The organism is Rheinheimera tilapiae (assembly GCF_042432165.1).
Classification (GTDB): Bacteria; Pseudomonadota; Gammaproteobacteria; order Enterobacterales; family Alteromonadaceae; genus Pararheinheimera; species Pararheinheimera tilapiae.
Map to the genome: position 1 here is coordinate 1 of NZ_JBHLXP010000004.1, position 57,671 is coordinate 57,671.

The following is a 57,671-nucleotide window of genomic DNA, read 5'->3' on the forward strand; positions in this document are numbered from 1 at the left end:
TCAATCTGAGCCATGATCAAACTCTTCAATTAAAAGTTTTTTGCTGCCGAAACAGCTGCTCAGTTTACTGACTAAATAAATTGACTATATAGTCACTCAACTGAAGATTTATTCGTATCATGCGATACATCTTCAACGAGTGCCCACACAGATGATTGATTGCTAATTGTTAAAGAGCGTGCTTCGACTTCGAAGCGGGAGGCGTATCTTACACTTCCCAGATTTTAAGTCAAGCAGAGAAATTTACTATTTAAATAAACTACTCTGCTCAACCTACTTACCTCACTTGCGATTTCGAGGCTTTCACCCCAACCTCGCTGCGAGGCGGCCATTTTAGTCAGTTTTTAATTCGTGTCAAGCGTCTTTTTATCGACTATTTTTCACTTTTCAAACTCACCCGGCGTTTCGCGTTTCGCTTCACCCCGTCGGCATGGCGCGCATTATAGGTCGTTTTAAAACTCGCGCAAGACTAAATTTGAGAAAAGTTACACTTTTGCGATCGTTCGGGTGAAATTTCAACGAAAGGTGTTTTTTATACACAAATGTCGCATAATTCCGCAGCAGATGAGGAGTTTAAGATGTCGATACGTTCATATAAAGGTGTGAGTCCGGCACTGGGTGCCAATGTTTATGTTGATGAATCAGCAGTTTTAGCCGGCGATATCGTCTTAGGAGATGATGTCAGCATTTGGCCTCTGGTTGCGGCGCGCGGTGATGTGAACTTTATCCGGATTGGCGCCCGTTCCAATATACAGGATGGCACTGTATTACACGTGTCGCGCCCGAGTAGTAAGAATGCTGATGGTTCACCACTGATTATTGGCGACGATGTCACGGTGGGTCATAAATGTATGTTACATGGCTGCCGTCTCGGCAATCGTATTCTGGTCGGCATGGGCGCTATCGTGATGGACGATGCTATTGTGGAAGATGATGTAATTATTGGCGCCGGCAGTTTAGTCCCCCCAGGCAAACGTTTGGAAAGCGGCTACTTATATGTAGGCAGCCCAGTCAAACAAGCAAGGCCACTCAATGATGCAGAGCGGGCTTTTTTGTCAGCATCGGCGCAAAACTATGTCGTGTTGAAAAACGAGTATCTGGCGGAAACGAACTAAGTAACTACTTCTATATAGTGGCGAGATCAAAAAGCCACTATCACTATATAGAAGCAAAGATTAGACTCTGTGTTTTCAGACTGAACCATCCAGCCACAGGTTGCCATCCGGGTCGAGCTGTTCGCGCTTTAACGCCAGTTCGATCTCATCTTCCCAAAAGAAAGCGTCTTCCCGGACTTGCACTAACCAGGCTGCTGCCGTCCAGCCTTCCGGCATGCGGATAAACACCGTATTGCGCAACCCGCCTTGCAGTACAGAGCAGCGGACAGCCATGCACGTTTCGTCAAACTGATAGTCATGGTTAAAGATCAGTTGTTGGTTCATCCGCGCAACAGCTCCCGTAACTTCAACAATACCGGTTCAACTTCTGGTTGCACACCACGCCAGATAGTAAAACTCTCTGCGGCCTGCGATACCAGCATGCCTAAACCGTCCGCAGTTTGTGGCACCCCTTGTTGATGGCACCACTGTAAAAACGGCGTAGGTTCGGCGCCATACAACATGTCATAGGCCAACTGGCAATATTCGAGATGTTGTTCATGTAATGGCGGGCGTTCTCCCTGTAAACCACTCGACGTCGCATTGATCAGTAAATGCCAGCGCTCTTTCGGCACTTCGGCATAACTGCCGGCACTGACGCGCGAGTCAAACAGTTGTGCGATTTGCTGCGCTTTGGGCACGGTCCGGTTAGCCAAATGAATACGTGCAGCCCCTGCATCAAGCAATGGCTGAATCACGCCGCGACTAGCGCCACCGGCCCCTAGCAGCAACACATTAGCCCCTTCCAGCAACACATCCTGGCGCAGTAAATCGGCTACTAAACCTGCACCATCCGTGTTATCGCCACATAAGCGTTGTTGCTCATCCAGATATAAAGTATTCACTGCACCAGCCAGTTGAGCCCGCTTACTCAGCACCTGCGCTAAAGCAAAAGCCTGCTCTTTAAATGGCACAGTGACGTTGCCCCCACGCCCCCCCTCTGCAACAAAGTGCAGCCAGCTGTCGGCAAAGCCATCGAGCGGTGCTAAAATCGCCTCATACGTTAGAACCTGACCGGTTTGTTCGGCAAACCAGCGATGGATCAGCGGAGATTTGGAATGTCCTATCGGATGACCAAAGACGGCATATCGATCCACAACGAAGCTCCCATCATGCTAAAGAAGTTAATTCAAATGTTGTCGCCAAAAAATCCTGCACACCCGACACCGCAACAAACACCGTATCAACTGATCGGTGGTGAAGACGCGACCCGCCGTCTGGCGAACCGCTTTTACGATATCATGGCCACAGCGCCGGAAGCGGCCGAACTCTATGCGATTCATCCACTGCCACTGGATACCATCCGACAAAAGTTCTTTGAGTTTTTGTCGGGTTGGCTTGGCGGCCCCGGTTTGTTTGAACAAAAATATGGTCACCCCAGACTGCGGATGCGCCATATGCCTTTTACTGTCAATCCGACGCTGCGCGACCAGTGGATGTTCTGTATGAACCAGGCGCTGGCTGAAATAGTGGCAGATCCGGTCCTGCGCGGTGGCTTAAGCGAAGCCTTAGGCCAATTGGCGAGCCACATGATCAATCGGGATGAACAGGGCCAGCCACGTTAAACACCCTTAACGACTGATACCGAGCCAGTCCTGTGGCTGCAGATAGCGCTGATACAACAGCGCCTCTGCAGAACCTTCTGCTGGTACAAAACCATATTCCCAGCGCACCAGCGGTGGCATCGACATCAGGATCGATTCAGTCCGACCACCGCTTTGCAAACCAAATAAGGTGCCGCGGTCAAAAACCAGATTAAATTCGACATAACGGCCACGGCGGTATAGCTGGAATTGACGCTGTACATCGGTAAAGGGCGTCTGCTTACGCCGCTCGACAATCGGCTGATAGGCGGTGATAAAGGCTTCGCCGACAGCTCGCATAAACGCGAAACTACGCTCAAATCCCCACTGATTTAAATCATCAAAAAACAAACCGCCGACACCACGGGTTTCACCCCGGTGTTTCAGATAAAAGTATTCATCACACCAGGCTTTGTATTTCGGATATACATCCGCACCAAAAGGCGCGCAGCAATCAAATGCGACCTGGTGCCAGTGCCGCACATCTTCTTCGAATGGATAAAACGGCGTCAGATCAAAACCGCCACCAAACCACCAGACTGGATCTTCACCGTCTTTCTCAGCTATAAAAAACCGCACGTTGGCGTGGCTGGTAGGTACATAAGGATTATTCGGGTGAATGACCAGCGACACGCCCATGGCTTCAAAGCGCCGACCAGCCAGTTCAGGCCGGTGCGCCGTCGCCGAAGCAGGCATTTTGTCACCAAAGACATGGGAGAAATTCACGCCAGCTTGCTCAAACACCGCGCCTTTGGTCAAAACCCGGCTGCGTCCGCCACCACCTTCAGCGCGGTCCCAGCTGTCTTCGACAAAACCAGCAGCGCCATCGGAGGCTGTCAGTGCCGCGCAAATCTGCTCTTGCAGCTGCAGTAAAAAAGCTTTGACGGCATGTTTATCAACAGACATATCGGCTCCCGTTTGGTGCCTCCGGCAGAAGACACTGGTGAAAAATTTTCCTGGCAACGGCCAGATGGCTATAATAGCGCCCTATTATGCCAGCACCTGGCGGTTTTGAGGAAACAGCAATGAAAGTCGGTATCATTATGGGCTCCAAATCCGATTGGCCTACCATGAAAAACGCAGCAGACATGTTAGATAAATTCGGCATCGTTTATGAAACCACTGTTGTTTCTGCGCATCGCACCCCGCACTTACTGGCTGAGTATGCCGGTAACGCCGCCAGCCGCGGTTTAAAGGTGATTATTGCCGGTGCCGGCGGCGCCGCTCACCTGCCGGGAATGGCTGCAGCCTTCACTTCATTGCCGGTACTGGGCGTACCGGTTCAATCCAAAGCGTTAAAAGGTATTGATTCATTATTGTCTATCGTGCAAATGCCAAAAGGTGTTGCAGTTGGCACCCTGGCGATTGGTGATGCCGGTGCGGCAAACGCTGGTTTATTAGCTGCACAGATTCTGGCGACCAGTGATGACAGCCTGCTGGCAAAAATTGACGCATTTCGCAAAGAACAAACCGACTCCGTGCTGGCGCACCCGAACCCAGCCGAGGAAGCATGATGAACGTATTAGTCATGGGCGCCGGACAACTAGCACGGATGATGGCACTGGCTGGCGCGCCGCTGAACCTGCACGTCACAGCGTATGATGTGAATTCTGCCAAAGTACAACATCCGGTGACCGGTGAAATCTATCCACTCACTCTGGAACAGGCAGTGGCTGCTGCAGACGTGGTGACCTCAGAATTTGAACATATCCCCTATCCGGTGCAAGCCGTGTGTGAAGCCAGCGGGAAATTCAAACCCAACAGCACCGCCATTAAAGCCGGTGGTGACCGTCGTCAGGAAAAAGCCTTGCTGGATGCAGCTGGCGTCGCCAACGCAGGCTACCGTATTGTGCAGACTGAAACTGAGTTCATGCTGGCTATTAATGAACTGGGTTTACCACTGGTATTAAAAAGTGCGTTGGCTGGTTACGATGGCAAAGGGCAATGGCGGTTAAAGCACCTTGAGGATGCCGCTTTAATCTGGGCCGACATCGCAGCGTTTATGGCAGGTGCCGATCACAGCTTGCCGCAAGCCATTGTTGCTGAACAGTTTGTCAGGTTTGACCGCGAAGTCAGTTTGGTCGGTGCACGTAATGAACATGGCGACACAGTGGTATATCCGCTGACTGAAAACCACCACGTCAATGGTGTACTGTCAGTATCACTGGCACTGCCATCTGAGGCTGCTCTGCAACAACAAGCCAAACAAATGTTCGACGCTGTTGCTCGTCAGCTGCAATACGTTGGCGTGCTCGCGCTGGAGTTTTTTCAGGTCGGTGATCAGTTACTGGTCAATGAAATTGCCCCCCGGGTCCATAACTCAGGACACTGGACGCAACAAGGTGCTGACACCTGCCAGTTCGAAAACCATCTGCGCGCTGTCTGTGGCCTGCCACTTGGCAGTACTGCACTGGTGCGGCCAACGGTGATGGTAAACATTCTCGGCGAAGACGCTGTTAATCCGGCGATCCTTAGCCTGCCATCCTGCCATCTTCACTGGTACGGCAAAACCAAAAGAGCTGGCCGTAAGATGGGGCATATCAACATTTGTGGAGCAACTGCAAAGGAATTGTCAGAGCGCTTTAGCACCTTAAGTGCATTGCTGCCTGAAAGCAGTTTTCCGGAAGTGGCAGAAATGGCCACCAAACTGCGCGAACGCGCTAAATAGCTCACAGAACAAAGGCCCATGCGGGCCTTTTCTTTTGCCATTAGGGTTGCTGTACCGTCTGGCATTTACGACTGGCGCAAATCAACTTGACGCCATTTGCCCCTGGTTTCTCCGCCAGCAAATTAAAACCACAACTCTGGCAAGTACCGGCTACAGGCTTGAAATTCAACACAAAATCGCATTTCGGATATTGATTGCAGCCATAAAAGGTTTTGCCGTATTTGCTGGTACGTTCGACCAGTTGACCAATCTGACATTGCGGGCATTGCACGTCGTCTACTATCACCGGTTCTTCATGCACGATGAAATGACACTCCGGAAAATTACTGCATCCGATAAACATGCCGTAGCGACCATTTTTGACCGCAAGCGCCGAACCGCAACTCGGGCATGGCGTGTCGTCCAGTAATTTAACGACGGTACTTTCGTGTGGGTGCAGGTTCTGAATATAACTGCAGGCGGGATAATTGCTACAACCCAAAAACGGGCCATGCTTGCCGGATTTCATCACCAACTCGTGCTGGCATAAAGGACAAAGCTGTTTGTGTTCGGGAATGGCAAATAAAGGTTGGTCGGACATACGTCAGCCCATTTGGTACGGGTTAGTCATTATCGCACAGACCCACGTGAAAAAAGTAACGCCGGCTAAACCGGCGTGACTACGACTGTCCAATAACGCTTTTTCTGGCCTAATGTAGCAACCCAGTAGGTTCTTCAAAAATCAGATCTTCCATCTGGGCATAAGCCGATTCATGCCCGGGGGCATTAAACAGCACCATCAACACCACCCATTTCAGATCTTCCAGGCTGACTTCTGCGCTATCCAAATCCATTACGCGGTCCAACACCATTTCCCGGGTTGGCAAATCCAACACATTGATTTGTTCCAGGAAAAGCAAAAACCCCCGACATTCAGCATCAAGCTTTTGCAGCTCTTGCGGCGTATAAACCCGCACTGCCGTCGACGTGGTTTTGGTTAGATAAGGTTTAACATGACTTTCTTGCAGCTGGGATAAATTTTCCAGCCAGCGCAGGGCTTTGAAGATGTCATCATCGTGAAATCCGGCTTTGACCAGTTCTTTGGTCAAATCGGCCTGGTTGACGTAAATTTCCGATTCGTTGTGGATGTAATTCTCAAACAGGTAGACGAGGATATCAAACATGACTAGGCCCCCTCACTCGAATGTAGCCACCAGGTACGGCTGCCACTGCACCACTTAATTCAAGCTGTTGCAGGGCAATGGTTACGTCGGCTACCGGCATTGCTGCGCGATCTGCAATCAGGTCTATTGCAGTTGCCTCATCTCCTACGTTAGCTAACAAGCTATCGTCGGACAAGTGCGGCAAACAACTATTTTTTTCAACCGAGCTGCGGATTAAACCGGCAACAAGCTGAGGTGCCAACTCTTCTACGATATCGGCGACCGAACGGGTTAGTTTAGCGCCCTGCTGAATGAGCTCGTGACAACCAGCTGCTTGCGGATTACGGATCGATCCTGGGATGGCAAACACTTCACGATTGTAGTCGGCAGCATAATGCGCACTAATCAGCGAGCCGCTTTTTTCCGCAGCCTCAACCACTAAAGTACCAAGGCTTAAGCCCACCACAATCCGGTTACGGATTGGGAAAAACTCCGGTTTTGCGTGCTGTTGCGGCATAAACTCTGACAGCACAGCGCCATGCTCAGTGATTTGCTGATGTAATGCCTGATGCTGTGGCGGATAAACATAACATAAGCCATGTCCCATCACAGCGATGGTCTGCCCTTGCACGCGCAAGGCGCCCTGATGCGCTGCACCATCGATGCCACGCGCCAGACCGCTGGTGATCACAAAGCCAAGCGCTGCCAACTCAGCGGCAAACTCAAGCGCCAGCTGTCGTCCGGCGGGCGTCGGTCTACGACTGCCGACTATAGCGATTTGCGGTTTACCCAGCACAGTCGCATCGCCATGACCGAACAATCCCAACGGCGGATGTTTGATTTGATTTAATAAAGGCGGATAACGCGGGTCGGTATAAGGCATAAACCAGTGGTTGGGGCTGGCTTCAAGCCAACGTCGCGCCGCATCAGCTTTGTTCTGCGATTGTTGCAGATGCAAGCTCTGCGCGCCGGAAAGACCCAGTTGCTGCAACTGAAATGTGGATGCCTGACACAGCTCGGCGATTGATATGGCCGGACTGAGCGTCGCCAGTTTGCTGACATCCAGCCCCGGCACCGCCATCAGTCGCAGCCAGCAGTTGAGACCGTCCATGATCTCCCCCTATTGGCCTACCCGTCACATTGGCAGCTGCGATGCCGCAATGGCCTCGGGTGAAAGATTACAGGTCGCCGATAATGTCGCCGACCCGGATTGGTTTTTTCGTTCCTGTGACGATAGCAAAGCTGGTGCGTTCTGCCACTTTAAACACCATCAGCTCACCGATTTGCTCTTTTGGCATCTCGATGCGGTCACCGTCAAGACCACCCATAAGCTTTTGATATTTCGATGCATCTGACATATAAACAGGTCCACGGCTCGAATCAACCACTGTGGGTGACTGACGCGAAATCGAAAACATATAACCCGCTTTTAATCCATCCTGCTGGCCTCTATTCAACACGACAATATCCCAGCTGGAAAACTCCCGCAGATCTGAAGTGGTGTCGATAATAGTTCCGGATAAAGGCTGCTCTGGTTTTCGCATCATAAAAAACGCTGGCAGGCTTTGCCCGTCCGCAGCAGGAATTAAGCGGTCACCTTGGCGGATTTCTTGTTTCACATCCAGCACAGCCACCGACGCGGGCTGATCGACTTCAGCGCCGCCGGCACGGAATGCGCGGGCCGTACCAACCAGAATAGTTTCATATCCGAGGATCTCTTCGGTCTGTGGGTCGATATAGGCTTTCCCTTTGCGATAAATGCCGTATGCCGCGTCTTGTTGCAATTGACCACGCACATACAGAATGTGTCCCTGGCTGGCATTTTTCACGTGATCATCCGCACCTAGTACATAAGGCAGGCCGTCAATCTGTTCCGCCGACAACGACTGCTCATAGGTCAGAAATGGCCGAATCATCATCAGCGGGATAGTCGTGATTGCTTTGGTGTTTTTTAACGATTTACGGGCCTGTGGCGATAATTTCCGAATGCCCTGAGTGGCGGTACCATCAGCCGCTGCCGGTGACACTTTGATAGCGTTACCATTAACCGACAATATCGGCCGGCCATCCTGATCATAACTCAGACTCAACACGTCACCGGGATAAATCAGGTGTGGATTTTCCACCTGAGGATTGAGCTTCCACAGCTGTGGCCACAGCCAGGGTTGTTGCAGATATAAACCAGAAATGTCCCACAAAGTATCCCCTTGTTTGACAGTGTAACTCTTGGGAGCATCAGGCTTTATAGCGAGAATATCTGCTGAGACAGATGTCGTCAGACAGAACAACAGGGCGGCGATTGAGCTTGTTATTGTTTTGAGCATGCCAGTTTCCTTCGGCCCGGAACTGCAGTAATTATTGCACAGAATGCATAGGAAGCTGTTATTACAGCGATTTAATGGCTAAAATTGAACCATAACACAGATATATTCACAAAGCATAATTTTGTAGGTGCCATGGCTGTTCTAACCGTTTTACATTATCCCGACGAGCGTCTGCGGACGATTGCCAAACCTGTTGCGGCAGTAACCGCAGAAACCCGCCAGTTAGTTGCTGATATGCTGGAGACCATGTATGCCGAAAACGGCATTGGTCTGGCAGCCACGCAAGTCAACGTGCATCAGCGTGTGGTGGTGATCGACCTGTCTGAAGATCGCAACCAGCCTCAGGTATTTATCAACCCGGAAATTACTGAAAAGAGCGGTGACACCACCTATGAAGAAGGTTGTCTGTCAGTACCGCAAAACTACGCCAATGTTGAACGGGCGGCTGAAATCACGTTAAAAGCACAGGACACCGACGGCAACTGGTTTGAAGTCAAAGCAGACGGCCTGCTGGCTATTTGTTTGCAACACGAGCTGGACCACCTGGTCGGTAAACTGTTTATCGACTATCTGTCGCCGTTAAAACGCGATCGCATTAAGAAAAAGCTGGAAAAACAAGCCCGCGCCGCTAAAGCCTGACAGGAATCTCCGTGACCACACCGCTTCGTATTATTTTCGCCGGCACGCCGGATTTCGCTGCCCGCCATCTGCAGGCCCTGCTCGATTCTGATCACAAGGTCATTGCAGTCTATACCCAACCGGACCGTCCGGCTGGGCGTGGCCAGCAGTTACAGGCCAGCCCGGTCAAGCAGCTTGCCCTGACTCACAACATTCCGGTGTTCCAGCCGAAGTCACTGAAAAAGGCACCGGCGCAGCAACAACTTGCCGCGCTTGATGCTGACCTGATGGTCGTGGTTGCCTATGGCCTGATCCTACCGCAAGTGGTGCTCGATACGCCAAAATTGGGCTGTATCAATGTGCATGGCTCATTGCTGCCGCGCTGGCGCGGTGCGGCCCCAATCCAAAGAGCGCTGTGGGCCGGCGACGCAAAAACCGGCGTTACAATTATGCAAATGGATGCAGGTCTCGATACCGGCGCCATGTTAAGCATCGCAACGATGCCCATTGAAGCCACCGACACCAGCGCCACATTGTATGAAAAGCTGGCCGTCGTCGGGCCAGAAGCGCTGGTCGCAGCGCTGCAAGACCTCCCTGCGTTACAGGCGAAAGCCGAACCGCAACAAGACAGCGCCGCCAACTACGCCGAAAAACTCAGCAAAGAAGAAGCGCAGCTCGATTTTCGCAAAACTGCCGTCGCACTTGAACGTGAGATCCGCGCGTTTAATCCATGGCCAGTCAGTTATTTACAGCTGGCGACACAACAGCTGAAAGTCTGGCAAGCCCGGACTGAAGCGGGTACAGCGCAACCAGGTCAGGTGGTACGAGTCGACAAAAAAGGTATCGCCATTGGCACTGCCGACGGCCTGCTGGTGATTGAGCAGCTGCAGCCGCCGGGTAAAAAAGCCATGGCGGTGGTGGACTTCCTGAATGGTCGCGCCGACTGGTTCCAGGTTGGTCAACAACTGCAAGCTACACCGGAACAGCCACAATGAGCGCAAACTTACGCGCGACCGCCGCCACCCTGTGTTATCAGGTGGTTGATCAAGGCAAATCGTTATCCGACGTCTTACCCAAAGCTCAGCTGTTATTCAACAATCCAGCCGACAAAGCCCTGCTGCAGGAAATGTGTTTTGGCCTGATGCGCCAGCTGCCACAACTCGATTTTGTTTGTCAGCAACTAATGAGCAAACCGCTGGTCAAGCAGCTGCGTCCATTGCAGTTTCTGATTTATCTCGGCATTTATCAGCTGAAGTTCTTACGTATTCCGGACCATGCCGCCGTTGGTGAAACCGTTGAAGCCGCGCGGTACTTAAAAGGTCAGTCGATGACCAAGCTGATCAATGGCGTATTGCGTTCAGTCCAGCGTCAGCCGGAATTGTTTGAATTCGCCGACGCGCCGCTCTCTGTACAAACCAATCATCCATCCTGGCTGGTACAGGCGCTGCAACAAGCCTATCCCCAGCAATGGCTGGAGATTATCGCCGCTAACCAACAAAAAGCGCCGCTGTGGCTGCGGGTGAATACCAAACGCTGCTCAGTCGAGAAATTCACCGCAGATTTAACGGCGATGGAGATTGGCTTTAGTCAGCCAGTCCCGGAGATGCCGCAGGCGATCCTGCTCGACAAGGCGTGTGACGTCACTATATTGCCCGGTTATGTCTGGGGCTTTTTTGCCGTGCAGGATTTAGCTGCACAGTATGCGGCGAAGTTTCTGGCACCGGAAAATGGTGAATTCATTCTCGACGCCTGCTGCGCACCGGGCGGTAAAACTGGTCACCTGCTGGAATTGGCACCGGAAGCGCGCGTTCTGGCGCTGGATAAAGATCCGGCCCGACTGGTGCGGGTGCGGGAAAATCTGGCGCGGCTAGGCCATGAAGCGGTGATTAAAGCCGCCGATGCTGCCGAACCCGGCCAATGGTGGGATGGTCAGCTGTTTGACCGCATTTTGCTGGACGTGCCTTGCTCGGCTACCGGCGTGATTCGTCGCCACCCGGATATCCGTTGGCTGCGGAAAAAACCAGATATCGCTGCGCTGGCGTTGTTACAGCAACAAATTCTGGCGGCGGTCTGGCCAACGCTGAAACCCGGTGGTGTGTTACTGTACGCAACCTGTAGTGTGTTACCTGACGAAAATCAGCTGCAGGTACAACGCTTTCTTGATGCGCAGCCGGATGCACAAGCCATCCCGCTCAGCGCCAGCCATACCGCCAGTGAATGGCAGTTATTTCCGGGCCAAGCGCAGGCCGATGGCTTCTTCTACGCCAAATTGCAGAAAAAGGCGATTGCATGAAAATCATTATCTTAGGTGCAGGTCAGGTCGGTGCGACGCTGGCAGAGAATCTGGTCGGTGAAGAAAACGACATCACTGTCGTCGATATCAATGCCGAGAAACTACGAGCACTGCAGGACAAATTTGACTTGCAGGTGGTGCATGGCCACAGTGCACACCCGGATATTCTGAAAAAAGCCGGCGCCGAAGATGCCGATATGATTATCGCGGTCACGAACAGCGACGAAGTAAATATCGTCGCCTGTCAGGTTGCCTACAGCATTTTTAATACACCAACCAAAGTGGCGCGTATTCGTACCAACCAATACATCAAATACCGCGACAAGCTGTTTAACAAAGACGATTTACCGGTCGACCACTTTATTGCGCCGGAAACCTTAGTTACCGACTATATCCGCCGGCTGATCGACTACCCTGGCGCACTGCAAGTAGTTGAATTTGCTGGTGGTAAAGTTAGTCTGGTCGCAGTCAAAGCTTATTATGGTGGCTTGCTGGTCGGCCATGCCCTGTCGACGCTAAAAGAGCACATGCCGCATATTGATGCCCGGGTCGCGACCATTTACCGGCGCGGTCATGCCATTAAACCCATTGGCACCACGATCATCGAAGCCGATGATGAAGTGTTTTTTGTCGCCGCGACTAAACATATCCGCGCCGTGATGAGCGAACTGCAGAAGCTGGAAAACAGCTACCGCCGTATCATGATCGCCGGCGGCGGTAACGTCGGTTATGGCCTCGCCAAGGCGCTGGAGAAAACGCATAGCGTTAAGCTGATCGAACGCAGTAAAGAGCGGGCCGAATATTTATCCAGTGCGCTGGAAAACACCGTGGTTTACGCCGGCGACGCTTCAGATCCGGAGCTGTTACAAGAAGAAAGTATCGACGAAGTAGATGTGTTCCTTGCCGTGACCAACGACGACGAAGCCAACATCATGTCGGCGATGCTGGCTAAACGGATGGGCGCGCAAAAAACCATGGTGCTGATTAAACGCAGCGCTTATGTTGACCTGCTGCAGGGCGGCGAAATCGATATCGCGGTGTCACCACAACAAGCGACCATATCGGCATTGCTGACCCACGTGCGGCGCGGCGACATCGTCAATGTCTACTCACTGCGCCGTGGCGCGGCTGAAGCGATCGAAGCCATTGCGCACGGTGACAGCACGACTTCCAAAGTGGTCGGCCAAACCATCGGCAAAGTGAAACTGCCACCGGGCTGCACCATCGGCGCCATCGTGCGCGGCGAGGAGGTGCTGATCGCACACGACAATATCGTCATCGCAACCGACGACCATGTGATTTTGTTCCTGGTCGACAAAAAACACATCGGTGAAGTGGAACGGCTGTTCCAGGTCAGCGCGTTTTTCCTTTGAACCAAGGCCGTTTGCAGTTGTTGGCAGCCAACGGCCAGTTCGGCTCTCTTCGCTTGACAGTGATTAGCCAAGTCAAGACATGACGTCCCAAGGCGGTAATTCTCCGCTAAAGCGTTTTACGAGAAAGTCGACCAGTAACCGCAGCGCCAGCGATTGATGTTGCCTGGAAAGATATACGGCATAAATTCCAAAGTGTTCCGGCGTTTCTGCCGGCAGTAACTTGACCAACCGGCCAGAACTTAGGTCATCACCGATATAATAGGTCGGCAACATGCCAATGCCACCGCCACTTAATACTGCCCGACGTAAAATGGCAGTTTCATTGGTATGAAAACTCCATTCCACAGGCACTTCCAGCACTTCTTGACTGCGCTGAAACCGATAGCTGGCGCCAGTGCCAAATGCATGTGAAATGCAGCGATGAGCACTGAGATCTGTGATCTGCAGTGGCTGACCGTATTGGGCAATATAGGCTGGTGATGCACAAAGCACGGAGCGGCACACGGCCAATGGCCGCGCGATTAGACTCGGAGCGAGCTGGTTGGTAATGCGCACGGCCAGGTCTATCCGATCGGTGACTAAATCCGTAGTTTTATCCGCCACCGATAATGCAATTTCAACCTGTGGATACTGCTGCTGAAAGGCGATCAGTGCCGGCGTTAGCTGGGTTTCCGCAAAGGAACCCGCACTGGTGATGCGCAACAAGCCTGCCGGTTCACGCGAACGTTCTGCGGCCAGATGTTGTGCATCAGCTGCCAATTCCAACAGCTGCCGGCACGCAGGCATAGCCGCGAACCCTGCATCGGTCAGCGTCACTTTACGGGTGGTTCGATGCAATAACCGGGCGTCAAACCAGGTTTCCATTGCCACTAAATAGCGGCTTACCATGGCTGTCGACATCTCTAAATGCTCGGCAGCAGCGGTCAGACTCTGGCGATCAGCGACTTCAACAAACACCTGAGTGGCGGTAAGACGGTCCATTCAATCGATCCATGCAATAATCATTCAACTGAAGAGAACTTTATCAATTAATTCGGCGCAATTAAAGTAACACCCGACCCTAACCACCGCGGAGAGCCGTATGAATTTTTCGAAATCTTTTACCAAATTTGCATTGTTTACCCCCTTAGTATTTAGTGCTGCAACCATTGCTGCAACGAGCAACGCAACAAATCCGCCATTACAACTGCAGGTGTATAACGCATCAGCTCATAGCTTTCATGTGAATGCGACTTTGGTGACTGGCACTACCGAAGCCGTCGTGATTGATAGCGGATTTAGCCAAGCCGATGCGCTGCGCATTGCCGCAAATGTATTAGATAGTGGTAAAAACCTGAAGGCGATTTTGATTAGTAATGCTGATCCGGATTTCTACTTCGGTGCTGCGGCATTAAAGCAGAAATTTCCGCAGGCTAAGTTAGTGACCACGGCCGCTGTGCGTGAAAAAATTAAAGGTAAAATGGCTGCCAAATTAGCCTTCTGGTCTCCGAAATTGGGCGCCAATGCCCCAGCGACCGTGTTATTGCCGGAGTTACTGGACAACAATCAATTAAGCGTCGATGGACAAGTCATTGAAGTCCGCGGCACCAGTGGTGTGCTGGCGCATCGTCCCTATACCTATATTCCTTCAATCCGCACTGTACTGGGGAATATTGCCGTATTTGGTCAACTTCATGTCTGGACTGCAGATATCCAAACCGCAACAGAGCGGGCTGCTTGGTTGGCACAACTGGACGAGTTATCTGCGCTAAAACCACAGCGGGTGATCCCCGGACATATGCTGCCTGGCACTCCTGAAGATATTTCCACCATCAGCTATACCCGTGATTACTTGCAGCGTTTTGAGCAAGAAGCGGCTCACGCAGCAAATAGCGCAGCACTGATCAAGGCGATGCAGCAAGCCTACCCGCAGGCTGGACTCGGCATTGCTTTAGAGATTGGCGCCAAAGTGAAAAAAGGCGAAATGCATTGGTGATCAACAAATAAACCTTTACCTGGCATGGCAGACGTCAGTCATTCGCGCTCTGTCTTTGCGGTTTTTTTATTGAAAGCCTTGTGCAACCCATCAGCATTTGGCGAGGACAAGACGATGTTGCATTACATATATGACCCACTGTGTGGCTGGTGTTATGGCGCCGCGCCACTGATAGAAGTTGCAGCACAATTTTCGGCCATCAGGCTACATGCCGGCGGTATGATGACAGGTAGCAGACGACAACAAGTGACCCCAGAATTGCGCCAATTTGTGCAACCGCATGATCTGCGCATTGCGAAATTAACCGGACAGCCATTTAGTACCGCTTACACCGATGGCTTATTGACTGACTATAGCGCGGTGTTTGACTCTGCACCGCCCATTGCCGCGATTCTAGCCGCCGAGCAACTCGCCGGCAAAGGCTTGGCGATGTTATCGGCGCTGCAGCAGGCACATTATCAGCAAGGTCGCCGGATCGCAGATCAGCAAACACTCAGTGCGCTGGCGAGCGCACTAGCGCTGAAAACCACCGATTTCGACACTTTGTATCTACAGATGTTACAAACTGGCGTGGCAGCACATATCAGCCAAACCAGGCAACTGATGTCACAGCTTCAGGCTCAGAGCTTTCCGAGTATGGGGTTAAGCACAGCACAAGGCATTGTACGACTGGATTTGACACCATGGTTCGGCCAAGCAACCGAATTTGCACACTGGCTGCAGCAACAGTTGAAGCGAAATAGCTTTAATTAGTCAGCTAGCACGCGCAGAAACACAATATAAAGGGCACACTTAGCCAAGAATGTCGCGAACTCAGAGCAACCAGCTTTCGAAGGTTTGGCAAGGGCTCAGCCCCTGCCAAACATCTGCTTAAGCCAGCCCCAAATCCCGAGTCATATTCTCATTGCGTTCGCGATGCACGATGACGTTGTCTTCGATGCGGATACCACCAAATTGGCGGAAAGCATCCACTTTGCGCCAGTTGATGTACTTGCCCTGCTCGGTTGCTTTTAGATCCGCCAGCAGTGAATCGATAAAATACAGGCCGGGTTCGATGGTGAACACCTGACGCGGTTCGATCAAACGGGTGCAGCGCAGGAAGGGGTGATCTTCCGGTGCCGCTACATGGGTGCCGCGTTCGTCCGCCATAAAACCACCGACGTCGTGTACCTGCAGGCCCAGATGATGGCCGATGCCGTGCGGGTAAAACGTCCGGCTGAGGCCGCTTTCGACGATGGCTTGTGGCGATAACTGTACGAAATCAAAGTCTGCCAGCACCTGCGCGATCAGTTCATGCGATTTTAAATGCACTTCGGTGTATTTGATGCCGGGTTTTAAAGTATCCACTAAAGCCAGCTGTACCGCATTTATACTGTGGATCAGCGCCTGGAATTCATCATCCCGCGCGCTGTAGGTGCGGGTAATATCGGCCGCATAACCGTGAAAAGACGCGCCGGCATCGATTAAAAACGAGTGATGCTGCGCCGGTTTTTGCCGCGACAACACGGTGTAATGCAGAATCGCAGCGTTTTCATTCAGCGCAATAATGTTGCCGTACGGCACTTCATTCTCGCCCTGCTGCACGGCAGCCAGATAAGCCAGCTGAATATCAAATTCACTGCCACCATTGCGAAAACATGCTTCAGCAGCGCGATGGCCTTCGACTGCAATCCGATTAGCTTCGCGCATGCAAGCCAGTTCGTAATCGGTTTTGTAGCCACGGAAATAATGCAGATAACTCAGCACGCCTTCCGGATTAAGCTGACTAAATCCCAACGCGCGCGCCAGCTCCAATTGCTCACCGAGATAAGCCACATTGGCTTTATCGTACGGCAGCAGACTTTCCACTTTGGTCGGTTTATCAATCAGCTGAATATCAAAAAACCCAGACCAGAAGTCATTCGGCGCATCCGGCACTTTGTGCCAGAAATCGACCGGCAGATAAAACACCAGTTTGGGTTTATTGACGCCATCAACAATCAGCCAGCAATGCGGATTGTCGACAACCGGTAACCAGGCTTTGAATAACGGATTGGCCTTAAACGGATAATCCATATCATCAAGGAACTGGCGCTTGGCCTGACCTGAGTGGATCACCAGGGCATCCAGACTCTCACGCGCCAGGACGGCCTTAGTGCGTTGTTGCAGTTCAAACAAATGGGCGGCGTATAGAGCCTGATATGCTGGGCGCATCGGTATGTCCTGTTCGTTTTTTGCAATAGATTAACATAAAATCAGCAAACGTCAGACCGGTAGCAATCAGCCGGTCTGCCCGACTTTCATTGTTGCCAGCGGCGCAAATACATCCTGTTCCTGATTCATCCGGATATTATAAATCTGGTAATAGGCCAATACCGCTTTGACGTATTCACGGGTTTCTTTAAACGGAATCGTTTCAATCCAGACATCCAGTTCCATCTGACGATGTTTTGGGATCCAGCGCTGGACGTTACTAAAACCAGCGTTGTAACTGGCCGTCGCAAACACCAGATTATTATCGTTGGCACGCAACAAATACCGCAGATAGTCAGTGCCCATATCAATATTGGTATTAGGGTTATACAGCGCTTCTGCTTTGACATTGCGGCCGGCGATATGCTTGGCCGTGCGCGGCATGATTTGCATCAGACCTTGCGCACCGACCGGCGATTTTGCCGTTGGAATAAAGGAACTTTCACGTCGGGTGATCGCCATCGCCCAAGCTGGATCAACTTGCGCCGCTTTCGAGTGTTTTTGAATTTCTTTGTTGTAAACCATCGGGAAACGCATTTCGACATCATCCCAGTAACCAGCGTCGGCCAGTGCAAAAATCGCTCTGTCATACCAGCCATTGTCATAGGCCAGTTTGGCGGCACTCAGTTGCTGCTGTGGCGTGCCGTATTTTTGCAGGAAGGTCAGCTCGCGTTTGGCGGCATTCGGCCGGCCCAGCAGCTCCCACTCGCGCATCCGTTGCATGCTGTCACTTTTGCGAAACGCCTGATACTGCTCTTTGGTCACCGGTACTGGTTTGTGCGCCAGACTTGGCGGTAAGCCCAGTTTCGCTGCGGCCATAAAACCATAATAACCGCGGGTTGCAGCCAGTGCGGTCAGCATCTGCTTGCTTTGTTCAGTCTTGCCGCTTTGTTCATAGGCCCGCGCCAACCAATACTGCCAGCTGTCATCTTTGCGGGTTTCTTCCGGTAACTCGTTTAACACTTCAATGACTCGCTGCCATTGTTGCTGGCGCAAGTACCAGGTGATCTGCCATTGCAGGAACAAATCGTCTTTCAGTTCCACCGGCACCATCGCCAGGAATTTGGCCGCACGGCTGTCATCTTTACTGGCCAGGGCGATAGCAAAATTACGGGCTACATCGATACGTTGTGCCTTAGTGAAATGCGGGTCCATTTCGTACCGCGCCCAGACGGCCAGCGCTTGATCCGGTTTTTTCCATACCAGCTTTTTCAGGCCAAAGGTCAGGATCTCGCGCTCCCACGGATGTTTCAGCGGCAAAAACTTCTGCCGGCTGACCAGTGCAGGCTCTTCCAGCACTTGTTTCCATTTATCGCCGAGATATTGCAGTTTGGCCGGCAGCAGAGTTCGCAGGTACGGAATAATACGGTCATCGCCACCGTCTGCCGCTTTGACCAGTCGCGCCCATACTACTTCTGGCGTACGTTGACCGGCTTTTTGCCAGCGTTTAAACAACGGGTCACATTCTTTTGGTAACGATTCGCCATCCAGCCACAGATGTGTCACATCAGGCCACACCGACGCCGGTGATTCATTTAACAGCCGTAGTTGCAGCGCAGCACAATCCAGCACTGTATCTGTGCCCATCTGGTAGTGTTTCAGAAACGGCTGCGTCAGCTGCACGCCGGCCAGATATAACAACCAGCGTTTTTTCAGCGGCCATTCCAGCGGAGTGCCCTGATGTTGCTGCAGAAATTTTTGTACCGCCGCGGTATCACTGAGCGTGCGGCTGATATATTCCAGTTCGATATAAGGTTTCAGTGGATAGGCATGTAAATCGCGCAGCATTTTCTCCGCCTGCGACAGCGGTACTTTGTGAATTTTTTTCTCTGCCTGCAGAAAACGTTCGCGCAATACGGTATCTGACGGCGCGGCCAGTGCGGGTAAAAGCAAACCACCACACCATAACGCCAACACAGCAAACCCGGACTTCAATTGCCCCATGTTTCGAAAATCCACCTATAGTTAGTTGGTTGTCGCTGGCTGATTCAAACGCTTGTTTAAATAACGGTTGAATTTTTTCCTGAACCGCGACACACTGCTTGCGCACAAGACTCATCTGACCTGTTGCGACGATCCCAAAAGTATCTGTCACCTACGCGACGAAGGAGAACATCCATGATCTACCAGAGTTCCAGCATTACCGTGCAATACATTGCCGACGGTATTGCCGAGTTTACCTTTAACGCGGCCGGCTCGGTCAATAAATTCGACCAGCAGACGCTGGCGGACTGCCGCGCGGCCCTCGACATCCTCTACAAAGACAGCGCATTAAAAGGCCTGATTTACACCAGCGGCAAAGACGCCTTTATTGTCGGCGCTGATATCACTGAATTCCTTGGCACCTTCCAACAAGCAGAAGAACAACTGGTGCCATGGATTAAACAAGCGTCAGACGTGTTTGACCTGGCCGAAGATTTGCCGGTACCAACGGTCTGCGCTATCAAAGGCTTTGCACTGGGTGGCGGTTGTGAGTGGACTTTAACTGCTGACTACCGCGTCGCTGACACTACCACCAAAATCGGTCTGCCGGAAGTGAAGCTTGGCCTGATGCCAGGCTTTGGCGGTACTGCCCGTCTGCCACGCATCGTCGGTGCTGACACGGCGATGGAGTGGATCACCACGGGTAAAGAGCGTGGCGCAGAGCAAGCGTTAAAAGAAGGCGCTGTTGACGCAGTCGTTGCGCCGGACAAATTAACAGCAGCTGCATTGTCGATGGTACAAGACGCTATCGCCGGCAACCTGAACTGGCGCAAGAAACGTCAGGCCAAACTCGAGCCGCTGAAACTGAATAAAACTGAAGCCATCATGAGCTTCAGCACCGCCAAAGGTATGGTATTTGCCCAAGCCGGCAAACATTACCCGGCACCGATGATGGCAGTGGAAACCATTGAGAAAGCCGCCCGCCTCGACCGCGCTGGCGCTGTTGCGCTGGAAAATGCCGGTTTTGCCAAGTTGGCGAAAACTACAGCAGCCACCGCGCAAATTGGTTTGTTCCTGAACGACCAGCTGATCAAAGCCAAAGCCAAGCAAGCCGGTAAACAAGCGACCAAAATCATCAAAAAAGCTGCAGTGCTGGGTGCCGGTATCATGGGTGGCGGCATTTGTTATCAAAGCGCCTCCAAAGGCGTGCCAGTCGTGATGAAAGATATCAACGACAAGGCGTTGGAACTGGGTATGGGCGAAGCCATTAAGCTGCTCGGAAAACAAGTTGAGCGCAAAAAGCTCGACGCTGCCGGTATGGCCAAAGTGGTGGCATCAATTCAGCCGACCTTGTCGCTGGAACCAGTGAAAACTGTGGATATCGTGGTTGAAGCTGTCGTAGAAAACCCGAAAATCAAAGGCGCAGTGTTGAAGGAAATTGAAACTGTGGTAGCCGCTGATGCGATTATCACGTCGAACACCTCCACCATTTCGATTAACTTACTGGCTGCCAACCTGACCGACCCAAGCCGGTTCTGTGGCATGCACTTCTTTAACCCGGTGCACCAGATGCCACTGGTCGAAGTCATTCGTGGCAAAGATACCTCGGATGCGACAGTCGCAGCCGTAGTCGCATACGCGGCCAAAATGGGTAAATCACCGATTGTCGTCAACGACTGCCCTGGCTTCTACGTCAACCGCGTGTTGTTCCCGTATTTCGCTGGTTTCTCAAAATTACTGCTCGATGGCGCCAGCTTCGCGCAAATCGACAAAGTGATGGAAAAACAATTCGGCTGGCCAATGGGCCCGGCGTACTTACTGGACGTGGTGGGCCTCGATACCGCACATCATTGTACTGACGTGATGGCAGACGGCTTCCCAACCCGGATGGCTAAACTTGAAAATGACCCGGTCAGCGTGATGTATGCCGCCAACCGCTATGGTCAGAAAAATGGCCTCGGTTTCTATGCATACAGCAAAGACGCCAAAGGCAAACCGAAAAAAGACCTGGATCCGGCCGCAACTGCCCTGCTGGCTAACGTCGCTGCTGCGCCGCGTGAATTCAGTGCCGATGAAATCATTGCCCGTACGATGATCCCAATGATTAACGAAGCGATCCGTTGTCTGGAAGAAGGCATTGTCGCCACCGCAGCTGAAGCCGATATGGGCCTGATTTATGGCTTAGGTTTCCCTCCGTTCCGCGGCGGTCCGTTGCGTTATGCCGATACGATGGGCCTCGCCAACTTCGTGGCACTGGCTGACCAATACGCCGACCTGGGTGAGATTTATCAGGTCACAGACAAAACCCGCGCCATGGCCTTGAGCGGCCAGGTGTTTTATCCGGTTTAATGGCGGAGAAATTGAAAATGAAACAAGCCGTTATTGTTGATTGTATCCGTACGCCGATGGGCCGCTCTAAGGCCGGTATTTTCCGTAACGTACGGGCGGAAGAACTGTCTGCTTATGTGATGCGCGGCATTCTGGAACGCAATCCGGGCCTGGCGCCGGAAGAAATTGACGACGTGATCTGGGGTTGTGTGCAGCAAACGCTGGAACAGGGTTTTAACGTCGCGCGTAACGCTGCGTTATTGGCCGGTATTCCGCATTCTGTACCAGCTGTCACTGTCAACCGGCTGTGTGGCTCATCAATGCAGGCGCTGCATGATGCCGTCCGCTCGATTCAGTGTGGCATGGGCGAAGTGTATTTAATCGGTGGTGTGGAGCATATGGGCCACGTACCGATGACCCACGGCGTTGATTTCCACCCGGGTCTGGGTGTGTCTGTCGCTAAAGCGGCCGGCATGATGGGCCTGACAGCTGAGCTCTTGGGTAAAATGCACGGCATCAGCCGCCAGCAGCAAGACGAGTTTGGTGCCCGCTCGCATCGTCTGGCGCAAGAAGCCACAGTACAAGGCCGTTTTAAAGCCGAAATTCTGCCAGCCTTAGGCCATGATGCCGACGGCGTGCTGAAGCTGTTTGATTATGACGAAGTGATCCGGCCGGAAACGACAGTCGAAAGCCTGGCCGCGCTGCGTCCGGTATTTGACCCGGCCAACGGCACTGTCACTGCAGGTACATCTTCAGCGCTGTCTGATGGTGCTTCTGCCATGCTGGTGATGAGCGAAGACAAAGCCAAAGCTTTAGGCCTGAAAATCCGCGCCCGCGTCATTGGCATGGGTGTGGCCGGTTGTGACCCGTCGATCATGGGTTATGGCCCGGTGCCGGCGTCGAAAAAAGCGTTAAAAGCGGCCGGTCTCGACATCAGCCAAATCGACTTCTTTGAGCTGAACGAAGCTTTTGCTGCACAGGCACTGCCGGTGATGAAAGACTTAGGCTTGCTGGAAGTGATGGATACTAAAGTGAACCTCAATGGCGGTGCTATTGCGCTCGGTCACCCGCTGGGTTGCTCCGGTTCACGCATTTCCACCACGCTGATTAACGTGCTGGAAAGCAAAGATGCCCGTTACGGCCTGGCGACCATGTGTATTGGTCTGGGTCAGGGTATCGCCACTGTGTTTGAACGCGTCGAATAACCCAATTTTGACCGGATGACAAAGGCAGCTCAGGCTGCCTTTGCTTTTTAGCAGGCCGATATTTGAAATCGGTCGCACGCATCGTTACGATAACGCCTTTAGACTTTGACCGGAGTTTTGCTGATGTCCCCTGCTGCTGATGTGTTTTCCAATGCTGACCAGCAACTTGATGCTTTGGGTTTACGTTGCCCGGAACCTGTGATGATGACCCGGCTGACTATCCGCAAAATGCAAACCGGTGAGACCTTACTGATCATTGCTGATGATCCGGCCACGACCCGCGATATTCCGGCTTTTTGCCGCTTTATGGACCATGAATTACTCGCCAGCGATACCAGTTCGCTGCCATATCGCTATCTGCTGAAAAAAAACACAGCCTGACATTGTGTTTTACCGCTGCTTTCCTCAATACTGGGGACATTCACAGCGGAAGGAAACTGCTTAGTGCCCATCTCCCGCGCCAGCCTGGCCGAAGCGTTGTCGGTTGAACAAAATCGTCGCCGCTACATATTGCTGTTCGTCAGCTACATCACCTCCGCCATTATGCTGGTGCTGGGTTTGCGTCACTTGTTGAGTGAAGATTATCTGCTGCAGTTTATTTTGTTTGGTTGTGCTTTCAGTTTTTTACTGAATGCCGCCTGGTTTCACGCCAGCCAGCAGCTTGAAACTGCCTGTTTGGTTGAAGGGGTGCTGGTCGCCGCTTTTGTCACGGGGCTGGTGGTGCATGGCGGCTTCGAAAGTACCGCCTTGTATTGGGTATTTCCATTTCCGCCGATTTTATATGGTTTGCTCGGCCGCAAACGCGGCACTTGGCTGAATCTGGCGTTGTTGCTGACTTTGGCGGTGGTGTTGTATGGGCCTGATCTGGGACAAGCGCAATACCGCGCTGCCGAAAGCAGCCGGTTTCTGGCGTCTTTACTGACGCTGATCCTGGCCTGTGGCATCAATGAACACTTCCGTGAACGTAGCCATCACAGCATGGATTTGTTGCAGCGCAGCAAAGACAACCAAGCCAATACTGATGCGCTGACCGGTCTCGCCAACCGGCGTTTTCTTGATCAGAGCATGCCACATTATTTGCAGCAACAACCCGAGTTGCTGCTGCCGATGGCGTTGATCCTGGTCGACCTCGACCACTTTAAACATATCAATGACAGCTTCGGCCATGCCGAAGGTGACAAAGTGTTGCAACAGATCGCCCGGCTGTTTCGCAGTAAATTGCGCCAGCCCGATATCGCCTGCCGTTATGGTGGTGAAGAATTCCTGCTGCTGTTACCGCACACTCAGCTGAGTGACGCGACCCGCGTCGCCGAAAAAATCCGCCAAAGCGTTGCCCAGCAACGTTTTTTGCCGCAACACCCGGAACTGGTGATCACCTGCAGTTTTGGTGTGGCCGTGCTCAGTGGCAGTGACGACTTTGACGAAGCGCTGCGCCAGGCCGACCAACTGATGTATCAGGCGAAGGCCGATGGTCGCAATCTGGTGCGAAGCTGAGCATTGCTGATCCGCTGAAATTTCTGCAAAAAATCCCGCTATAACTACTTGCGTCTGACGTTACGTCAGGCTGCAGACTGCCCGCCGTAAACAGGAGTCGGTTATGTCAACTTACAGCATCAGTCAGCTTGCCGCCCTTGCTGGCGTCAGCGTCCGCACCTTGCATCACTATGATGCTATCGGACTGCTGCAACCAGCCGGACGCAGCAGTGGTGGCTATCGGCTGTACAACGAGCAACAGGTGCTGCAATTGCAGCAAATTCTGATGTTTCGCGAGCTGGAATATCCGCTGGCGCAAATCCAGCAGATCATGCAAACACCGGACTATGACCTGACCCACTGTTTACGCCAACAACAGCAGCTGCTGGCCGGGCGGATCGCACATCTGCAACGGCTGCAAAGCATGCTGGATTTTACTATCCAACAGCAGGAGTCTTCATCGATGACCACATCATCGCAGCTATTTAATCAGTTCAGTCAGGCGACATTGCGCGAAGAAGCAGCACAGCGCTGGGGCGAAGCCGAGATCCGCCACAGCGAGCAGCAACTGGCGCAGTTAAGCGCGGAACAACAGCAACAGCTGGCGCACGAAGGTGAACAAATCGCCCGGGGCTTAGCACAATGTCTGCATTTACCGGCCGATGCCGCCGAAGTACAGCTATGGGCCGTGCGCCAGCATCAGTGGCTGCAACAGTACGGGGCATGTCCGTTGCAGCGTCTGGTGATGCTCGGTGATTTATACGTCAGCGATGCACGCTTTCAGGCTTATTACGACAGGTTTGGCGCCGGTACTGCGGTGTTGCTGCGTGACGCGCTGCACTGGTATGCCGCCAGTCAGTCGGCGCCGTGATGCACGCACAAAGCAGGGCCAGTCTGGCCGACTGACCGACTGACCCTGTTTTTTTAACGAAGCGGTGACGCATTGGCGGCGCCGCGGAATACCGCATTGATATACAACAAGTGCATGCCATCGACATAAGCGCGGAAATTGGGCTCCTGCGTAAAGGCGATAATTTGACCACGCCCCAGTTCCTGCACCATCACCACGGCTTTTTGCGCTATTTGCAGCCGGTTTTCATCCCAAACAAAGCCACCCGCCAGCACTTTGTCGGCACTATCAAAAGTCACGACGTTGCGACCCTGGTCGATCGACAGCGGTGTATAAATCTGATTGCCGACATAAATGGTTTTGACCTGTGGCGGCACCGCAGCGGTCAGCCAGTGGTTTTGGTCCACGCGGGCATTGGCCATAAAGCCCGGCACCCAATCCGGATCAGCCTGCCAGGGTTCTAGTAACTTCTGATAATCCGATTCTGCTTTTAATAAAGTGCCGGGCACCTGCGTCTTGTCCTGCGGTTTTTTCCGCTCGCTGGTCTTAAATTCCTGTTTGCTGGCCAACAACGGCTCTTTGCCCTGTAACAACCATTCATTGGCATTACCAAGCGCTATCAGCACGCCGCCGCGCTGCACAAACTGCCGCAGCAATTGCTGACCGCGTTCACCCAATGCGTTCTGGTAGCCCGTCCGCGATGAAGGGAGGATCAGCACGTCATACCCTTGTAACGCAGATTGCAGCATTTGCGCTGGCCGCATGGCCGTGACCGGATAACCGATAAATCGTTCCAGCACAAAGCGGGCGCTACCGGCGCTGAGTGGGTCCGTGGGCTCATCCCAAGCCATGGCGATATTCACTTTGGGGATCAGTTTCACCTGTCCTGAGCCAAAGTTCGGCCCATCTAACACCCAACTGTTGCTTATCCCTTCAACCTGAGCACCAGACCGTCCAGCCAGCTCACCAATCTTTTCTGCCAGACCCGGGTTATCCGCCTTGCTCAAAATCAAAGTACCAGCCGGATACTGTTTGCCGTTCTGATGGGTGAACGCCACGTCCGCACTTTTAACTTTGAATCCCTGCTGCAAGGCAGCACTCATCAACCGCGCGGCAGCCATATCTCCCCACGGCACCAGATAACCGTAAGCAGCATCGGTCTGACTGACCTGCCCCGGGATGAGAGTCTCAGGCCCAACCGCGGCAGCGCTGACTTCGACCGCACTGCTGCAACGGTTCACCGTCAGGTTATACATCTGCGGTAACGACCAGGCTGTCACGTCGTAAATTTGATCTGGCAGATTGTTGGCGCGACGCTCTTCCTGCTGTTTGATAAACTTCGCATCCATCGGTACTGAATCATCCAGCACAGCGCGGATCAGCTGATATGTCGGCTGGGCGGTATTCACCAGATAGGCTCCAGCCTGATAAGACTGGCCACAGGCGCGGAAATCTTCCTGCGCCTGCTCCACCCGGATACCGTGTTGCGTTAACACGCCCATCAGCTTCTGATGACCGGCTTTATCGCGACTGACCGGGAAAATATAACTACCGATGCCGTCTTTATTGCCTTGTTTCAGCGCTTGCTGCCGGTACTGATAAAAACGCTGCAGCAGTTCTTTGCGCTTAGTGGCTGCGGTTTCAAGGGTGGCGGTATACGCAATAAAGTTACGCTGCACCCCGTCGGCAAAAGTGACCACGGAGCCATCCTGTTTGCGATAGGCATGACCGCGGGCAGATCCCATCTCGTAGGTCATCGCAATGCTGCCGTGATACAGCGGCCAGCTGGCACCGTAACCCGGAAAAAACGCATCAAAGATTTCGCGGGTAAAATAGTCGTAGCCAAGCTCATCAAACTTTTTCGCATTGTTCTGACCGAACCACTGCAGCGTGTCACGTTGTGACGCCAGAATAAACGGATTGTACGGCTCTGCTTCCGGGCTGAAATAATAACTCTGGTCGCCGCCCATCTCGTGCGAATCCACATAGACCAACGGGAACATCTGCTGCAAACGTTTCACCCGCTGTTGAATTTCTGGCTGGGTCAGTGCGAGCCAGTCCCGGTTCATATCAAACAGATAGTGATTGGTGCGGCCATTTGGCCAGGGTTCGTTATGCTCGGCCGAAAAACGGTCGGCTGAATGCACCAGCCCGGCAGTGGCGTAATAACGGCTGACAAATCGATGATGGCCGTCTGGATTTTGCAGCGGCTCGATATACACCAGGGTGTTATCGAGAATGTGTGCGGCTTTGCCACTTTGTTCGGCGAGCAGGAAATACGCCAGCGCCATGGCAGCGTCAACCGGGCTGATTTCATTGCCATGCAAAGTACTGGACACCCAGACGCTGGATGGCAGGTTCTGCAGCAACTGTTCGGCAGACTGATTTGTCAGCGTCCGTGGGTCAGCCAGCCGCCGCATATCGGTTTCGATTTGATCTAAGGCACTCAGATGCGCCGGCTTGCCAATCACCACATAAAACAGCGGCCGGCCCTGAGCACTTTTGCCATATTGCACCAATTTCAGCCGGTCCGGCGCGGCCTGCTGCAGCTGGCGGAAATAGTCCAGTACCGCCGCAGGTTCGGTGATCCGGCTGCCCAGCGCATAGCCCAACGCCTGTTCCACCGTCGGCACCGCTGTGTTGTATTGACTGCCAGGGAAATATGGCAAAGCGGGTGTAGTATCACTGGCCAGCGCCAGTCCGGTGAACAATTGGCCCGTGAATAGGCATAAAGCAGGCAGGATCCGTCGCATCAAATTTGGCTCTTTTTGCTGAGAAAAGATCAAACTAAAGTGTCCCGGTAACAGCGGCAAGCCTTGTACAAAGTTTATGCGACCAGCCGGCGCTTTGCTGCGATTGAACTGCCGGCAATACAGCTAAAAAAATCCCCGCAGTGCGCGGGGATTTTTCAAATCGGAAGGTCGTTATTGCAGCACAGCAATATCTGCGACTTGCAGGAACAGCGCACGAAGCTGCGCCAACAGTGCCTGGCGGTTTACCCGCACTTTGGCATCATCGGCATTGACCATCACCTGGTCAAAGAACTGATCGACCACGTCACGCAGTTGCGCCAGATGCGCCAGGCCTTCGCTGTAGCTATTCAGACTTTGCTGATAAGCCTGCTCAGCCACAATAGCGCTGTGCAGTGCTTTTTCCGCAGCTTCGCTTAATAAAGCTGTATCCACAGTGGCAGGAATGTCTTCGGTCACTTTGGCCAGAATATTGGCAACCCGCTTGTTCGCCGCGGCCAGAGCCAGCGCGGCGTCCAGTTTACGGAACTCTGCAACGGCTTTCACACGACGATCAAAATCAGCTGGATTAGTCGGCCGGCGAGCTAACACTGCCTGGATCACGTCGATGCCATAGCCTTCGCCTTCATACCAGGCGCGGAACCGGCCTAACATGAAGTCCAGCACTTCGTCTGCCACTTGGGCATTGGAAAGCTTGTCGCCAAAGGTGGTTTGGGCAAAACCAATCACGTCGAGCAAATCCAGCGGCAGCTGTTTCTCTACCATGATGCGCAGCGCGCCAATGGCGGCACGGCGCAGCGCAAATGGGTCTTTGTCACCCTTTGGCGCCTGACCGATCCCAAAGATGCCGACCAGCGAATCCAGTTTGTCCGCAATCGCCACCGCACAGCTGACCAACTGACCTGGTAATGCATCACCGGCAAAGCGCGGCATGTATTGCTCGTTCAGCGCTAGCGCGACCGCTTCGGCTTCGCCGTCGATGCGCGCATAGTGCATGCCCATAATGCCCTGGGTTTCCGGGAATTCACCGACCATGTTGCTCATCAGGTCGGTTTTAGACAGCAAACCGGCGCGTTTAGCGTGGTCGACATCAGCACCAATTTTGCCAGCGATGTACCCTGCCAGTTCGCTGATACGTTGTGATTTCTCCAGCAGTGTGCCGAGCTTTTGCTGGAACAACACAGTGCCCAGACTTTCCAGCCGGTCTGCCAGTTTGGTCTTTTTATCGACACCAAAGAAGAACTGCGCGTCGGTTAAACGTGGCCGCACCACTTTTTCATTACCCGAAATGATTTGTTGCGGGTCTTTGCTGGCGATGTTGGCGACAAAAATGAATTTATTCAAAAGCTTGCCGGCTGTATCTTTCAGCGGGAAGTACTTCTGGTTGTCTTTCATCGTCGACATCAACGGCTCTGGTGGCACTTCCAAGAAACGTTCTTCAAAAGAACCCACCAGTACCACCGGCCATTCAACCAACGAGGACACTTCTTCCAGCAAGGCTTCGTCCATCTGGGCGATACCGTTTAAGCTGGCGGCGGTCTTCTCAACTTCGGCTTTAATGAAAGTTTTGCGCTTGTCGTAATCGGCCACGACATAAGCCTGCTCCAGTGTGCTTAAGTAAGCATCTGCATTGGCAATTTCGACTTTGGCTGGCGCATGGAAACGGTGGCCATGAGTGACGCGACCAGAGGTTTTACCCAGAATAGTCGCAGGCACGATATCGTTGCCGTACAGCATGATGATAGTGTGAACTGGACGGATGAACTCAGCGTCATTGGCACCCCAGCGCATCGGCTTGGCGATCGGCAGTTTAGCCAGTGCTGTGGCCACTACTTGTTCCAGCAGCGCGACAGTCGCGATACCCGTAACTTTGGCTTTGTGAATCAGCCAGGCGCCTTTGTCCGTTTCTAAACGTTCGGCTTCTGCCACAGTGATGCCATTCGAAGCAGCCCAGGCTTGCGCCGCTTTGGTTGGCTCGCCATTGGCATCAAAAGCACCAGCCAGCGCCGGACCACGTTTTTCGACGATTTTATCGGTTTGCTGCGCAGCCAGTGCATTGACCCGTACGGCCAGACGACGTGGTGCGGCATACCATTGGCTGTCGGCAAAGCCCAGACCCAGTTTGGTCAGTTCATCCACGATGTTTTGCTGCAACGCCGTTGCTAAGGTTTTTAACGACTTCGGTGGCAGCTCTTCGGTGCCAATCTCGACAAAAAAATCTTGTGCCACGATCAGGCCTCCTGCTTGGTGTTACGGCATAACGGGAAGCCGAGCTTCTCACGTGCCGCGTAATAAGCTTCCGCACAGGCCTTGGCCAGAGTCCGGACACGCAGAATGTAACGCTGACGCTCAGTCACCGAAATGGCGTGACGGGCATCCAGCAAGTTAAAGGCGTGTGAGGCTTTCATTACTTTTTCATAGGCCGGCAGCGGCAGACCCAGCTCAATCAGCTTATGGCTTTCTGCTTCATGCTGATCAAAGGCCGCAAACAACGCCGGCACATCGGCATATTCGAAATTGTAAGTCGATTGTTCGACTTCATTCTGATGGAACACATCGCCATAAGTGACGCGGCCCATCGGGCCATCGGTCCAGACCAGATCAAAAATGCTGTCAACGCCCTGAATATACATAGCCAGTCGTTCTAAACCGTAGGTGATTTCACCGGTAACCGGGCGACACTCAAGGCCACCGACTTGCTGGAAGTAAGTGAACTGTGTCACTTCCATACCATTTAACCAGACTTCCCAGCCTAAGCCCCAGGCGCCCAACGTTGGCGATTCCCAGTTGTCTTCGACAAAGCGGATGTCATGCACCAGCGTATCGATGCCGAGTTCACGCAGCGAGCCTAAGTACAGCTCCTGAATGTCAGACGGCGACGGCTTCAGAATGACCTGAAATTGATAATAATGTTGCAACCGGTTCGGGTTTTCGCCGTAACGACCATCGGTCGGGCGACGGCATGGCTGCACGTAAGCAACGTTGCTTGGCTCCGGGCCCAGCGAACGTAAGAATGTCATCGGGTGGAATGTACCAGCACCCACTTCCATATCCAGCGGCTGCACAATGACGCAGCCCTGACGAGCCCAATAGTCCTGTAATGCCAGGATCAGGCCCTGAAAGGTTTTAATATCGTATTTGTGCATAGAAAGCGCACCTGCTCCGCTATTTCGGCAATAAAGACCGGAAAGTATACCCATTTGTGCAGGGTTTCTGTAGCGCAACGGTGCGGTTTTTCCGCGCTTTTTCTGTCCATGCCCTTATCAGGCGGGGGATCCAGACAAAACAGCAAAAGAGCCCGTGGCCCCTTTGCTGTTTTGACTGTTTTAAGCTGGTTTAATGCTGCGGTGTAACCTCCACCCGTTCGATATCTGCCGGAACAGGGTCCATCGCAAAGTCGAGTTGCACTTTGGCTTTTTTCAATCCGGTTGCCGACGGACTATACATCCATTGCTGCAGCGCCTTTAAGGCTACGTCGTCAAATACCTGAACCGGCACCGATTTGATAATTTGGACATTTTTGACACTGCCATCTGGCTGAATATCAAACTCAGCAACTACATAACCTTCTGTTCCGGCGGCTGCAGCACCCACCGGAAAACGCGGCTCAACGCGCATCACTGGCTTAATATCCTCCGAGGCACCTGCTGCCTGTACCGGCTGTTGCAGCCACAAAGTAACGCCGACTAAAGCGAGCATGGTCAGCGCCATCGCAGTTTTACTAAAACCTTGCTGGCGCTGTAACAATTGCAGACGTTGTTTCATCATCTTTTTATCTCCATAGTGATTGGTGAGCAGTTGCCAATGGGCGGTACTGCTGTGGGCATTGCTTTGTAGACTGCGCAGCAGCGCATAACTGTAAGCAATCTTTTGGCGGGGGCTGGCGTTCGCTAATACCAAAGCGTCACATGCCAGTTCCTGATCCTGCCGGTAAGCGCGATACGCCAGCCAGCACAGCGGATGGAACCAAAACAGCATCAGCACTAACAGTGCAAACAGGTTGGCGTGCAGGTCGCCACGGCGCCAATGCGTCAGCTCATGTTGTAGGACCAATTGCTGTTGTTCGGCGTCAAATCGTTGCAGGAAATCCACCGGTAGTAATACAGTTGGTTGCCACCAGCCGGTAACAAAAGGCCCTTGCTGGCCGCGGCTTTGTTTGCAGGCTAACGGAGTTTCGACGGCAGTAAATAGGTTGGCGGCTTTCAGCTGTTGGCGGATATGCTGATATTGGCGCCATAAAGCAACGGCCATCACACCGACACCACTCAACCACAGTGCCAATAGCAGTAAAGACCACTGGTGCTCCGCAGCCAGGCCTTTACTCAACTGATGTATATTCAGCTGCACCTGATAGACGGTTGTCTCAGCTTCGGGAGTCAGCTGATATGGCAGTAAAGGCCATAACAGCAAGAGCGGCACAGCAAGCCATAGACTGTATTGCCAGCGCGCGCCCAAGCAGCGCAGTGCCAGTGGCCGCGCCAGCAATAGAACGGTAAGCAGCAGGGTTAAAGGCAACACTTGCGTCAGCAGCCAGTTCAGCATTATTTCTGCTCCTGTTCCCATTTCGCGATCAGCTGTTTCAGCTCTGCCACATCTTCAGCCTTTAGTTGCTGCTGCTCAGCAAAACCCGCCACCAGTGGCGCAAGCCGGCCAGATAACACGCGCTGGATAAAGCTCTGACTTTCCCGCAGCTGATAATCCGATTGTTGCAGCACCGGGAAATACAAATATGCGCGGCCGTCTTTTTCATAGCTGACCGCACCTTTGCTTACTAAGCGGTTGAGTAAAGTTTTCACCGTCTTTTCATGCCACTGACTGGCATCTGCCAGTTGCTCCACCACCTGATTCGCCGTCTGTGGCGCCTGTAGCCACAACACTTTCATCACTTCGAGTTCTGCCTGACTAATCTCTTTCATTTTTAACCCCGGTGTTTCTGTTATCTACTCTCGCACTTGAAACAGAATAATTGATTACACGCGTAATACATTTAATATTACACGCGTAATCAATTAGTGCAACAGGGTGGCTGCAGATTAATTTTCAGTCGATTCACTTGCCTGCACCTGCAGACAGTGCTATTTTCCGGCAGGTCAAAAAGGACGTGAGGACGACCTCACCACTCCAGTTCACCCGGGGACGGCCCCAGCCAGATGTAAGGAGCCGTTCACATGTCGATATCTTATTCTGCTTATCTCTACTTAATTGCTGCTGCCGCTTTTGAAGTGCTATGGGTGTTATGCGTGCGCTTGTCAGATGGTTTCAGTCGTTTGCTGCCGTCTGGTCTCGCAGCTGTCTCAATGTTCCTCAGTGTGTTGTTGCTGGCCAAAGCCAGCCAACAGCTCCCAGTTGCATTGGCTTATTGCGGCTGGGTTGGAATGGGCGCCATCGGCAGTGCTTTGTTGCAACAATTCTATTTTCAACAACCGCTCAGCGCCGGCGCCTGGCTTAGTCTGCTGATGTTACTAGTCGGTATTGTCGGATTGCAGCTGACGCTGGCGCCGCAACATTGACCTTGCCAAAACATCAGGCTGGTTTATTGTCCGGCTAATATTCGCTTCATGCTGAAAGTAAAACTGAGTCATAGTAATGGGCTGCGCCACCAGACAAAGCACTACCAAATAGGGCTTTATTTCGCGATGCGGGCGACAAGACCACGGATTTGGGTAATGCTTAGCGGGGTATTTGGCGAGGCGATCTGATGAATGAAATGTTCACAGTCCGGCAGAGTTTCCGGACGTTGTTGTGGAGTTGCCTGCTGTTACCATGTATGGCGCTGACAGCAGAGATCCCCGCCAAAACCATTGTCTATGCCCGCCCTATTCAGGATGGTGATAGCAGTCAGTTGTATCAGGTTCGACTGTTAGCCGCGGCACTCAATAAGATGGGTATTCGACATCAATTAGTCGCGTCGGAGGTGCCAATGGTACAAGGCCGCTCCTTACGCACGGTTGCAGAAAAACATGGTATTGATGTGTTCTGGAGCGTAACAACCACAGGACGCGAGCAGTTACTGACTCCGGTTAGATTCCCCATTGATAAAGGCCTGTATGGTTGGCGCATTTTGCTGCTGTCACCACAACAGGCGCAATCCGCACCTCTGTTGCAGTTAAACGATCTAAAAAAGTTGTTACTGACACAAGGCCATGACTGGCCAGATACCGAAATCCTGCGTTTTAATAAACTTAAAGTGGTCCCTTCCAACCAGTATTCGTCCATGTTCGAAATGGTTTCAAACAACCGGGTTGATGCCTTTCCTCGTTCTGTTCTTGAGATTTGGCGGGAGCAAGCTGAAGCAAAAGTGCAGTTACCAGTTGAAGCAAGTCTGGTACTCTATTATCCAACAGCTTTGTATTATTTTTTCTCGCGCGAGCAACAAGAATTGGCACATCAGGTCGAACAAGGCTTGGAGCTTATGCTGCAAAGTGGCGAATTCGAGGCGATGTTTATGCAAGAATTTGGTGACGCTATTGCCCGTTCAAAGCTGGCCGAACGTCACCTGATTCAATTACGAAATCCATTATTGCCAACAGCAACGCCACTAGATCGTACTGAACTTTGGTATATACCAACGCAGGTCCAATAGGTCAATTGGACTTCCCTAGTCCAGACTTTTCCACGCAATACCATTAGGATTCTGCATAAAAAAAGCAGACCTAAGTCTGCTTTTTTTATGATACAGGGCACAGTGTTTTAGATATCGAGATTCGCAACACGCAATGCGTTTTCTTCGATAAAGGCCCGACGTGGTTCTACTTCATCACCCATCAATGTATTAAACAATTGATCGGCGCCAATCGCATCTTCAATGGTGACTCGCAGCATACGGCGAGTATTCGGATCCATAGTCGTTTCCCACAACTGTTCAGGGTTCATTTCACCTAACCCTTTATAGCGTTGGATATACAGACCTTTTTTCGACTCAGTGATGAGCCAATCCAGACCTTCGACAAAATTGCTGATCGGTTTGATTTTCTCACCACGGCGGATATAACCACCTTCTTCAATCAGGTCACGGATCGAATCGCCCAAAGCAGCGATACGGCCGTAATCAATTGACGTGATAAAGTCATAATGCAGCACATATTCATTGTCGATACCATGCTGGCGGATCACAATTTTTGGTAATGTCAGATTCCGTTCGCGGTCTTCGGTCACATCAAAGGTGTAACTGGAACCATCACCTTCTTTGTCTTGCAGACGTTTGGCCAGTTTGGCAACCCACTCTTTAGTAAGAGTTGCGTCTTTTAACATTTCAACTGTAATACCAGGAACATAAACCAGCTCATTCAGCAGATTTAATGGGATCTTACGACCCAAACGATCGATGGTAGTTTTACATTTGTAGTACTGGCTGACCAAAGCTTCCAGCGGCGCGCCGCCAATGCCTGGGGCATCCGCGTTAACGTGCAACGTTGCTTCGTCCAATGCCAACGTGGTCAGGTATTCGGTCATCGCAGTATCATCTTTGATGTACTGCTCTTGTTTGCCCTTTTTCACTTTATACAGCGGCGGTTGCGCAATGTAGATGTAACCGCGCTCAATCAGCTCAGGCGTCTGACGATAGAAGAAGGTCAGTAACAAGGTACGAATGTGAGAACCGTCGACGTCCGCATCCGTCATCAGGATGATGCTGTGGTAACGAGTCTTATCCGGATTGTATTCTTCACGGCCAATACCACAACCCAATGCAGTGATCAGCGTACCTACTTCCTGTGACGAAATCATTTTGTCGAAGCGCGCTTTCTCCACGTTCAGGATTTTACCTTTCAGTGGCAGGATCGCCTGGTTTTTACGATTACGGCCCTGCTTGGCAGACCCGCCCGCAGAGTCACCCTCTACCAGATACAGTTCAGACAATGCCGGGTCTTTTTCCTGACAATCGGCTAACTTACCAGGCAAACCAGCAATATCCAGTGCGCCTTTGCGTCGTGTCATTTCACGCGCTTTGCGCGCCGCTTCCCGCGCACGGGCCGCATCAACAATTTTAGTGACGATGATTTTGGCATCGTTCGGGCTTTCCAGCAGATATTCGTTCAGCTTCTCGTGCATCACACTTTCGACCGCTGATTTCACTTCGCTGGATACCAGCTTATCTTTGGTCTGCGAGCTGAATTTAGGATCCGGCACTTTCACGCTGATAACTGCGGTTAAACCTTCCCGCGCATCATCACCAGTGGCGGTCACTTTCATCTTCTTGGCATAACCTTCTGCATCGATGTACGTGTTCAACACGCGGGTTAATGCTGAGCGGAAACCCGCTAAGTGAGTACCACCATCGCGCTGCGGAATATTGTTGGTAAAACAATAAATGCCTTCCTGGAACGAGTCATTCCACTGCATCGCAACTTCAACGGTAATACCGTCATCACGTGATGAGCAAAAGTAGAAAGCTTTTGGATGGATCGCCGTTTTGGTGCGATTTAAATACTGCACAAACGCTTCGATACCACCTTCGTATTTGAAGTGGTCTTTTTTGTCGTCGCGTTCATCACTCAGAATAATGCTGACACCAGAGTTCAGGAATGACAGTTCACGCAGGCGTTTAGCCAGAATGTCGTAGTGAAAGTTAATGTCGGTAAATATCGTATCACTAGGCCAAAAGCGAATTTCGGTACCTGTGCTATCGGTCTCACCAATCACTTTTAACGGCTCATCCGGTACACCCAGGCGATAGATCTGGTTGTGTACTTTATTTTTGCGGCGAATCGTTAGTTCCAGTTTGTCTGACAGCGCGTTCACAACCGACACACCAACACCGTGCAGACCACCAGATACTTTGTACGAGTTATCGTCAAACTTACCACCGGCATGTAATACAGTCATGATGACTTCAGCGGCCGAAACCCCTTCTTCATGCATATCGGTCGGAATACCACGACCGTTGTCGCGGACTGACACTGAGTTGTCACTGTGAATGGTGACAAACACATCGCTACAATAACCTGCTAATGCTTCGTCTATTGAGTTATCGACAACTTCGAACACCATATGGTGCAAGCCTGAGCCGTCATCGGTGTCCCCGATGTACATACCAGGTCTTTTGCGAACTGCATCTAAACCTTTCAGTACTTTAATACTCGAGGAATCGTAATTATGTTCTTCGGCCATCATTATCCGTCCGTTTTATCTGCCCATGTTCCACGTGGAACAATGCCGCGTCCTGGGTCAGGTGCGGCAAAATCTGGTCAGGTTCAATTGCAGTAATAAACACCTGCGATTGGAGTTGAGCTAAAAATTTGAAGATCTGGCGTTTGGATTGGTCATCCAACTCAGACGCCAGATCATCGATTAACAACAAAGGCTGTTTATGCCCCCGCTGCGCAATCACGTTACTCTGTGCCACTTTCAGTGCAAACAGCAGCACTTTCAGCTGACCACGCGACAACAAGTCGTCCACATATTCGCCATCAACTTTTAAGCGCAAATCTGCTTTTTGTGGTCCTAGCTGACTATAACCAGCTTTCAGATCACTGCTGAAACTGTCTTGCAGTTGCTGCCATAACTCTGCAGCTTCACCACTGCGAACCTGCCATCCGGGGGCAAGTTCCAACTGAAGGCCTGCCAAGCTAGGAACGTCTGCTGTCAGTGTCAGTAAGACGCTTGAAAGCGTCTGCAAGTACTGCTGGCGTAACTGCTGCAATTGCACCGCAAGTTCAACGTATTGTTGATCCCAATATTGATACTGGGCACCATACGCTTGTCTGCTTTTTAATAAGGCATTTCGTTGCTTTAATACCTTATGAAAACGCAGCCATGTGTCATAAAAGGAAGGTTCCACGTGGAACAATCCCAAATCAAAAAACTGCCGTCGCTCTTTCGGACCACCAAAAAACAAGCGAAAACTTTCAGGCTGTAATAGCTGTACCGGTAACAAACTGGCGCAATCTGCCAATCGTTGCACCGCCTCACCATTTAACCGCACCTGCCAGTCGCCTTGTCGATCCCGTTGCATCCCCAACGCAATCTGTTGCATTGACCAATCAACACGCGCAAATAACGTGTATTGCGCCTGCTCGTGCCGGATCACCTTATACGGCTTCCCAGTACGGAATGACCGTCCATGCGCCAACAGATAAATAGCTTCTAATAAGCTGGTTTTGCCGCTGCCATTGGCACCATAAATCAAATTCCAGCCTGGATGAAAATCCAGCTGCGCCTGCTTGATATTACGAAAATCATGCAGGTGCAACGAAGTTAAAGCCATGCGTCAGAGCCGCATTGGCATCACGACATACAAGGCTCCAGGGTTGCCAACCCCTTCGACCAGCGAACTGGAATTGGCATCACTTAAATGCATCACCACCAAATCTGTATTAAGCGTATTTAATACATCCAGCACGTAACCGACATTAAAGCCGATCTCGAGAGTATCGCCGTTGTATTCGACCTCAATGACTTCCTCTGCCTGTTCATGCTCAGGATTGTTCGCGACTATCTGCAGTTCTTGTGGATTTAACGTAAACCGCACGCCACGATACTTTTCGTTGGAAAGAATAGAAGCGCGCACACATGCGTCTTTTAATACCGAACGATGCGCGGTGAGTTGACGTGAACTATTGCGTGGCAGCACTCTACGGTAATCCGGGAAACGGCCATCAATCAACTTACTGCTAAAACTAAACTGGCTGTCCATCAGCCGGATATGATTCTGCCCAATACTCAGACGGATTAACTGGTCATCCGCAGCCAGCAAACGCATCAATTCCAAAACACCTTTGCGCGGTATAATGACCTGCTTTTGCTGACCTGCAGTGACCCCAAGCTCCATCGAGCTCAACGCCAGCCGGTGACCGTCTGTAGCAACAGTCCGTAACGTGCCATTATCTACTTCAAACAACAAACCATTTAAGTAATAACGTACATCCTGGTTTGCCATCGAAAATGCGGTATCTTCCATCAGCTTGCGTAGTTGGATGCGGCTGAGTTCGAATTCGACTTCACCTTGCCAGCTTTCCAGATTCGGATAATCACTCGCACTCAGGGTCGCCAGGGTAAATTTACTTTTCCCGGTGCTGACAACACAATTGTCGCCTTGCAGTTGTAGCGTCAACACACAAGATTCTGGCAAGGACCGGCAGATATCTAATAACTTTTTCGCCGGAATAGTCACTCGTCCGGGCGTGATCACTTGTTGCGGAAATGCGGCAGCAACCAGCTCAATCTCCAGATCTGTGCCCGTCAACGCGATTTGATCCTGAGTCACGTCGAGTAATACATTCGACAGAATAGGCAAAGTATGCCGGCGCTCAATCGCACCAGACACCATTTGTAAGGGTTTTAATAAAGCGTCACGCTCAATAATAAAATGCATAACAAGTCCCTATTAAGATGACAATGTCCGGATTAAATTTTGAAAATCTTCTTTAATTTCATGAGTTTCTTCTTTCAAAGACTCAATCTTCCGGCAAGCGTGCAATACGGTTGTATGATCCCGGCCGCCAAACGCATCACCGATCTCGGGTAAACTGTGGTTGGTGAGCTCTTTTGATAACGCCATCGCCATCTGCCGTGGACGAGCAACCGAGCGCGAACGACGTTTAGATAACAGATCAGCGACGCGGATTTTATAATACTCGGCGACTGTCTTTTGAATATTTTCTATTGTTACCAGCTTGTCCTGTAGCGCCAATAAATCACGCAATGACTCGCGGACAAAATCGATAGTAATGGGCCGACCAGTAAAATTGGCGTTAGCAGTGATGCGGTTTAATGCCCCTTCAAGCTCCCGGACATTCGATCGCAGCCGTTTGGCGACAAAAAATGCCACTTCTTCCGGCAATCGGATGTTATTTTCCTGCGCTTTGCGCATCAGGATCGCAACCCGGGTTTCTAACTCTGGTGGCTCAATGGCAATGGTCAGACCCCAACCAAACCGGCTCTTCAAACGCTCTTCAACGCCATCAATTTCTTTCGGATATCGATCCGACGTCAGTATGATTTGTTGGTTACCTTCAAGTAACGCATTGAATGTATGGAAGAATTCTTCTTGTGATCGATCTTTCTTGGCAAAAAACTGAATATCATCGATCAGCAATGCATCAACAGAGCGGTAATATCGCTTAAATTCTTCGATCGCATTATTCTGCAGCGCTTTTACCATATCTTGGACAAAACGCTCTGAATGCATATAGATGACTTTTGCATCAGGCTTTTTTGCCAGGATCCCGTTGCCAACAGCATGCAACAAGTGAGTCTTACCGAGGCCGGTCCCACCATACAAAAATAACGGGTTATAGGCTGTACCCGGATTGTCGGCGACCTGACTGGCAGCTGCACGGGCTAATTGGTTCGACTTACCTTCAACGAAATTCTCAAAGGTATAGTTCGCACGCACGTTACTACGCACTATAGTTTTTGGCGCTGGCTCTGCCACAGCTGCAGACGCAGCAGGTGCTGCAGCAACAGGGACAAGCCTGCTACTGGCGACCGGGCTTACCTTGGGAGTTTTCTGACTGCTGCCAACTTCAAAACGCAAACGTGGAGAATGATCACCACAATAATCATGGATCAACTCATTGATCCGGTTCAGATATTTATCGCGAACCCAATCCAACACAAAGCGATTTGGTGCATAAAGCGTTAATGCGTCATGAGAACTGTCGGCCTGCAGCGGTCGGATCCACATACTGAACTGTTGTGCTGGCAGCTCAGACTGCAACGCTTCCAGGCAATTTTGCCAAACTGACTGATACACCATATCTCCATCAGCCTCGAATAATTAGTATTGGACAAGGCAGGTGTTAGGGAAAGACCTGCATTATGAGCCGATCTTATCCACAACTGCAATATTGACTTTTTGAAAAAGCGGATGATTCGAACAACATCAACATATTCAATTGTTTTATATACATTTTTATCTTTTAGACAATTTAATAATACCGGCAAAACGGCTGCTATTTTTCTGGTATATCCATGGTCTTAATGTAGATTCATGCACATATTATCCCAGAACAAAGCTCAGCCTGTGGACAACTGTGAAAGATCTTGGATCTGAGTGGGAAATAACCAAGGATCGCATTGACAAGCAGGGGCAGAATACTTAGAATTCGCGCTCTTTTTTAAATCGCTGCGTTTTGGTACTTACTAAAACTCAGATTCAGTTAGTAACTATCGACCGGACGGACGAAGAAAATGAGCAAAAGAACCTTTCAACCAAGCGTTTTAAAACAGAAACGCAACCACGGTTTCCGTGCACGCATGGCAGATAAAAATGGCCGCGCAGTATTAGCACGTCGCCGTGCGAAAGGCCGCAAGCGCTTAACTGTCTAGTCAGTTATTTAAAGCGCTGCGTGGTCAGCTATACCTTCAGCAGGGAGTTACGTCTGTTAACTCCCCGCGAATTCGACAATGTATTCCAGAACCCGTTCCGGGTCGCTTCCCCACTCTTCACTATCCTGTGTAAAGCCAATCAATCTGATCATCCACGGATTGGTCTGACGATCGCTAAAAAACGTGCTAAATTGGCCGTCCATCGGAATCGCATCAAACGTTGTGCCCGTGACAGTTTCCGGCTGCATCAGCACGAATTGCCACCGGTCGATATGGTGCTGATGGTGAAAGGCGATATCAGCAACACTGACAACGCAGAGCTACACCAGCAACTGGAGCGCTTATGGAGCAAAATCGCCCGCCAGTACAAAGCTATCCAACCAAAATCCTGATCACAGCGATTTATGGTTATCAGCGATGTATTAGCCCGCTGTTCCCGCCCAGCTGCCGTTTTACTCCGAGTTGCTCACATTATGCTGTTGAAGCATTACAACGCTTTGGCGTGATAAAAGGCAGTTGGTTAACCACACAACGTCTATTAAAATGTCACCCTTTACATCCGGGTGGTGAAGACCCAGTTCCTGACAAGCAAAAGAGATAAGCTCACACATGGAATCGCAACGTAGTTTATTAGTGATTGCCTTTGCAATCGTCAGTTTTTTTCTGTGGCAAGACTGGCAGAAAGATTATGGTCCAAAGCCAGTTGTTCCGGCTCAAACCGCGATCAACAGCCCTAATGCCAGCGCCGAACCTCAGTTGTCAGCCTCAGGTCCACTGAGCAATACCACTTCAACGACTGCAGCGGTAACAGAAGGCAAAGTCATTGAAGTCAATACTGATGTGCTGAATGTCAAAATTGACACCCGTGGTGGCGATATCGTTGGCCTAGTGCTACCGAAATACACGCTAAGCCTGGAAGACAACACGCCATATCCGTTAATGCGTCAACTTAATGGCTTCAACTACACAGCGCAAAGCGGTCTGTTAGGTGACGGCCCTGATGAAAAACGCACTGCCAAACCTGTATATAGCGTCACTCAGGATAAATTCGCTTTGGCTGATGGCCAAACTGAACTGAATGTCAGCCTGAAACTGGAACACAACGGTCTGCAAATTGAGAAACGTTATACCTTCAGCGCTGGCAAATATGATGTCCGGGTTGATTATATCGTAACCAACACCAGTACCGGCAGCAAAGTCATCCAGCCTTATCATTATCTGGCTCAGACCATCGAAAATGGTAAAGACGGCAATATGATGATGCCGGTATACCGTGGCGGTGCTTACTCCACCAGTGAACAACGTTATGAAAAGTTCGCCTTTGAAGATATGCAGGACCAAAACCTGGACCTTGCGACCAAAGGCGGCTGGGTCAGCATGCTGGAACACTACTTTGTCTCGGCTTGGGTACCGCAAGCCGAAGAACAAAACCAACTGTTCAGTCTGGTCAACAACAATGAAGGTATTATTGGCGTACGTGGTCCGCAAAGCAGCATTGCAGCCGGCGAAAGTAAAACTCTGACCGCAACCTTCTACGCAGGTCCGAAAGATCAGGCCAGTCTTGCGGCAATTGCACATGGACTGGACCTCACCGTTGATTACGGCTGGTTATGGTTTATCTCTCAACCTCTGTTCTGGTTGTTGCAGCAAATCCACAATTTAGTTAGCAACTGGGGTGTCGCAATCATTGCCATCACGCTGCTGATTAAACTGGCGATGTTCCCGTTGACTAAAGCCCAGTACGAAGGCATGGCAAAGATGCGCAATTTGAAGCCAAAAATCGACGAGCTGCAGGCGCGTTATAAAGACGACAAGCAGAAGATGGGCCCGGCGATGATGGAACTGTATCGCAAAGAGAAAGTAAACCCGATGGGTGGTTGTCTGCCAATGCTGATCCAGATGCCAATTTTCCTGGCACTGTATTTTGTGTTTGTCGAAAGTATTGAATTACGTCAGGCGCCGTTTATCTTCTGGATCAAAGATTTATCTGTAATGGATCCATATTTAGTACTGCCAATTCTGTACATTGTCAGTATGTATGCAATGCAGAAGCTGACACCTGTCACAGTGACAGATCCGATGCAGCAAAAAATCATGTTGTGGATGCCAGTCGTCTTTGGTCTGTTTTTCATCATTTTCCCAAGCGGTCTGGTGCTGTACTGGGTGGTCAGTAACCTGATCTCACTGGCGCAGATGCTGTATATCTACAAAGGTATGGAGAAAAAAGGCCTGCACGTACGTAACGCCTGAACATCCTGACCGAATGCACAATGGCCGTTACACTTGTAATGGCCATTTTTTTATCTGAAGTGAAGAGGAATAGGGTATGTACGCCACTGATACCATCGCTGCACAAGCCACAGCTCCGGGACGCGCCGGGGTTGGAATTATCCGGGTTTCAGGCCCGCAAGCTGTTGCAGTCGCACAGGCTGTATTAGGCCGCGTGCCAAAAGCTCGTGTCGCGGAATATCTGCCCTTTCTCGCTGCTGACCGATCCGTCTTGGACCAGGGCATCGCGCTGTACTTTCCGGGTCCGAATTCTTTCACCGGCGAAGATGTGCTGGAACTGCAAGGCCATGGCGGACCCGTGCTACTCGATATGCTATTGCGACGTATTCTGCAAATAACAGATTTACGCATCGCCCGCCCTGGCGAGTTTTCTGAACGGGCATTTTTGAACGACAAACTCGATCTGACCCAAGCAGAAGCAATTGCTGATCTCATTGATGCCAGCAGCGAGCAGGCAGCCCGCAGTGCGATGCAATCATTGCAAGGCGAGTTCTCCCGGCAAATCCATGCGTTAGTGGAAAAAGTGATTTATTTGCGCATGTATGTTGAGGCTGCCATTGATTTCCCGGACGAAGAAATTGATTTTCTGTCCGATGGCAAAGTGTCTGGCGACCTGGCAGTCATTCGCGCCGATTTAACACAGATCCAAAAACAGGCCACTCAGGGCAGTATTCTGCGCGAAGGCATGAAAGTGGTGATCGCAGGCCGTCCAAATGCCGGCAAATCCAGTTTACTGAATGCGCTGGCCGGACGTGAAGCCGCCATTGTCACAGACATCGCTGGCACCACCCGCGACGTGCTGCGCGAACATATCCATATTGATGGCATGCCTTTGCATATCATTGATACCGCAGGACTGCGCGAAGCCACTGACAAAGTCGAGCAAATTGGTATCGAACGCGCTTGGCAGGAAATTTTGCAGGCAGATCGGGTACTCTTTATGGTCGACAGTACTACCACAGCAGCAATAGATCCGGCCGAGATTTGGCCCGATTTTATCGCGCAGATCCCGCCAGAATTGGGGATCAGCGTGATCCGAAATAAAGCCGATTTAACCGGCGAGCCGGTCGGTGGCGAAGATAGTGGCAAATATCCGTTGTTTCGCCTGTCTGCTAAAGATAAAACCGGGTTGGATGCCCTTCGCGAGCATTTAAAAGCCTGCATGGGTTTTGAAACGGGGAATGAAGGCAGTTTTATTGCCAGACGCCGCCATCTTGACGCATTAGCCCGGGCATCTGAACACCTGTCCATCGGTGAGCAGCAATTGCATGACCATCTGGCCGGCGAACTGTTAGCAGAAGAATTGCGCCTGACTCAGCAGCACTTAAATGAAATTACCGGCGAATTCAGCTCTGATGATCTGTTAGGCCGGATCTTTTCCAGCTTCTGTATCGGAAAATAAGCAAAAAAAGCCGGCTATCGAGCCGGCTTCTCGTACATCAGCCCTTAGCGGGCATAAGTTGCCGTTAATGTTGCTTTGGCCAGTGCACTGGCGTTCAGCATAAATCCCACTACCGCAGCGCTGGCGCCATCAGGAACACCCAATGCTGCCGTCGGTAATGCCCAAACCGTGAATTGATACCGATGCATGCCATGTCCCTCTGGTGGACAAGCACCGCCAAATTCCTTAATACCATAATCGTTATTAAAGGAACGGCAGCCGGCAGGTAGCGCGCCATTGCCGGCACCTCGAGCCAGTGCATTGACATCTGCCGGGATATCTAACACCAGCCAATGCCAGAAACCGGAGCCGGTCGGCGCATCCGGATCATATACCGTAATGGCAAAACTCTGAGTACCTTCTGGCGCATTTTGCCAGTGCAATGCAGGTGATAAATTAGGCCCATCACAGCCAAAACCGTTGAATTCAAATGTTTTTGCCATGAAATGACCTTCCTGAATATCCGGACTGGTCAGATTAAATTTATTGTTTTGCATCAGAACTCCATCGTTGATCATTTGCAACTGAGCATAACTCAGTACCAATTTATCCGACATAAAATGGTAGCGCCATCGCTGTTTGTCCAATCATCCAGGACTAATGGAGACCGGACATCATTACATAGCTGAATAGTGACTTACTGTTCATTCTGTAGTGATATCGCGCTGCGGTGTTGTTGCAACCACTGGTAAAACTGCTGTTTTGGCAATGCGCCGGCAAGTTGGGCCACGACCTGCCCTTTGTGTAACAACATCAGCGTTGGGATCGATCTGATTTGAAACTGTGCTGCCAACTGCTGCTGCGTTTCAGTATTTATTTTACCAAAGCGCAAATGCGGCTCAAATTCGCGTGCGGCCTGAGCAAACGTAGGGGCAAAACTCTGGCAGGGTCCACACCAGGCCGCCCAGAAATCCAGCACCACCGGTAGATCTGATTTTTGCACCAGATTGGCAAAATTTTCTGCGGTAATGTCAACCGGACTGCCGGTAAACAAACTTTGCCCGCATTTGCCACACAGCGGCGTCTGACCGAGTCTGCTGGCTGGCAAGCGGTTCAGGCCGGCACAGTGGGGACAGGCGATAATCATGATTTGGGATCCTCATAGGCTTTGTCATGATCTGGGGGTTATCAGCAAAACATCAAGGGACGAAACGAGGAGCCGAAAAAACAAAAACCCCGCAAAAGCGGGGTCTCTGACTAGCGACAAAACCAGTTGGGCTTATGAGCCTTCGCGGGTCCGCGGTTTTTTCGGTGCAGCACCTGGCCGTGGGCCAGTGCCTGCCGCTGGAGCACCACGATCTGGGCGTTCACTGCGTTCAGTACGATCAGCACCACTGCGTTGATAACGTTCAGGACGCTCACCGCGCTCTGAACCTGGACCACCAGAATCTACACTAATGTTCAGCTTCTGTTTCCGCACATAAACCTTTTTCAGATGCTGAAAGACTTCTGTTGGCATATCGCCTGGTAATTCCACTGTTGAGAAATGATCAAACAGTTTGATGTTACCGATGAACTGGCTGTCAATATTGGCTTCGTTGGCGATGGCACCTACGATATCACCAGCACGAACGCCGTGCTCTTTACCAACTTCAATCCGGTAGTTGATATAGTTGCCTTGCAACTCGCGACGTGGTGGGCGTGGACCACGCTCCGGGCGATCACCTGAACGCTCAGGACGGTCACCTGTACGCGCCGGACGATCTCCACGTTCAGGGCGCTCGCCACGTGCATGCGGCTCACGGATCTCAGGGAACTGACCAGCAACATTTAACGGCTGACCCTTTTGTGCCATAAACAACAGCGCAGCAGCTAAATCAGCATCAGTCGTTTCCAACTTTTCACGCCAGTCGTTGATCAGATCCTGGAAGAAACTCAGGTTTTTCGCTTCGATAGTGTTGGCCAGTAATTCGCGGAATGATTCGATCCGGCGCTGTTCAATCACTTCGCCTGTTGGCAACGACATTTTTTCAATTGGCTGGCGGGTAGCGAGTTCAATAGTGCGCAGCAGACGACGTTCACGTGGTGACACGAACAGAATCGCTTTCCCTTCACGACCAGCACGACCAGTCCGGCCGATACGGTGAACATAAGCTTCACTGTCGTACGGAATGTCGTAGTTAATAACTAAGCTGATCCGTTCAACGTCCAGACCGCGTGCAGCAACATCAGTTGCAACAATCACATCGATCTGGCTGGCTTTTAAACGGCGAATAGTTTGTTCGCGGTTGGCCTGGTTCATATCGCCATTGAGGCAAGCGACTGCATAACCGCGAGCACCTAATTTTTCGGCAATTTCCTCAGTAGCACTCTTAGTACGAACGAAAATAATGCTGGCATCATATTCTTCGCCTTCCAGTACACGGGTCAGTGCGTCCAGCTTTTGATTTCCATCCAGCATCACATAACGTTGTGTGATCCGCTCAACAGTACTGGTTTTAGATTCAATCTTAATTTCATGAGCATTTTTCAGATGCTTCTGCGCGATGGCGCGGATTTGCGATGGCATAGTTGCAGAGAACATTGCAACCTGACGACCTGCTGGTGTCGCATCCATGATGGTTTGTACATCATCGATAAAACCCATCCGCAGCATTTCATCGGCTTCGTCTAACACGATGGCGCGCAGTTTATCCAGCTTTAACGTACCGCGATCTAAGTGATCAAGAATACGACCTGGCGTACCTACAATGACTTGCGATCCGCGTTTTAATGATTTCAGCTGGTTGGTATAGCTTTGGCCACCATATAAAGGCAGCACATGGAATGCAGGCATAAAGCGGGCATAAGCCTGAAACGCTTCTGCAACCTGGATCGCCAGCTCACGCGTTGGCGCTAGCACTAGGATTTGTGGCTCGTTCTGTGCGGGATCAAGCCGGGCCAGTAATGGCAATGCAAAGGCGGCAGTTTTACCGGTACCGGTTTGTGCCTGGCCTAATAAGTCCTCACCAGCTAACAGTTTTGGGATTGCGGCCGCCTGGATAGGAGACGGTGTTTCGTAACCCAATTCTGTGACCGCGCGTAACAATGGTTCTGGCAGGTCAAGCTGGGAAAAAGTCAGGGACTCGGACATATGTTGTATTAACCTCAATAACACGCAGGCGCTTCAAAGGTATGTGCTATTGTAGTTTTACTGAGCCTGCATTGCAGTAAAAATACCCGGCGCCTGTTGTGAGCGATGCTCAACAGGCACAAATTCCAGTAGTATAGCCAATCATTTAACTGACCAGAGACGTACAGATGATTGAGATCCTCGTGGGCAGCCAAATGGGCGCTGCTGAATACACAGCAGAACAAGTGGCTGAAACACTGGTACAAGCGGGATTTCCTGTCAGATTACATCTGACGCCCGTATTAGAACAACTGACCAGAAGCTCAACCTGGTTAGTGATCACCTCGACCTATGGTGCGGGTGATCTGCCCGATAACATCCAACCCTTTGCGGATCAATTAGCACAAGATCAAACAGATCTTACCACAGTTTCTTATGCCGTGATCACTTTAGGTGACTCCAACTATGATACTTTTTGTCTGGCTGGCAGCAAAATAGCGGAATTACTGGCAAAAAATTCAGCTAAAAATTTAGACCTGAGTTTACAAATTGATGCACAACACGCTGATTTGCCTGAAGATCTGGCGTTGGCTTGGTTACCACAATTGATCTCCAAGCTATCAGCACAATCAGTTGACTGATCTATCTGTAAGATCCTTTGAAAAAAAGGGGGACCAGAGTCCCCCACAAATACACAAGTCACTGTCCAGAAACTGGATATCTAACGGTGGTATGTTGGCAACTAGAACCAACAAGGCCGATCATCTGTCTTTAAGAATCAAATTACTTAATATTCTTCTGATAAATCACTGATAAAAATGAGATCCAGCTATACAGGGTTGTCCACAGACAGATCCCAACTTGATCACAGATGTGGATAAAACATGAATAACCCAGTGTATAAGCTGATGTTATCCTCTTGATGGAATTATTCGCATTTGACCCTGTGGATAAACATGCCATTTGATCACAGGTTGATCCGATATAGATCCGGATCAGATCACAGCTTAGATCCTTTATAAGATCCTGATCCTAAGAGGAAAAAATGGCTTATCAACCAGAAACAGCCTCTATAGTAGTAAGAATAATAAGAAAGATCTCTTTAAAGATCTTCTTTATATATATGGATCGCATCGGATCCTGAACACGTTTAAAACATTCCGTTTCACAGAGGATCTGAGGTACAATGCGTGCCCTTTTTTATGCTGTTGCAAAGGCGATGAGGCAGATATGTTGTTTCAACAAAGTTACGATGTGATTGTGGTCGGTGGCGGACATGCTGGCACTGAAGCTGCTTTAGCAGCTGCCCGTATGGGTATGCAAACCCTGTTGTTGACCCATAACGTTGAAACGCTGGGCATGATGTCTTGTAATCCTGCGATCGGTGGGATCGGCAAAGGCCATTTGGTCAAAGAGATCGATGCCTTAGGTGGCGCTATGGCCGTTGCAACGGATCATGCCGGGATCCAATTTCGCACACTGAATAGCTCAAAAGGCCCTGCAGTACGTGCTACACGAGCTCAGGCAGATCGACAGCTGTATCGTGCTGCGATCCGTTCCATCCTGGAAAACCAACCAAATCTGCAAATCTTTCAACAAGCCTGTGATGATCTGATCGTAGAAAATGATCAGGTTGTCGGTGTTGTAACCCAGATGGGATTGAAGTTTCAGGCAAAAGCAGTCGTGCTGACGGTTGGAACTTTCCTCGCAGGTCAGATCCATATTGGTTTGCAAAATTACAGCGGTGGCCGTGCTGGTGATCCGCCATCAGTGGCTTTGGCCCAACGTTTGCGTACATTACCATTCCGGGTCGGTCGGCTGAAAACCGGTACGCCACCACGCATTGACGCTCGTAGCGTGGACTTCAGCAAAATGCAGCCGCAACCAGGTGATACGCCACTGCCGGTAATGTCGTTTATAGGCAAACAAAGCGATCACCCGCGTCAGGTGCCTTGTTACATCACCTACACCAACGAACAGACCCATGACATCATTCGTGGCGGCCTGGATCGTTCACCGATGTACACCGGTGTAATTGAGGGCGTCGGTCCACGCTATTGCCCATCGATTGAAGATAAAATCAATCGTTTTGCGGACAAAGACAAGCATCAGATCTTTATCGAACCAGAGGGTCTGACTACACACGAACTGTATCCAAACGGGATCTCCACCAGCCTGCCATTCGATGTGCAACTGGCATTAGTGCACTCGATACCAGGTCTTGAAAATGCACATATCACCCGCCCTGGCTATGCCATTGAATATGATTTCTTTGATCCACGGGATCTGAAAAAATCATTGGAAACTAAATATATCAGCGGTCTGTTTTTTGCCGGTCAGATCAACGGTACAACTGGTTATGAAGAGGCTGGCGCACAAGGCTTGCTGGCAGGTCTCAACGCAGCTTTGCTGGTGAAAGAACAAGATGCGTTTGTACCTAGTCGCGATCAGGCTTACCTCGGAGTACTGGTTGATGATCTGACTACTTTGGGTACTAAAGAGCCCTACCGGATGTTCACCAGCCGTGCTGAATACCGGCTGATGCTGCGCGAGGACAATGCTGATTTGCGTCTGACCACCAAAGGCCGTGAGCTGGGGCTGGTTGATGATCTGCGCTGGGCCGCGTTTAACGAAAAAATCGAACAGATTGAACTGGAACGCCAGCGTCTGAAACAGAGCTGGATCCACCCGCAGCATGCGTCGCTGGCACAAGTAAATACCTTGCTGAAAACGCCATTAAGCCGTGAAGCGAGCTTAGAGGATCTGATCCGCCGGCCTGAAGTGACCTACAAAGATCTAATGCAGATAGAAGGCGTTGGTCCCGGACTGGCTATGCAGGACGCCGCTGAGCAAGTCGAGATCCAAATCAAATACGAAGGCTATATCAATCGCCAGCAAGACGAGATCGCCAAGCAGGAACGCAACGAAAACACCCGTTTGCCCGTAGGCTTTGATTATTCAGTCGTGAAAGGATTGTCGAATGAAGTCGTGCTGAAACTGAACCAAGCGCAGCCTGAAACTATGGGTCAAGCGTCACGGATCTCCGGTATTACACCAGCGGCCATTTCACTGCTGCTGGTCTATCTGAAAAAACAAGGCCTGTTACGAAAATCCGCCTGAGTCAGGACGCTACATGCTTGAAAAATTAAAAAAACTGGTCGCACAAACTGAGCTGCAGTTATCAGAGTTGCAGTTACAACAGCTGGTGCAGTACGTCCAGTTACTGGATAAATGGAACAGCGCCTACAATCTGACGTCAGTGCGCGATCCGAACGAAATGCTCGTAAAACATATCATGGACAGCCTGGCGGTTGCGCCATACCTGCACGGCGCACGGATCATCGATGTCGGCACTGGTCCAGGTTTGCCTGGTGTGCCGCTGGCGATTTGTTGCCCGGATAAAGAATTTACTTTGCTGGACAGTCTCGGCAAACGCGTACGTTTTCTCAACCAGGTTAAGTTGCAGCTCGGTCTGAAAAACATTCAGCCAGTGCAGAGTCGGGTTGAAGATCACCATCAACTTTATGACAGTGTAATCAGTCGTGCATTTGCCTCATTAAACGATATGCTGCATTGGTGTCAGCATTTACCGGTGCAGGATGGACAGTTTCTCGCCATGAAAGGCGCGCAGGCGCAGGAAGAAATTGCAGCTTTGCCCGATTTTGTTAAAGTTGTCGGCAATGTCGAACTGACAGTGCCAGAGTTGGTCGGCCAACGTTATCTGCTGGTGCTGGAAAAAACAGCAGTCTGAATACGGACTAGGGATCTTTGTGGGAAAAATCATCGCGATAGCCAATCAGAAAGGTGGTGTGGGTAAAACCACGACCGCAGTCAATCTGGCAGCATCTATGGCCGCGACCAAACGCAGAGTTCTGTTGATTGATTTAGACCCACAGGGCAATGCGACTATGGGCAGCGGAGTTGACAAATACGAAGTCCACGCAACTGCCTACGAGCTGCTGGTTGAAGAAAAACCATTGCCAGAGGTCGTAGTAAAAGATACCGCTGGCGGTTATCACCTGATCGCCGGCAATTCGGATGTGACAGCAGCCGAAGTCCGCTTGCTCGACGTTTTCGCTCGCGAACTCCGGTTACGGAACGCCCTGAAAAATTACCGCGATCAATACGATTTTATTTTTATCGACTGCCCGCCATCGCTGAATATGCTAACCGTCAATGCCATGGCGGCGGCTGATTCGGTGTTGGTGCCGATGCAGTGTGAATACTATGCGCTGGAAGGCCTCACAGCATTGGTTGATACCATCAATAAACTCGCTGCTGTGATCAATGCTGATCTGAAGATTGAGGGCATCCTGCGTACCATGTATGACCCACGCAATCGTCTCGCTAATGATGTCTCTGAGCAGTTGAAACGCCACTTTGGTGAGAAAGTTTACCGGGCAGTGATCCCTCGCAATGTGCGACTGGCCGAAGCGCCCAGTTTCGGCACGCCGGTGATGTACTACGACAAAAGCTCAACAGGAGCCAAAGCTTATCTGGCTCTCGCTGGCGAAATTTTGCGCCGTGCTGACAAAAAACAACAAAAAACCACCCCTGCGGTGTGATGTGAAGGAATGACCTGCGAATGTCTTTGAAAAAACGTGGCCTGGGCCGGGGTCTGGATGCTTTGTTAACGACTGGAAAACCTGCCAGTGCAGCTGAAAGCCAAGTTGAAAGTCGTCAGTCAGAGTTACAGAATCTACCGATCGAGTGGTTGCAGCCAGGCAAATACCAGCCTCGTAAAGACATGTCGCAAGATGCGCTGGAAGAGCTTGCGAGTTCTATTCGTGCACAGGGCGTGATCCAGCCGATAGTAGTGCGTCCGGTCGGTACAGACCGCTATGAAATCATCGCCGGTGAACGTCGCTGGCGTGCATCACAGCTTGCTGGACTAGCTGAAGTTCCATGCATGCTCAAAGACGTGCCAGATGAAGCAGCTGTCGCTATTGCGCTGATTGAAAATATTCAGCGTGAAGATCTTAACGCGATGGAAGAAGCAGTTGCGTTGCAACGTCTGCTGAGTGAATTTGAACTGACGCATCAGCAAGTTGCTGATGCTGTTGGTAAATCCAGAACAACAGTGACGAACTTGTTACGGCTGAACCTATTAGCGGATGAAGTTAAAACCTTGCTTGAGCATGGCGATATCGAAATGGGCCACGCTCGGGCCATTTTAGCGTTACCGGCTGAACAGCAACCGGATACCGGGCGGGTGATTGCAGCCAAGCAGTTGACGGTACGCGAAGCGGAAAGTCTGGTCAGGCGTTTGCTGGAACCTGTTCCAGTGAAAGAAAATAAAGCTAAAGACCCGGATGTTGCAGCACTTGAATCGAAATTAAGTGAACGATTTGGCGCACCGGTCAGTATTAGTTACAACCGTAAAGGCAAGGGTGAATTAGTCATCAATTACAGCAGTTTGCCGGAATTAGATGGTATCTTGCATAAATTGGGCCTTCCTGAGACTGAAAATTAACCGGTCAGGTTTCAGAAAGTTCGACATTCGTAGGATTGGCGCGGCTTTTGGTTGCAAAAAAAAGGCAGATAAGTATACTTGCGCGAGCTTTTTGTACTGTTGTTTTGCATTTATTCAGGTGGTGCTTTGTGCCTTTAACCACAACAAAACAACGTTATAAACTGATTTTTAAGACGTTTTTGTGGCAGTCGCTGGCGGGATTTGCTTTGGCGGCGCTGTGTTTAGCAGCTTGGGATAAGCTGGCCGCAAAATCTGTTCTGATAGGCGTTTATTGTGTTGTTGTGCCGCACAGTCTTTTTACGTGGTACGTGTTTCGCTTCCGTGCAGACATCCAGCCTGATCTGGTGCTGAAATCGGTCTACAGAGGCGAATCACTAAAATTTTTATTGTTGGCGTTGTTAGTCGCAACAGCGCTGAAACACGCTCTGATGATCCCTTGGTTGTTTTTTGGCGGACTGGTGTTCGCCCTGATCATGCAGGCGTTGTTACCGATTTTGATTAACTACGATAATTGGGACTAACGATGGCATCTGGTGAGCTTACGAGCAAAGACTATATTACCCACCACCTGACCAACTGGAGCGTCGGCGAAGGTTTTTGGACCGTTCATGTCGACACCTTAGGCTGGTCAATCTTTATGGGATTGATTTTCCTGTTCTCTTTCCGCGCTGTGGCAAAAACTGCCAACGCCGGTGTACCAACTAAATGGCAATGCGCCGTTGAGATGGTTGTTGAATTCATTGACAGCACAGTCAAAAGTACCTTCCACGGTAAAAATCCGATCATTGCGCCACTCGCGCTGACGATTTTTGTCTGGGTGTTGCTGATGAACCTGCTGGATTTAGTGCCGGTTGATTTTATTCCATGGACTGCCCAACAGATTGGTGCTGCCATGGGTTATGACCCGCATGACGTTTACATGAAAGCAGTCCCAACGACTGATTTGAACATGACCATCGCACTGGCGCTTGGTGTGTTTATTCTGATGATTTACTACTCAATCAAAATGAAAGGCATCGGCGGCTTCATCAAAGAGCTGACCACACAGCCATTCAACACGCCTTGGTTATACTGGTTCAACTTTATTCTGGAAGTGGTTGCCTTACTGGCCAAGCCTCTGTCTCTGGCACTGCGGTTATTCGGTAACCTGTATGCTGGCGAACTGATTTTTATCCTGATCGCGATGACCGGGTTGTATCAGCTGCCAATGCACTTTGTCTGGGCCGTGTTCCACTTGCTGGTTATTCCGCTGCAAGCGTTCATTTTCACCATCCTGACGGTGGTGTACCTGAGCATGGCGCACGAACACCACTAAGAAAGATTTCTTTTTAACTTTAACTTTAACATTAGTAACTTTGGAGAACGTTATGGAACTCGTTATCGGTTTAAAATACATCGCAGTAGCTCTGTTAATCGGTTTAGGTGCATTAGGCACAGCAATCGGTTTCGGTACTCTGGGCGGTAAATTCCTCGAGTCTGCAGCTCGTCAACCAGAGCTGGCTCCTAGCCTGCAAGGTAAAATGTTCGTTGTAGCAGGTCTTATCGACGCCATCGCGATGATCGGTGTTGCTATCGCGCTGTACATGCTGTTCGCAATTTAATTGGTCGCGAACCAGAACATTTACTTATGTCATTTAAGGAGAAGCGGTCGTGAATATTAACGCCACTCTCATTGGTGAGTTAATCGCGTTCCTGGTGTTTGTACTCTTCTGTATGAAGTATGTATGGCCACCAATTATCGGTGCGATTGAAACTCGTCAGCAAAAAATCGCAGATGGTCTGGCCGCGAGTGATCGCGCCGAACAAGACCTGCGGTTGGCGCAAGAGAAAGCAAAACAACAGCTGATCGACGCAAAGGCGCAAGCTTCTGTTGTCATCGACCAGGCGAAAAAACGCGAAGCGCAGATCATCGAAGAAGCTGCGGTTAAAGCGCAGGCTGAACGGGAAAAAATCCTGGCTCAGGCTAAAGCTGAAGTCGACGCTGAACGCATCCGGGCGAAAGAAGAACTGCGTAAGCAGGTCGCTGCCCTCGCCGTTGCCGGCGCAGAGCGGATCCTTCAACGTTCAATTGATGAAGCTGCTCACAGCGACATCCTGGATAAACTGGTTGCAGAACTGTAAAGAGGAAGAGCCATGTCTGAACTGACGAATGTCGCTCGTCCTTATGCCAAAGCGGCGTTCGACTTTGCGGTCGAACAAAACGCTTTGGCGGCCTGGGCTGATATGCTGTTTTTCGCTGCGGAAGTTGCGAAAAATCCAGTAGTCGCCGAGCGCCTGCAAAGCAACAGCGCTGCCGAAGCACAGGCAGCCTTTTTCATCCAGGTTTGTGGTGAACAGCTAAATGTACACGGTCAGAACCTGATTAAGGTCATGGCAGAAAACCAGCGTCTTCCGGCACTTCCTGCCGTACTGGACGGTTATCTGGTGTTAAAAGCTGAGTACGAAAAAGAAGCCACTGTTGATGTGGTTTCGGCAACTGTACTGAGCACTGCCCAGCAGGAAAAACTGATCGCGGCGTTATCCAAGCGTTTAGCCCGCAAAGTTAAGTTGAACTGTAGCGTAGACCCGGCTGTTGTCGGGGGTATGTTAATCAAAGCCGGTGATATGGTTATTGATGGCTCAGTTCGCGGTAAATTAGACCGTTTAGCCACTGCGCTGCAGTCATAATTGGGGATTAGAGCATGCAACTGAATTCCACTGAAATCTCTGAACTGATCAAACAACGTATTGAACAGTTTGCAGTTGTCAGTGAAGCTCGTAACGAAGGTACTATCGTCTCTGTAACAGACGGTATCATCCGCATCAACGGTCTGGCTGACTGTATGCAAGGTGAGATGATCGAGCTTCCTGGTAATCGTTACGCTATCGCACTGAACTTAGAGCGCAGCTCAGTTGGTGCCGTAGTGATGGGTCCATATGCGGACCTGCGCGAAGGTATTAAAGTAAAAGCCACTGGTCGTATTCTGGAAGTTCCAGTCGGTCCTGGTCTGTTAGGTCGTGTGGTCAACACCCTGGGTGAACCTATCGATGGCAAAGGTCCAATTGACGCAGCTGGTTTTGCACCGGTTGAAAAAATTGCACCAGGCGTTATCGACCGTCAATCGGTTGATCAGCCGCTGCAAACTGGTTACAAATCAGTCGACGCGATGATCCCTATCGGCCGTGGCCAGCGTGAGCTGATCATCGGTGACCGTCAGACCGGTAAAACGGCACTGGCAATCGACGCGATCATCAACCAGAAAACTACTGGCGTGAAATGTATTTATGTTTGTATCGGTCAGAAAGCATCGACCATTGCAAACGTGGTACGTAAGCTCGAAGAGCACAATGCCCTCGCCCACACTATCGTGGTCGTTGCATCTGCTTCAGAAGCTGCTGCCCTGCAATTCCTGGCGCCATACTCTGGCTGTACCATGGGTGAATACTTCCGTGACCGCGGTGAAGATGCACTGATCGTATACGATGACTTGTCAAAACAAGCCGTTGCTTACCGTCAAATCTCTCTGCTGTTACGTCGTCCACCGGGCCGTGAAGCTTACCCAGGCGACGTATTCTATCTGCACAGCCGTCTGCTGGAGCGTGCATCACGCGTCAACGACAACTACGTTGAGCGTCTGACCAATGGTGAAGTGAAAGGCAAAACAGGTTCTTTGACCGCATTGCCAATCATTGAAACTCAGGCTGGTGACGTGTCTGCATTCGTTCCGACGAACGTGATTTCAATCACTGACGGTCAGATCTTCCTTGAGTCAGGCCTGTTCAACGCCGGTATCCGTCCAGCAGTTAACGCTGGTATTTCGGTATCGCGGGTTGGTGGTGCTGCTCAGACCAAGATCATCAAAAAGCTCGGCGGTGGTATCCGTCTGGCGCTGGCTCAATACTCAGAACTGGCTGCGTTCGCGCAGTTCGCTTCAGACCTGGACGATGCGACCCGTGCGCAGCTGGACCACGGTCAGAAAGTGACAGAACTGATGAAACAGCTGCAGTACGCGCCAATGGGCGTGGCTGATATGGGTGTTTCGATTTTTGCCATCGAGAAAGGCTTTATGAAAGACGTCGAAGTTGCCAAGATCCTGGACTTCGAAGCCGCACTGCTGGCTTATATGCACGCAGAGCACGGCGCGTTCATGGCTGATCTGAACAAATCCGGTAACTACAACGACCAGATCGAAGCGACCATCAAAGGCGCGATTGAGAAGTTTAAAGCGACTCAGACCTGGTAACTGATGCGGGTGATGGTGACATCACCCGATACG

General features: G+C 51.0%; 55 protein-coding genes. 33 read left to right on the top strand and 22 right to left on the bottom strand.

The features are described 5' to 3' along the window. The first annotated feature begins 578 nt into the window (after window positions 1-578). The gene (locus ACFFJP_RS14930; RefSeq protein ID WP_377245745.1) at window positions 579-1,115 is read left to right on the top strand and encodes a gamma carbonic anhydrase family protein; all 537 of its coding nucleotides are present in this window, start codon (window positions 579-581) and stop codon (window positions 1,113-1,115) included. Between the two features lie 75 nt (window positions 1,116-1,190). Here ACFFJP_RS14930 and ACFFJP_RS14935 read toward each other — a convergent pair whose 3' ends face one another. Further along, window positions 1,191-1,439, bottom strand: a complete 249-nt coding sequence (locus ACFFJP_RS14935; protein ID WP_377245748.1) for a DUF1488 domain-containing protein — start codon at window positions 1,437-1,439, stop codon at window positions 1,191-1,193. Further along, on the bottom strand, window positions 1,436-2,251 hold the full coding sequence (gene aroE, locus ACFFJP_RS14940) for a shikimate dehydrogenase (protein ID WP_377245751.1): 816 nt from the start codon (window positions 2,249-2,251) through the stop codon (window positions 1,436-1,438). The genes ACFFJP_RS14935 and aroE overlap by 4 nt, the downstream gene beginning before the upstream one ends. Before the next feature lie 15 nt (window positions 2,252-2,266). On the opposite strand from aroE, the gene ACFFJP_RS14945 reads away from it, so the two are divergent. Beyond that, window positions 2,267-2,719, top strand: coding sequence for a group II truncated hemoglobin (locus ACFFJP_RS14945; RefSeq protein ID WP_377245754.1), 453 nt, complete (start codon window positions 2,267-2,269; stop codon window positions 2,717-2,719). A gap of 6 nt (window positions 2,720-2,725) precedes the next feature. Here ACFFJP_RS14945 and hemF read toward each other — a convergent pair whose 3' ends face one another. Next, window positions 2,726-3,643 (bottom strand): oxygen-dependent coproporphyrinogen oxidase, encoded by a 918-nt coding sequence (gene hemF / locus ACFFJP_RS14950; protein WP_377245757.1) that lies wholly within the window; start codon window positions 3,641-3,643, stop codon window positions 2,726-2,728. A 119-nt stretch (window positions 3,644-3,762) separates the two neighbouring features. On the opposite strand from hemF, the gene purE reads away from it, so the two are divergent. Then, complete coding sequence (gene purE / locus ACFFJP_RS14955; protein ID WP_377245760.1) at window positions 3,763-4,251, top strand: 5-(carboxyamino)imidazole ribonucleotide mutase; 489 nt, start codon at window positions 3,763-3,765, stop codon at window positions 4,249-4,251. Then, window positions 4,251-5,405 (top strand): 5-(carboxyamino)imidazole ribonucleotide synthase, encoded by a 1,155-nt coding sequence (locus ACFFJP_RS14960; RefSeq protein ID WP_377245763.1) that lies wholly within the window; start codon window positions 4,251-4,253, stop codon window positions 5,403-5,405. Before purE ends, ACFFJP_RS14960 begins: the two co-directional genes overlap by 1 nt. 40 nt (window positions 5,406-5,445) lie before the next feature. Here ACFFJP_RS14960 and ACFFJP_RS14965 read toward each other — a convergent pair whose 3' ends face one another. The 4 genes from ACFFJP_RS14965 to ACFFJP_RS14980 all read right to left on the bottom strand — a co-directional run bounded on the left by ACFFJP_RS14965 (window position 5,446) and on the right by ACFFJP_RS14980 (window position 8,871). Next, window positions 5,446-5,985: a DNA topoisomerase family protein gene (locus ACFFJP_RS14965; RefSeq protein ID WP_377245766.1), complete on the bottom strand. Its 540-nt coding sequence runs from the start codon at window positions 5,983-5,985 to the stop codon at window positions 5,446-5,448. Between the two features lie 109 nt (window positions 5,986-6,094). Continuing rightward, the gene (locus tag ACFFJP_RS14970) at window positions 6,095-6,568 is read right to left on the bottom strand and encodes a DUF494 family protein (RefSeq protein WP_377245769.1); all 474 of its coding nucleotides are present in this window, start codon (window positions 6,566-6,568) and stop codon (window positions 6,095-6,097) included. Then, on the bottom strand, window positions 6,561-7,658 hold the full coding sequence (gene dprA / locus ACFFJP_RS14975; RefSeq protein ID WP_377245772.1) for a DNA-processing protein DprA: 1,098 nt from the start codon (window positions 7,656-7,658) through the stop codon (window positions 6,561-6,563). The genes ACFFJP_RS14970 and dprA overlap by 8 nt, the downstream gene beginning before the upstream one ends. Window positions 7,659-7,725: 67 nt before the next feature. Beyond that, complete coding sequence (locus tag ACFFJP_RS14980; protein WP_377245775.1) at window positions 7,726-8,871, bottom strand: LysM peptidoglycan-binding domain-containing protein; 1,146 nt, start codon at window positions 8,869-8,871, stop codon at window positions 7,726-7,728. Window positions 8,872-9,003: 132 nt separating this feature from the next. Between ACFFJP_RS14980 and def the strand changes: the two genes are divergently transcribed. Genes def through trkA form a run of 4 tightly spaced genes read left to right on the top strand, consistent with a single transcriptional unit; the run spans window position 9,004 to window position 13,155 of the window. After that, the gene (gene def, locus ACFFJP_RS14985) at window positions 9,004-9,510 is read left to right on the top strand and encodes a peptide deformylase (RefSeq protein ID WP_377245778.1); all 507 of its coding nucleotides are present in this window, start codon (window positions 9,004-9,006) and stop codon (window positions 9,508-9,510) included. A gap of 11 nt (window positions 9,511-9,521) precedes the next feature. Next, a complete protein-coding gene (gene fmt, locus ACFFJP_RS14990) occupies window positions 9,522-10,484 on the top strand; it encodes a methionyl-tRNA formyltransferase (RefSeq protein ID WP_377245781.1) in 963 nt (320 codons plus the stop codon). After that, window positions 10,481-11,782 carry a 16S rRNA (cytosine(967)-C(5))-methyltransferase RsmB gene (gene rsmB / locus ACFFJP_RS14995; protein ID WP_377245784.1) on the top strand — a complete coding sequence of 434 codons (1,302 nt, stop codon included), beginning with the start codon at window positions 10,481-10,483 and terminating at the stop codon, window positions 11,780-11,782. Before fmt ends, rsmB begins: the two co-directional genes overlap by 4 nt. Next, window positions 11,779-13,155, top strand: coding sequence for a Trk system potassium transporter TrkA (gene trkA / locus ACFFJP_RS15000; protein ID WP_208932509.1), 1,377 nt, complete (start codon window positions 11,779-11,781; stop codon window positions 13,153-13,155). Before rsmB ends, trkA begins: the two co-directional genes overlap by 4 nt. Before the next feature lie 72 nt (window positions 13,156-13,227). Here the strand turns inward: trkA and ACFFJP_RS15005 are convergent, their stop codons facing one another. Next, window positions 13,228-14,136 carry a LysR family transcriptional regulator gene (locus tag ACFFJP_RS15005; RefSeq protein ID WP_377245787.1) on the bottom strand — a complete coding sequence of 303 codons (909 nt, stop codon included), beginning with the start codon at window positions 14,134-14,136 and terminating at the stop codon, window positions 13,228-13,230. 100 nt (window positions 14,137-14,236) lie between these two features. Here ACFFJP_RS15005 and ACFFJP_RS15010 point away from each other — a divergent pair, with 100 nt between their 5' ends. Continuing rightward, complete coding sequence (locus ACFFJP_RS15010; RefSeq protein ID WP_377245790.1) at window positions 14,237-15,130, top strand: MBL fold metallo-hydrolase; 894 nt, start codon at window positions 14,237-14,239, stop codon at window positions 15,128-15,130. Between the two features lie 114 nt (window positions 15,131-15,244). After that, window positions 15,245-15,883: a DsbA family protein gene (locus ACFFJP_RS15015; protein ID WP_377245793.1), complete on the top strand. Its 639-nt coding sequence runs from the start codon at window positions 15,245-15,247 to the stop codon at window positions 15,881-15,883. A gap of 117 nt (window positions 15,884-16,000) precedes the next feature. Here the strand turns inward: ACFFJP_RS15015 and pepQ are convergent, their stop codons facing one another. Both pepQ and ACFFJP_RS15025 read right to left on the bottom strand, forming a co-directional pair. After that, window positions 16,001-17,323 (bottom strand): Xaa-Pro dipeptidase, encoded by a 1,323-nt coding sequence (pepQ, locus tag ACFFJP_RS15020; protein WP_377245796.1) that lies wholly within the window; start codon window positions 17,321-17,323, stop codon window positions 16,001-16,003. A 66-nt stretch (window positions 17,324-17,389) separates the two neighbouring features. Beyond that, the gene (locus ACFFJP_RS15025; protein ID WP_377245799.1) at window positions 17,390-19,306 is read right to left on the bottom strand and encodes a transglycosylase SLT domain-containing protein; all 1,917 of its coding nucleotides are present in this window, start codon (window positions 19,304-19,306) and stop codon (window positions 17,390-17,392) included. Between the two features lie 174 nt (window positions 19,307-19,480). Between ACFFJP_RS15025 and fadB the strand changes: the two genes are divergently transcribed. The 5 genes from fadB (at window position 19,481) to ACFFJP_RS15050 (ending at window position 25,162) form a co-directional block, all read left to right on the top strand. After that, window positions 19,481-21,634: a fatty acid oxidation complex subunit alpha FadB gene (gene fadB, locus ACFFJP_RS15030; RefSeq protein ID WP_377245802.1), complete on the top strand. Its 2,154-nt coding sequence runs from the start codon at window positions 19,481-19,483 to the stop codon at window positions 21,632-21,634. A gap of 17 nt (window positions 21,635-21,651) precedes the next feature. Beyond that, window positions 21,652-22,818, top strand: a complete 1,167-nt coding sequence (gene fadA, locus ACFFJP_RS15035; RefSeq protein WP_208932514.1) for an acetyl-CoA C-acyltransferase FadA — start codon at window positions 21,652-21,654, stop codon at window positions 22,816-22,818. Window positions 22,819-22,941: 123 nt separating this feature from the next. Further along, the gene (gene tusA, locus ACFFJP_RS15040) at window positions 22,942-23,199 is read left to right on the top strand and encodes a sulfurtransferase TusA (RefSeq protein WP_377245809.1); all 258 of its coding nucleotides are present in this window, start codon (window positions 22,942-22,944) and stop codon (window positions 23,197-23,199) included. A 63-nt stretch (window positions 23,200-23,262) separates the two neighbouring features. Then, entirely contained in the window at window positions 23,263-24,312 is a 1,050-nt protein-coding gene (locus ACFFJP_RS15045) for a GGDEF domain-containing protein (RefSeq protein WP_377245812.1), read from the top strand. 103 nt (window positions 24,313-24,415) lie between these two features. Continuing rightward, the gene (locus ACFFJP_RS15050; protein ID WP_377245815.1) at window positions 24,416-25,162 is read left to right on the top strand and encodes a MerR family transcriptional regulator; all 747 of its coding nucleotides are present in this window, start codon (window positions 24,416-24,418) and stop codon (window positions 25,160-25,162) included. A 53-nt stretch (window positions 25,163-25,215) separates the two neighbouring features. On the opposite strand, the gene ACFFJP_RS15055 is transcribed toward ACFFJP_RS15050, so the two are convergent. The 5 genes from ACFFJP_RS15055 to ACFFJP_RS15075 form a co-directional block, all read right to left on the bottom strand. Beyond that, window positions 25,216-27,894: a M14 family zinc carboxypeptidase gene (locus ACFFJP_RS15055; protein WP_377245818.1), complete on the bottom strand. Its 2,679-nt coding sequence runs from the start codon at window positions 27,892-27,894 to the stop codon at window positions 25,216-25,218. Window positions 27,895-28,065: 171 nt separating this feature from the next. Then, complete coding sequence (glyS, locus tag ACFFJP_RS15060) at window positions 28,066-30,120, bottom strand: glycine--tRNA ligase subunit beta (RefSeq protein WP_377245821.1); 2,055 nt, start codon at window positions 30,118-30,120, stop codon at window positions 28,066-28,068. Window positions 30,121-30,122: 2 nt separating this feature from the next. Further along, on the bottom strand, window positions 30,123-31,037 hold the full coding sequence (glyQ, locus tag ACFFJP_RS15065) for a glycine--tRNA ligase subunit alpha (protein ID WP_377245824.1): 915 nt from the start codon (window positions 31,035-31,037) through the stop codon (window positions 30,123-30,125). 190 nt (window positions 31,038-31,227) lie between these two features. Beyond that, entirely contained in the window at window positions 31,228-32,433 is a 1,206-nt protein-coding gene (locus ACFFJP_RS15070) for a M56 family metallopeptidase (protein ID WP_377245827.1), read from the bottom strand. Then, the gene (locus ACFFJP_RS15075) at window positions 32,433-32,807 is read right to left on the bottom strand and encodes a BlaI/MecI/CopY family transcriptional regulator (protein ID WP_377245830.1); all 375 of its coding nucleotides are present in this window, start codon (window positions 32,805-32,807) and stop codon (window positions 32,433-32,435) included. Before ACFFJP_RS15075 ends, ACFFJP_RS15070 begins: the two co-directional genes overlap by 1 nt. Window positions 32,808-33,059: 252 nt before the next feature. Between ACFFJP_RS15075 and ACFFJP_RS15080 the strand changes: the two genes are divergently transcribed. Next, a complete protein-coding gene (locus tag ACFFJP_RS15080; protein WP_377245833.1) occupies window positions 33,060-33,401 on the top strand; it encodes a DMT family transporter in 342 nt (113 codons plus the stop codon). A 188-nt stretch (window positions 33,402-33,589) separates the two neighbouring features. Further along, window positions 33,590-34,474: a transporter substrate-binding domain-containing protein gene (locus ACFFJP_RS15085; protein ID WP_377245836.1), complete on the top strand. Its 885-nt coding sequence runs from the start codon at window positions 33,590-33,592 to the stop codon at window positions 34,472-34,474. A 107-nt stretch (window positions 34,475-34,581) separates the two neighbouring features. Here ACFFJP_RS15085 and gyrB read toward each other — a convergent pair whose 3' ends face one another. From gyrB to dnaA, 4 genes are read right to left on the bottom strand one after another with little or no spacing between them, the layout of a single operon-like run. Continuing rightward, the gene (gyrB, locus tag ACFFJP_RS15090; RefSeq protein ID WP_377246541.1) at window positions 34,582-36,999 is read right to left on the bottom strand and encodes a DNA topoisomerase (ATP-hydrolyzing) subunit B; all 2,418 of its coding nucleotides are present in this window, start codon (window positions 36,997-36,999) and stop codon (window positions 34,582-34,584) included. Then, window positions 36,983-38,095, bottom strand: coding sequence for a DNA replication/repair protein RecF (gene recF / locus ACFFJP_RS15095; protein ID WP_377245839.1), 1,113 nt, complete (start codon window positions 38,093-38,095; stop codon window positions 36,983-36,985). Before recF ends, gyrB begins: the two co-directional genes overlap by 17 nt. 3 nt (window positions 38,096-38,098) lie before the next feature. Then, window positions 38,099-39,202 carry a DNA polymerase III subunit beta gene (gene dnaN, locus ACFFJP_RS15100; protein WP_377245842.1) on the bottom strand — a complete coding sequence of 368 codons (1,104 nt, stop codon included), beginning with the start codon at window positions 39,200-39,202 and terminating at the stop codon, window positions 38,099-38,101. 12 nt (window positions 39,203-39,214) lie between these two features. Next, the gene (dnaA, locus tag ACFFJP_RS15105; RefSeq protein ID WP_377245845.1) at window positions 39,215-40,585 is read right to left on the bottom strand and encodes a chromosomal replication initiator protein DnaA; all 1,371 of its coding nucleotides are present in this window, start codon (window positions 40,583-40,585) and stop codon (window positions 39,215-39,217) included. A 437-nt stretch (window positions 40,586-41,022) separates the two neighbouring features. On the opposite strand from dnaA, the gene rpmH reads away from it, so the two are divergent. From rpmH to mnmE, 5 genes are all read left to right on the top strand, one after another. Next, window positions 41,023-41,160, top strand: coding sequence for a 50S ribosomal protein L34 (rpmH, locus tag ACFFJP_RS15110; RefSeq protein WP_084164225.1), 138 nt, complete (start codon window positions 41,023-41,025; stop codon window positions 41,158-41,160). Window positions 41,161-41,180: 20 nt separating this feature from the next. Further along, entirely contained in the window at window positions 41,181-41,552 is a 372-nt protein-coding gene (rnpA, locus tag ACFFJP_RS15115) for a ribonuclease P protein component (RefSeq protein ID WP_377245848.1), read from the top strand. Continuing rightward, entirely contained in the window at window positions 41,504-41,761 is a 258-nt protein-coding gene (gene yidD / locus ACFFJP_RS15120; protein WP_208932530.1) for a membrane protein insertion efficiency factor YidD, read from the top strand. The genes rnpA and yidD overlap by 49 nt, the downstream gene beginning before the upstream one ends. Before the next feature lie 8 nt (window positions 41,762-41,769). Further along, complete coding sequence (gene yidC, locus ACFFJP_RS15125; protein WP_377245851.1) at window positions 41,770-43,410, top strand: membrane protein insertase YidC; 1,641 nt, start codon at window positions 41,770-41,772, stop codon at window positions 43,408-43,410. Window positions 43,411-43,486: 76 nt separating this feature from the next. Then, the gene (mnmE, locus tag ACFFJP_RS15130; protein ID WP_377245854.1) at window positions 43,487-44,851 is read left to right on the top strand and encodes a tRNA uridine-5-carboxymethylaminomethyl(34) synthesis GTPase MnmE; all 1,365 of its coding nucleotides are present in this window, start codon (window positions 43,487-43,489) and stop codon (window positions 44,849-44,851) included. A gap of 44 nt (window positions 44,852-44,895) precedes the next feature. Here the strand turns inward: mnmE and ACFFJP_RS15135 are convergent, their stop codons facing one another. From ACFFJP_RS15135 to ACFFJP_RS15145, 3 genes are all read right to left on the bottom strand, one after another. Next, complete coding sequence (locus ACFFJP_RS15135) at window positions 44,896-45,387, bottom strand: YbhB/YbcL family Raf kinase inhibitor-like protein (RefSeq protein WP_377245857.1); 492 nt, start codon at window positions 45,385-45,387, stop codon at window positions 44,896-44,898. A gap of 140 nt (window positions 45,388-45,527) precedes the next feature. Then, entirely contained in the window at window positions 45,528-45,977 is a 450-nt protein-coding gene (trxC, locus tag ACFFJP_RS15140; protein WP_377245860.1) for a thioredoxin TrxC, read from the bottom strand. Between the two features lie 132 nt (window positions 45,978-46,109). Then, window positions 46,110-47,963, bottom strand: coding sequence for a DEAD/DEAH box helicase (locus tag ACFFJP_RS15145; protein WP_377245863.1), 1,854 nt, complete (start codon window positions 47,961-47,963; stop codon window positions 46,110-46,112). Window positions 47,964-48,130: 167 nt separating this feature from the next. Between ACFFJP_RS15145 and mioC the strand changes: the two genes are divergently transcribed. The 11 genes from mioC (at window position 48,131) to atpA (ending at window position 57,638) form a co-directional block, all read left to right on the top strand. Further along, the gene (gene mioC, locus ACFFJP_RS15150) at window positions 48,131-48,583 is read left to right on the top strand and encodes an FMN-binding protein MioC (protein ID WP_377245866.1); all 453 of its coding nucleotides are present in this window, start codon (window positions 48,131-48,133) and stop codon (window positions 48,581-48,583) included. 589 nt (window positions 48,584-49,172) lie between these two features. Further along, on the top strand, window positions 49,173-51,062 hold the full coding sequence (mnmG, locus tag ACFFJP_RS15155; RefSeq protein WP_377245869.1) for a tRNA uridine-5-carboxymethylaminomethyl(34) synthesis enzyme MnmG: 1,890 nt from the start codon (window positions 49,173-49,175) through the stop codon (window positions 51,060-51,062). A gap of 13 nt (window positions 51,063-51,075) precedes the next feature. Further along, a complete protein-coding gene (gene rsmG, locus ACFFJP_RS15160; protein ID WP_377245872.1) occupies window positions 51,076-51,693 on the top strand; it encodes a 16S rRNA (guanine(527)-N(7))-methyltransferase RsmG in 618 nt (205 codons plus the stop codon). A gap of 19 nt (window positions 51,694-51,712) precedes the next feature. After that, the gene (locus ACFFJP_RS15165) at window positions 51,713-52,507 is read left to right on the top strand and encodes a ParA family protein (protein WP_208932540.1); all 795 of its coding nucleotides are present in this window, start codon (window positions 51,713-51,715) and stop codon (window positions 52,505-52,507) included. Window positions 52,508-52,527: 20 nt separating this feature from the next. Continuing rightward, window positions 52,528-53,415, top strand: coding sequence for a ParB/RepB/Spo0J family partition protein (locus ACFFJP_RS15170; RefSeq protein ID WP_377245876.1), 888 nt, complete (start codon window positions 52,528-52,530; stop codon window positions 53,413-53,415). 47 nt (window positions 53,416-53,462) lie between these two features. Next, entirely contained in the window at window positions 53,463-53,936 is a 474-nt protein-coding gene (locus tag ACFFJP_RS15175) for an ATP synthase subunit I (protein WP_377245880.1), read from the top strand. Between the two features lie 2 nt (window positions 53,937-53,938). Then, window positions 53,939-54,730, top strand: coding sequence for a F0F1 ATP synthase subunit A (gene atpB, locus ACFFJP_RS15180; RefSeq protein ID WP_377245883.1), 792 nt, complete (start codon window positions 53,939-53,941; stop codon window positions 54,728-54,730). Window positions 54,731-54,782: 52 nt separating this feature from the next. Continuing rightward, a complete protein-coding gene (gene atpE / locus ACFFJP_RS15185; protein ID WP_208932544.1) occupies window positions 54,783-55,016 on the top strand; it encodes a F0F1 ATP synthase subunit C in 234 nt (77 codons plus the stop codon). A 49-nt stretch (window positions 55,017-55,065) separates the two neighbouring features. Next, entirely contained in the window at window positions 55,066-55,536 is a 471-nt protein-coding gene (atpF, locus tag ACFFJP_RS15190) for a F0F1 ATP synthase subunit B (RefSeq protein ID WP_208932545.1), read from the top strand. 12 nt (window positions 55,537-55,548) lie between these two features. Then, window positions 55,549-56,082 (top strand): F0F1 ATP synthase subunit delta, encoded by a 534-nt coding sequence (atpH, locus tag ACFFJP_RS15195; RefSeq protein WP_377245886.1) that lies wholly within the window; start codon window positions 55,549-55,551, stop codon window positions 56,080-56,082. 14 nt (window positions 56,083-56,096) lie between these two features. Beyond that, window positions 56,097-57,638 carry a F0F1 ATP synthase subunit alpha gene (gene atpA / locus ACFFJP_RS15200; protein ID WP_208932547.1) on the top strand — a complete coding sequence of 514 codons (1,542 nt, stop codon included), beginning with the start codon at window positions 56,097-56,099 and terminating at the stop codon, window positions 57,636-57,638. The last annotated feature ends 33 nt before the right edge of the window (window positions 57,639-57,671 follow it).

Excerpts from the sequence above, each read along its gene's own strand:
- ACFFJP_RS15025 (WP_377245799.1), bottom strand. The coding sequence starts at position 19,306 with ATGGGGCAATTGAAGTCCGGGTTTGCTGTGTTGGCGTTATGGTGTGGT.
- gyrB (WP_377246541.1), bottom strand. The coding sequence starts at position 36,999 with ATGGCCGAAGAACATAATTACGATTCCTCGAGTATTAAAGTACTGAAA.
- ACFFJP_RS14935 (WP_377245748.1), bottom strand. The coding sequence starts at position 1,439 with ATGAACCAACAACTGATCTTTAACCATGACTATCAGTTTGACGAAACG.
- trxC (WP_377245860.1), bottom strand. The coding sequence starts at position 45,977 with ATGATTATCGCCTGTCCCCACTGTGCCGGCCTGAACCGCTTGCCAGCC.
- fadA (WP_208932514.1), top strand. The coding sequence starts at position 21,652 with ATGAAACAAGCCGTTATTGTTGATTGTATCCGTACGCCGATGGGCCGC.
- hemF (WP_377245757.1), bottom strand. The coding sequence starts at position 3,643 with ATGTCTGTTGATAAACATGCCGTCAAAGCTTTTTTACTGCAGCTGCAA.
- fadB (WP_377245802.1), top strand. The coding sequence starts at position 19,481 with ATGATCTACCAGAGTTCCAGCATTACCGTGCAATACATTGCCGACGGT.
- mnmE (WP_377245854.1), top strand. The coding sequence starts at position 43,487 with ATGTACGCCACTGATACCATCGCTGCACAAGCCACAGCTCCGGGACGC.
- ACFFJP_RS15075 (WP_377245830.1), bottom strand. The coding sequence starts at position 32,807 with ATGAAAGAGATTAGTCAGGCAGAACTCGAAGTGATGAAAGTGTTGTGG.
- atpH (WP_377245886.1), top strand. The coding sequence starts at position 55,549 with ATGTCTGAACTGACGAATGTCGCTCGTCCTTATGCCAAAGCGGCGTTC.
- rsmB (WP_377245784.1), top strand. The coding sequence starts at position 10,481 with ATGAGCGCAAACTTACGCGCGACCGCCGCCACCCTGTGTTATCAGGTG.
- yidC (WP_377245851.1), top strand. The coding sequence starts at position 41,770 with ATGGAATCGCAACGTAGTTTATTAGTGATTGCCTTTGCAATCGTCAGT.
- ACFFJP_RS14970 (WP_377245769.1), bottom strand. The coding sequence starts at position 6,568 with ATGTTTGATATCCTCGTCTACCTGTTTGAGAATTACATCCACAACGAA.
- glyQ (WP_377245824.1), bottom strand. The coding sequence starts at position 31,037 with ATGCACAAATACGATATTAAAACCTTTCAGGGCCTGATCCTGGCATTA.
- recF (WP_377245839.1), bottom strand. The coding sequence starts at position 38,095 with ATGGCTTTAACTTCGTTGCACCTGCATGATTTTCGTAATATCAAGCAG.
- rpmH (WP_084164225.1), top strand. The coding sequence starts at position 41,023 with ATGAGCAAAAGAACCTTTCAACCAAGCGTTTTAAAACAGAAACGCAAC.
- ACFFJP_RS15135 (WP_377245857.1), bottom strand. The coding sequence starts at position 45,387 with ATGCAAAACAATAAATTTAATCTGACCAGTCCGGATATTCAGGAAGGT.
- ACFFJP_RS15070 (WP_377245827.1), bottom strand. The coding sequence starts at position 32,433 with ATGCTGAACTGGCTGCTGACGCAAGTGTTGCCTTTAACCCTGCTGCTT.
- ACFFJP_RS14930 (WP_377245745.1), top strand. The coding sequence starts at position 579 with ATGTCGATACGTTCATATAAAGGTGTGAGTCCGGCACTGGGTGCCAAT.
- ACFFJP_RS14960 (WP_377245763.1), top strand. The coding sequence starts at position 4,251 with ATGAACGTATTAGTCATGGGCGCCGGACAACTAGCACGGATGATGGCA.
- atpB (WP_377245883.1), top strand. The coding sequence starts at position 53,939 with ATGGCATCTGGTGAGCTTACGAGCAAAGACTATATTACCCACCACCTG.
- rsmG (WP_377245872.1), top strand. The coding sequence starts at position 51,076 with ATGCTTGAAAAATTAAAAAAACTGGTCGCACAAACTGAGCTGCAGTTA.
- tusA (WP_377245809.1), top strand. The coding sequence starts at position 22,942 with ATGTCCCCTGCTGCTGATGTGTTTTCCAATGCTGACCAGCAACTTGAT.
- ACFFJP_RS15080 (WP_377245833.1), top strand. The coding sequence starts at position 33,060 with ATGTCGATATCTTATTCTGCTTATCTCTACTTAATTGCTGCTGCCGCT.
- mnmG (WP_377245869.1), top strand. The coding sequence starts at position 49,173 with ATGTTGTTTCAACAAAGTTACGATGTGATTGTGGTCGGTGGCGGACAT.
- ACFFJP_RS15085 (WP_377245836.1), top strand. The coding sequence starts at position 33,590 with ATGAATGAAATGTTCACAGTCCGGCAGAGTTTCCGGACGTTGTTGTGG.
- dprA (WP_377245772.1), bottom strand. The coding sequence starts at position 7,658 with ATGGACGGTCTCAACTGCTGGCTGCGACTGATGGCGGTGCCGGGGCTG.
- ACFFJP_RS15145 (WP_377245863.1), bottom strand. The coding sequence starts at position 47,963 with ATGTCCGAGTCCCTGACTTTTTCCCAGCTTGACCTGCCAGAACCATTG.
- pepQ (WP_377245796.1), bottom strand. The coding sequence starts at position 17,323 with ATGCGCCCAGCATATCAGGCTCTATACGCCGCCCATTTGTTTGAACTG.
- def (WP_377245778.1), top strand. The coding sequence starts at position 9,004 with ATGGCTGTTCTAACCGTTTTACATTATCCCGACGAGCGTCTGCGGACG.
- trkA (WP_208932509.1), top strand. The coding sequence starts at position 11,779 with ATGAAAATCATTATCTTAGGTGCAGGTCAGGTCGGTGCGACGCTGGCA.
- ACFFJP_RS14965 (WP_377245766.1), bottom strand. The coding sequence starts at position 5,985 with ATGTCCGACCAACCTTTATTTGCCATTCCCGAACACAAACAGCTTTGT.
- atpE (WP_208932544.1), top strand. The coding sequence starts at position 54,783 with ATGGAACTCGTTATCGGTTTAAAATACATCGCAGTAGCTCTGTTAATC.
- yidD (WP_208932530.1), top strand. The coding sequence starts at position 41,504 with ATGGAGCAAAATCGCCCGCCAGTACAAAGCTATCCAACCAAAATCCTG.
- ACFFJP_RS14980 (WP_377245775.1), bottom strand. The coding sequence starts at position 8,871 with ATGCTCAAAACAATAACAAGCTCAATCGCCGCCCTGTTGTTCTGTCTG.
- ACFFJP_RS15005 (WP_377245787.1), bottom strand. The coding sequence starts at position 14,136 with ATGGACCGTCTTACCGCCACTCAGGTGTTTGTTGAAGTCGCTGATCGC.
- dnaN (WP_377245842.1), bottom strand. The coding sequence starts at position 39,202 with ATGCATTTTATTATTGAGCGTGACGCTTTATTAAAACCCTTACAAATG.
- atpA (WP_208932547.1), top strand. The coding sequence starts at position 56,097 with ATGCAACTGAATTCCACTGAAATCTCTGAACTGATCAAACAACGTATT.
- ACFFJP_RS14945 (WP_377245754.1), top strand. The coding sequence starts at position 2,267 with ATGCTAAAGAAGTTAATTCAAATGTTGTCGCCAAAAAATCCTGCACAC.
- ACFFJP_RS15170 (WP_377245876.1), top strand. The coding sequence starts at position 52,528 with ATGTCTTTGAAAAAACGTGGCCTGGGCCGGGGTCTGGATGCTTTGTTA.
- ACFFJP_RS15010 (WP_377245790.1), top strand. The coding sequence starts at position 14,237 with ATGAATTTTTCGAAATCTTTTACCAAATTTGCATTGTTTACCCCCTTA.
- purE (WP_377245760.1), top strand. The coding sequence starts at position 3,763 with ATGAAAGTCGGTATCATTATGGGCTCCAAATCCGATTGGCCTACCATG.
- mioC (WP_377245866.1), top strand. The coding sequence starts at position 48,131 with ATGATTGAGATCCTCGTGGGCAGCCAAATGGGCGCTGCTGAATACACA.
- ACFFJP_RS15050 (WP_377245815.1), top strand. The coding sequence starts at position 24,416 with ATGTCAACTTACAGCATCAGTCAGCTTGCCGCCCTTGCTGGCGTCAGC.
- ACFFJP_RS15055 (WP_377245818.1), bottom strand. The coding sequence starts at position 27,894 with ATGCGACGGATCCTGCCTGCTTTATGCCTATTCACGGGCCAATTGTTC.
- ACFFJP_RS15015 (WP_377245793.1), top strand. The coding sequence starts at position 15,245 with ATGTTGCATTACATATATGACCCACTGTGTGGCTGGTGTTATGGCGCC.